The organism is Streptomyces sp. NPDC087420 (assembly GCF_044744165.1).
In the GTDB taxonomy this organism is placed as follows: Bacteria; Actinomycetota; Actinomycetes; order Streptomycetales; family Streptomycetaceae; genus Streptomyces.
In genome coordinates this window covers 286,404-342,845 of the sequence record NZ_JBIUXU010000005.1, presented here as the reverse complement: position 1 = coordinate 342,845, position 56,442 = coordinate 286,404, and the positions used below count along the sequence as shown (strand labels likewise).

The 56,442-nt window shown below is 72.3% G+C and carries 48 protein-coding genes and 1 pseudogene (2 of these 49 running past the window's edge); 21 read left to right on the top strand and 28 right to left on the bottom strand.

The features are described 5' to 3' along the window. A protein-coding gene (locus tag ACIO1C_RS12435) for a serine hydrolase (RefSeq protein WP_401861720.1) crosses the window boundary here: on the top strand, window positions 1-1,279 show its 3' portion. The gene continues 452 nt to the left of window position 1, outside the view; 1,279 of the gene's 1,731 nt are visible here — the last part of the coding sequence; its start codon lies beyond the left edge, outside the window; the stop codon is at window positions 1,277-1,279. A 125-nt stretch (window positions 1,280-1,404) separates the two neighbouring features. Here the strand turns inward: ACIO1C_RS12435 and ACIO1C_RS12430 are convergent, their stop codons facing one another. Beyond that, complete coding sequence (locus ACIO1C_RS12430) at window positions 1,405-2,937, bottom strand: phytoene desaturase family protein (protein WP_401861718.1); 1,533 nt, start codon at window positions 2,935-2,937, stop codon at window positions 1,405-1,407. A gap of 490 nt (window positions 2,938-3,427) precedes the next feature. Between ACIO1C_RS12430 and ACIO1C_RS12425 the strand changes: the two genes are divergently transcribed. Genes ACIO1C_RS12425 through ACIO1C_RS12385 form a run of 9 tightly spaced genes read left to right on the top strand, consistent with a single transcriptional unit; the run spans window position 3,428 to window position 18,136 of the window. Beyond that, window positions 3,428-4,936, top strand: coding sequence for an acyltransferase domain-containing protein (locus ACIO1C_RS12425; protein WP_401861715.1), 1,509 nt, complete (start codon window positions 3,428-3,430; stop codon window positions 4,934-4,936). Beyond that, window positions 4,933-11,019 carry an SDR family oxidoreductase gene (locus ACIO1C_RS12420; RefSeq protein WP_401861712.1) on the top strand — a complete coding sequence of 2,029 codons (6,087 nt, stop codon included), beginning with the start codon at window positions 4,933-4,935 and terminating at the stop codon, window positions 11,017-11,019. Before ACIO1C_RS12425 ends, ACIO1C_RS12420 begins: the two co-directional genes overlap by 4 nt. 17 nt (window positions 11,020-11,036) lie before the next feature. Continuing rightward, the gene (locus tag ACIO1C_RS12415; RefSeq protein WP_401861709.1) at window positions 11,037-12,068 is read left to right on the top strand and encodes a 3-oxoacyl-[acyl-carrier-protein] synthase III C-terminal domain-containing protein; all 1,032 of its coding nucleotides are present in this window, start codon (window positions 11,037-11,039) and stop codon (window positions 12,066-12,068) included. After that, window positions 12,061-13,527: a cytochrome P450 gene (locus tag ACIO1C_RS12410; protein WP_401861707.1), complete on the top strand. Its 1,467-nt coding sequence runs from the start codon at window positions 12,061-12,063 to the stop codon at window positions 13,525-13,527. Before ACIO1C_RS12415 ends, ACIO1C_RS12410 begins: the two co-directional genes overlap by 8 nt. 4 nt (window positions 13,528-13,531) lie before the next feature. Then, complete coding sequence (locus tag ACIO1C_RS12405) at window positions 13,532-14,641, top strand: Rieske 2Fe-2S domain-containing protein (RefSeq protein WP_401861705.1); 1,110 nt, start codon at window positions 13,532-13,534, stop codon at window positions 14,639-14,641. 35 nt (window positions 14,642-14,676) lie between these two features. Then, the gene (locus tag ACIO1C_RS12400; protein WP_401861703.1) at window positions 14,677-15,570 is read left to right on the top strand and encodes a 3-hydroxyacyl-CoA dehydrogenase family protein; all 894 of its coding nucleotides are present in this window, start codon (window positions 14,677-14,679) and stop codon (window positions 15,568-15,570) included. Beyond that, a complete protein-coding gene (locus ACIO1C_RS12395) occupies window positions 15,567-15,869 on the top strand; it encodes an acyl carrier protein (protein WP_401861700.1) in 303 nt (100 codons plus the stop codon). Before ACIO1C_RS12400 ends, ACIO1C_RS12395 begins: the two co-directional genes overlap by 4 nt. Next, entirely contained in the window at window positions 15,862-16,968 is a 1,107-nt protein-coding gene (locus ACIO1C_RS12390; RefSeq protein WP_401861697.1) for an acyl-CoA dehydrogenase family protein, read from the top strand. The genes ACIO1C_RS12395 and ACIO1C_RS12390 overlap by 8 nt, the downstream gene beginning before the upstream one ends. A gap of 46 nt (window positions 16,969-17,014) precedes the next feature. Next, window positions 17,015-18,136, top strand: a complete 1,122-nt coding sequence (locus ACIO1C_RS12385) for an HAD-IIIC family phosphatase (RefSeq protein ID WP_401861695.1) — start codon at window positions 17,015-17,017, stop codon at window positions 18,134-18,136. On the opposite strand, the gene ACIO1C_RS12380 is transcribed toward ACIO1C_RS12385, so the two are convergent. Next, the gene (locus ACIO1C_RS12380; protein ID WP_401861692.1) at window positions 18,114-18,776 is read right to left on the bottom strand and encodes an O-methyltransferase; all 663 of its coding nucleotides are present in this window, start codon (window positions 18,774-18,776) and stop codon (window positions 18,114-18,116) included. The two genes, ACIO1C_RS12385 and ACIO1C_RS12380, sit on opposite strands and share 23 nt — an antisense overlap. Before the next feature lie 86 nt (window positions 18,777-18,862). Next, window positions 18,863-21,160, bottom strand: a complete 2,298-nt coding sequence (locus ACIO1C_RS12375; protein ID WP_401861689.1) for a tetratricopeptide repeat protein — start codon at window positions 21,158-21,160, stop codon at window positions 18,863-18,865. 208 nt (window positions 21,161-21,368) lie between these two features. Here ACIO1C_RS12375 and ACIO1C_RS12370 point away from each other — a divergent pair, with 208 nt between their 5' ends. Further along, on the top strand, window positions 21,369-22,928 hold the full coding sequence (locus ACIO1C_RS12370; protein WP_401861686.1) for an ATP-dependent DNA ligase: 1,560 nt from the start codon (window positions 21,369-21,371) through the stop codon (window positions 22,926-22,928). 115 nt (window positions 22,929-23,043) lie between these two features. On the opposite strand, the gene ACIO1C_RS12365 is transcribed toward ACIO1C_RS12370, so the two are convergent. From ACIO1C_RS12365 to ACIO1C_RS12340, 6 genes are all read right to left on the bottom strand, one after another. After that, complete coding sequence (locus tag ACIO1C_RS12365) at window positions 23,044-24,081, bottom strand: phosphatidylinositol-specific phospholipase C domain-containing protein (RefSeq protein ID WP_401861684.1); 1,038 nt, start codon at window positions 24,079-24,081, stop codon at window positions 23,044-23,046. A 324-nt stretch (window positions 24,082-24,405) separates the two neighbouring features. Further along, window positions 24,406-25,566, bottom strand: a complete 1,161-nt coding sequence (locus ACIO1C_RS12360) for an NAD-dependent formate dehydrogenase (protein ID WP_327238201.1) — start codon at window positions 25,564-25,566, stop codon at window positions 24,406-24,408. A gap of 101 nt (window positions 25,567-25,667) precedes the next feature. After that, window positions 25,668-26,636, bottom strand: a complete 969-nt coding sequence (locus ACIO1C_RS12355; RefSeq protein ID WP_401861682.1) for a LysR family transcriptional regulator — start codon at window positions 26,634-26,636, stop codon at window positions 25,668-25,670. A gap of 115 nt (window positions 26,637-26,751) precedes the next feature. Next, on the bottom strand, window positions 26,752-28,731 hold the full coding sequence (locus ACIO1C_RS12350) for an ABC transporter permease (RefSeq protein ID WP_401861680.1): 1,980 nt from the start codon (window positions 28,729-28,731) through the stop codon (window positions 26,752-26,754). A gap of 40 nt (window positions 28,732-28,771) precedes the next feature. Next, window positions 28,772-29,590 (bottom strand): molybdate ABC transporter substrate-binding protein, encoded by an 819-nt coding sequence (modA, locus tag ACIO1C_RS12345; RefSeq protein ID WP_401861678.1) that lies wholly within the window; start codon window positions 29,588-29,590, stop codon window positions 28,772-28,774. 173 nt (window positions 29,591-29,763) lie between these two features. Next, window positions 29,764-30,159, bottom strand: coding sequence for a molybdopterin-binding protein (locus ACIO1C_RS12340; protein ID WP_401861677.1), 396 nt, complete (start codon window positions 30,157-30,159; stop codon window positions 29,764-29,766). Window positions 30,160-30,380: 221 nt separating this feature from the next. Between ACIO1C_RS12340 and ACIO1C_RS12335 the strand changes: the two genes are divergently transcribed. The 3 genes from ACIO1C_RS12335 (at window position 30,381) to ACIO1C_RS12325 (ending at window position 32,699) form a co-directional block, all read left to right on the top strand. Then, on the top strand, window positions 30,381-30,800 hold the full coding sequence (locus ACIO1C_RS12335; protein WP_401861674.1) for a molybdopterin-binding protein: 420 nt from the start codon (window positions 30,381-30,383) through the stop codon (window positions 30,798-30,800). 92 nt (window positions 30,801-30,892) lie between these two features. After that, window positions 30,893-31,468 (top strand): TetR/AcrR family transcriptional regulator, encoded by a 576-nt coding sequence (locus ACIO1C_RS12330; RefSeq protein ID WP_401861672.1) that lies wholly within the window; start codon window positions 30,893-30,895, stop codon window positions 31,466-31,468. 16 nt (window positions 31,469-31,484) lie between these two features. Continuing rightward, window positions 31,485-32,699: a GDSL-type esterase/lipase family protein gene (locus ACIO1C_RS12325; RefSeq protein ID WP_401861669.1), complete on the top strand. Its 1,215-nt coding sequence runs from the start codon at window positions 31,485-31,487 to the stop codon at window positions 32,697-32,699. Between the two features lie 28 nt (window positions 32,700-32,727). Here ACIO1C_RS12325 and ACIO1C_RS12320 read toward each other — a convergent pair whose 3' ends face one another. The 3 genes from ACIO1C_RS12320 to ACIO1C_RS12310 all read right to left on the bottom strand — a co-directional run bounded on the left by ACIO1C_RS12320 (window position 32,728) and on the right by ACIO1C_RS12310 (window position 34,944). Beyond that, window positions 32,728-33,948, bottom strand: a complete 1,221-nt coding sequence (locus ACIO1C_RS12320; RefSeq protein ID WP_401861666.1) for a methyltransferase — start codon at window positions 33,946-33,948, stop codon at window positions 32,728-32,730. Window positions 33,949-34,037: 89 nt separating this feature from the next. Beyond that, window positions 34,038-34,280 carry a hypothetical protein gene (locus tag ACIO1C_RS12315; protein ID WP_401861663.1) on the bottom strand — a complete coding sequence of 81 codons (243 nt, stop codon included), beginning with the start codon at window positions 34,278-34,280 and terminating at the stop codon, window positions 34,038-34,040. Window positions 34,281-34,284: 4 nt separating this feature from the next. After that, window positions 34,285-34,944: a TetR/AcrR family transcriptional regulator gene (locus tag ACIO1C_RS12310; protein WP_401861660.1), complete on the bottom strand. Its 660-nt coding sequence runs from the start codon at window positions 34,942-34,944 to the stop codon at window positions 34,285-34,287. 335 nt (window positions 34,945-35,279) lie between these two features. Here ACIO1C_RS12310 and ACIO1C_RS12305 point away from each other — a divergent pair, with 335 nt between their 5' ends. Continuing rightward, window positions 35,280-36,707, top strand: coding sequence for a DUF2252 domain-containing protein (locus ACIO1C_RS12305; RefSeq protein WP_401861657.1), 1,428 nt, complete (start codon window positions 35,280-35,282; stop codon window positions 36,705-36,707). Between the two features lie 15 nt (window positions 36,708-36,722). Here ACIO1C_RS12305 and manD read toward each other — a convergent pair whose 3' ends face one another. Both manD and ACIO1C_RS12295 read right to left on the bottom strand, forming a co-directional pair. Then, window positions 36,723-37,937: a D-mannonate dehydratase ManD gene (manD, locus tag ACIO1C_RS12300; RefSeq protein ID WP_401861654.1), complete on the bottom strand. Its 1,215-nt coding sequence runs from the start codon at window positions 37,935-37,937 to the stop codon at window positions 36,723-36,725. A gap of 49 nt (window positions 37,938-37,986) precedes the next feature. Then, window positions 37,987-38,547, bottom strand: a complete 561-nt coding sequence (locus tag ACIO1C_RS12295) for a TetR/AcrR family transcriptional regulator (RefSeq protein ID WP_401861651.1) — start codon at window positions 38,545-38,547, stop codon at window positions 37,987-37,989. Between the two features lie 168 nt (window positions 38,548-38,715). Between ACIO1C_RS12295 and ACIO1C_RS12290 the strand changes: the two genes are divergently transcribed. The 4 genes from ACIO1C_RS12290 to ACIO1C_RS12275 all read left to right on the top strand — a co-directional run bounded on the left by ACIO1C_RS12290 (window position 38,716) and on the right by ACIO1C_RS12275 (window position 41,835). After that, on the top strand, window positions 38,716-39,174 hold the full coding sequence (locus ACIO1C_RS12290) for a DUF1348 family protein (protein WP_401861648.1): 459 nt from the start codon (window positions 38,716-38,718) through the stop codon (window positions 39,172-39,174). Between the two features lie 132 nt (window positions 39,175-39,306). After that, window positions 39,307-39,870, top strand: a complete 564-nt coding sequence (locus ACIO1C_RS12285) for a universal stress protein (RefSeq protein WP_401861645.1) — start codon at window positions 39,307-39,309, stop codon at window positions 39,868-39,870. 355 nt (window positions 39,871-40,225) lie between these two features. Continuing rightward, entirely contained in the window at window positions 40,226-41,482 is a 1,257-nt protein-coding gene (locus ACIO1C_RS12280; RefSeq protein ID WP_401861642.1) for a caspase domain-containing protein, read from the top strand. Beyond that, complete coding sequence (locus tag ACIO1C_RS12275) at window positions 41,479-41,835, top strand: hypothetical protein (RefSeq protein WP_401861640.1); 357 nt, start codon at window positions 41,479-41,481, stop codon at window positions 41,833-41,835. The genes ACIO1C_RS12280 and ACIO1C_RS12275 overlap by 4 nt, the downstream gene beginning before the upstream one ends. A gap of 581 nt (window positions 41,836-42,416) precedes the next feature. Here the strand turns inward: ACIO1C_RS12275 and ACIO1C_RS12270 are convergent. The 3 genes from ACIO1C_RS12270 to ACIO1C_RS12260 all read right to left on the bottom strand — a co-directional run bounded on the left by ACIO1C_RS12270 (window position 42,417) and on the right by ACIO1C_RS12260 (window position 46,703). After that, window positions 42,417-42,827 carry a DUF1877 domain-containing protein gene (locus ACIO1C_RS12270; protein ID WP_401861638.1) on the bottom strand — a complete coding sequence of 137 codons (411 nt, stop codon included), beginning with the start codon at window positions 42,825-42,827 and terminating at the stop codon, window positions 42,417-42,419. A gap of 526 nt (window positions 42,828-43,353) precedes the next feature. Then, the gene (locus tag ACIO1C_RS12265; RefSeq protein ID WP_401861635.1) at window positions 43,354-46,068 is read right to left on the bottom strand and encodes an ATP-binding protein; all 2,715 of its coding nucleotides are present in this window, start codon (window positions 46,066-46,068) and stop codon (window positions 43,354-43,356) included. A gap of 131 nt (window positions 46,069-46,199) precedes the next feature. After that, complete coding sequence (locus ACIO1C_RS12260; protein WP_401861632.1) at window positions 46,200-46,703, bottom strand: hypothetical protein; 504 nt, start codon at window positions 46,701-46,703, stop codon at window positions 46,200-46,202. Window positions 46,704-46,893: 190 nt separating this feature from the next. On the opposite strand from ACIO1C_RS12260, the gene ACIO1C_RS12255 reads away from it, so the two are divergent. Continuing rightward, a complete protein-coding gene (locus ACIO1C_RS12255; RefSeq protein ID WP_401861630.1) occupies window positions 46,894-47,394 on the top strand; it encodes a GNAT family N-acetyltransferase in 501 nt (166 codons plus the stop codon). Window positions 47,395-47,540: 146 nt separating this feature from the next. On the opposite strand, the gene ppk2 is transcribed toward ACIO1C_RS12255, so the two are convergent. The 8 genes and pseudogenes from ppk2 to ACIO1C_RS12215 form a co-directional block, all read right to left on the bottom strand. Beyond that, window positions 47,541-48,506: a polyphosphate kinase 2 gene (gene ppk2, locus ACIO1C_RS12250; RefSeq protein ID WP_401861628.1), complete on the bottom strand. Its 966-nt coding sequence runs from the start codon at window positions 48,504-48,506 to the stop codon at window positions 47,541-47,543. Between the two features lie 43 nt (window positions 48,507-48,549). Beyond that, on the bottom strand, window positions 48,550-48,768 hold the full coding sequence (locus tag ACIO1C_RS12245; protein WP_327238173.1) for a hypothetical protein: 219 nt from the start codon (window positions 48,766-48,768) through the stop codon (window positions 48,550-48,552). 423 nt (window positions 48,769-49,191) lie between these two features. After that, entirely contained in the window at window positions 49,192-50,955 is a 1,764-nt protein-coding gene (locus ACIO1C_RS12240) for a complex I subunit 5 family protein (RefSeq protein ID WP_401861626.1), read from the bottom strand. Beyond that, window positions 50,952-51,299: a sodium:proton antiporter gene (locus ACIO1C_RS12235; RefSeq protein ID WP_327238171.1), complete on the bottom strand. Its 348-nt coding sequence runs from the start codon at window positions 51,297-51,299 to the stop codon at window positions 50,952-50,954. The genes ACIO1C_RS12240 and ACIO1C_RS12235 overlap by 4 nt, the downstream gene beginning before the upstream one ends. A gap of 10 nt (window positions 51,300-51,309) precedes the next feature. Continuing rightward, window positions 51,310-52,041: an MnhB domain-containing protein gene (locus tag ACIO1C_RS12230; RefSeq protein ID WP_401861623.1), complete on the bottom strand. Its 732-nt coding sequence runs from the start codon at window positions 52,039-52,041 to the stop codon at window positions 51,310-51,312. 128 nt (window positions 52,042-52,169) lie between these two features. Next, window positions 52,170-52,406, bottom strand: a pseudogene (locus ACIO1C_RS12225) (Na(+)/H(+) antiporter subunit B); the annotation flags it as partial. Then, on the bottom strand, window positions 52,399-52,875 hold the full coding sequence (locus ACIO1C_RS12220) for a monovalent cation/H+ antiporter complex subunit F (protein WP_401861620.1): 477 nt from the start codon (window positions 52,873-52,875) through the stop codon (window positions 52,399-52,401). The gene ACIO1C_RS12220 and the pseudogene ACIO1C_RS12225, both read right to left, overlap by 8 nt. Beyond that, a complete protein-coding gene (locus tag ACIO1C_RS12215) occupies window positions 52,872-53,081 on the bottom strand; it encodes a hypothetical protein (RefSeq protein ID WP_401861617.1) in 210 nt (69 codons plus the stop codon). Before ACIO1C_RS12215 ends, ACIO1C_RS12220 begins: the two co-directional genes overlap by 4 nt. A gap of 140 nt (window positions 53,082-53,221) precedes the next feature. Here ACIO1C_RS12215 and ACIO1C_RS12210 point away from each other — a divergent pair, with 140 nt between their 5' ends. Beyond that, window positions 53,222-53,614 carry a DUF6479 family protein gene (locus tag ACIO1C_RS12210; protein ID WP_401861614.1) on the top strand — a complete coding sequence of 131 codons (393 nt, stop codon included), beginning with the start codon at window positions 53,222-53,224 and terminating at the stop codon, window positions 53,612-53,614. 16 nt (window positions 53,615-53,630) lie between these two features. On the opposite strand, the gene nrfD is transcribed toward ACIO1C_RS12210, so the two are convergent. From nrfD to fdh, 3 genes are all read right to left on the bottom strand, one after another. Then, a complete protein-coding gene (gene nrfD / locus ACIO1C_RS12205) occupies window positions 53,631-54,575 on the bottom strand; it encodes an NrfD/PsrC family molybdoenzyme membrane anchor subunit (RefSeq protein WP_401862180.1) in 945 nt (314 codons plus the stop codon). A 65-nt stretch (window positions 54,576-54,640) separates the two neighbouring features. After that, complete coding sequence (locus ACIO1C_RS12200) at window positions 54,641-55,666, bottom strand: 4Fe-4S dicluster domain-containing protein (protein WP_401861611.1); 1,026 nt, start codon at window positions 55,664-55,666, stop codon at window positions 54,641-54,643. Beyond that, window positions 55,663-56,442: the 3' portion of a formate dehydrogenase gene (fdh, locus tag ACIO1C_RS12195; protein ID WP_401861609.1), read on the bottom strand. Its footprint extends 2,523 nt past the window's final position; 780 of the gene's 3,303 nt are visible here — the last part of the coding sequence; the start codon falls outside the window, past its right edge; it ends in the stop codon at window positions 55,663-55,665. Before fdh ends, ACIO1C_RS12200 begins: the two co-directional genes overlap by 4 nt.

Sequence of the window (56,442 nt, the reverse complement as noted above, 5' to 3'; positions counted from 1 at the left end):
GGGCAAGGCGGACATCACGGTGTGCCAGCTGCTGACGCACACCTCCGGCCTGCGCGCGTGGGTCCCGCTGTACGGGGCGCCCACGCGGGAGGGCAGGCTCCGGATCCTGTGGAACGAGTCCCCGGCGCGTCCGCCGGGCAGGGGCTACCTGTACTCCGACCTCAACCTGATCACGCTCCAGCTGATCCTGGAGAAGATCACCGCTCGCACGCTGGATGTCCTGCTCCACGACGAGATCACCGCTCCGCTCGGGATGCACCGCACGCGCTACAACCCGCCCGCCTCGTGGAGGCCGGAGATCGCCGCCACCGAGGACTCCAGGCCGCCGTGGTCCGGGCTCGACCGGGGGCTGGTCCGGGGCCAGGTGCACGACGAGAACGCCTACAGCCTCGGTGGGGTCGCGGGGCACGCCGGAGTCTTCTCCCGCGCCTGGGACCTGGCGATCCTCGCCCGTACGCTCCTCAACGGCGGCGCGTACGGCCGGGCGCGGATCCTGCGTCCCGAGTCGGTGCGGCTGATGTTCACGGACTTCAACACCGCTTTCCCCGGGCACGCCCACGGCCTTGGTTTTGAGCTCTGCCAGCACTGGTACATGGGCGCCATGGCCACCCCGGGCTCGGCGGGGCACACCGGCTTCACCGGTACGAGCCTGGTCCTCGACCCGACGACGGACTCGTTCCTCATCCTTCTCAGCAACGCCGTGCATCCCGTGCGCGTTTGGCGCTCCGGGAGCGCCCCCAGGGTCGCGGCGGCGAACCTGCTGGCGCGGGCGGTGCCGGTCAGGTCCGGGCGGGGCCGTACGGCGTGGTTCCGCGGCCCGGCGGGTGTGGGGTCCCCGGCCACGCTCACCCTGCCGCCGCTGCGGCTCGCCGGCGGACCGGCCGTGCTGGAGGCCGCCCTGTGGTGGGACGCCGAGCCCGGCGCGGACGTGGCCTTCCTGGAGGCGTCCGCCGACGGTGGGGCGGGCTGGCGGCCGGTGCCCTTCACGACCGTACGTGCCGGTGTCCGGGACCGTCAGGAGCCGCAGGGGCACCCGGCGGGCTCGGTCGCGGGCTGGTCGGGCCGCGTGTGGCACCGGGTGACGGCTGATCTGACGGCCTGGCGCGGCGGCGAGGTCCGGCTGCGCTGGCGGTACGACACCGGCCGGCCGCACTCCGGCCGGGGCGTGTATCTGGACGGGCTGCGGGTCGAGGACGGCGGGCGCGTGGTCTTCGACGAGGCGCGGGAGGGGGACGCGGCGGGGATCGAGGCGGTGGGGTGGGTGGCGTCGGAGGACTGACGACCGCGACCGTCCGACTCGTACGACCACCCCACTCGTACGACCGTCCGACCCGTACGACCACTTCACTCGTACGACCGTCCCGCCCGTACGACCGCCCCGCACCCACCGCCGGGCGCCGGCCCTCACCTGCCCAGCGCCGCCATCGCGGCGTTGTGGCCGGGGACCCCGCTGACCCCGCCGCCCCGGACGGCGCCCGCGCCGCACAGCAGCACGTTCGCGTGCGCCGTCTCCACGCCCCAACGGCCGCCCCCGGCCTCCGCGTAGGGGAAGGAGAGGTCCCGGTGGAAGATGTGGCCGCCGGGGAGCCGCAGTTCGCGTTCGAGGTCGAGCGGGGTCTTCGCCTCGACGCAGGGACGGCCGTCCTCGTCCACGGCGAGGCAGTCGGCGATCGGCTCCGCGAGGTGCGCGTCGAGCTGGGCGAGGGTGGCGGCGAGCAGCTCCGCGCGTACGGCGTCGTTGTCGGCCGCGAACAGCCGTGCGGGGGTGTGCAGTCCGAACAGGGTCAGGGTCTGGAACCCGGCCGCCGCGAGGCCCGCGCCCAGGATGGACGGGTCGGTCAGGGAGTGGCAGTAGATCTCGGACGGCGGCGCGGCGGGCAGCCCGCCCGCGGCGGCCTCCTGGTACGCCGTCGCCAACTGCCCGTATCCCTCGGCGATGTGGAAGGTCCCGGCGAAGGCCTCGCGCGGGTCCACGGACGCGTCGCGGAGGCGTGGCAGCCTGCGCAGCAGCATGTTGACCTTGAGCTGGGCTCCTTCGGCGGGCGGGGGCGGTTCCTCGCCGAGGAGCGCGGCGAGGGCCTGGGGCGAGGCGTTCACCAGGACCTGGGCGGCCGCGACCGTACCGTCGCCGTCGTCCGTACGGTACGCGACCTCGGCGCGCGTCCCGTCGGTGTCGACCCGGGTCGCCTCGTGGCCGGTGAGGATCTCCGCGCCGGCGGACCGCGCGGCGGCGGCCAGCGCGTCGGTGAGCGCGCCCATCCCGCCGACGGGCACGTCCCAGTCGCCGGTGCCGCCGCCGATCACGTGGTAGAGGAAGCAGCGGTTCTGCACGAGTGAGGGGTCGTGGGCGTCGGCGAAGGTCCCGATCAGGGCGTCGGTCAGCACCACGCCCCGGACGAGGTCGTCGGAGAACCGCTCCTCGATCGCGACGCCGACGGGCTCCTCGAACAGCGCGCGCCAGGCCGTCTTGTCGTCGATCCGCGCGCGCAGGTCCTCGCGGGTGGGCAGCGGCTCGGTGAGCGTGGGGAAGACCCGCCGGGCGAGCCGCGCCGTCATGCCGTAGAACTCCTGCCAGGCGGCGTACTCGGCGTCGCCGCCGGTGAGCGCGGCGAAGGACTCACGGGTGCGCCCCTCGCCCACCAAGAGCCCGCTGTCGCCCTTCGGGGTGTACGAGGAAACGGTGCGTTTGCGTACGGCGAAGCGCAGCCCCAGCTCCCGGACGATCTTGTCCGGCAGCAGGGAGACCAGGTACGAGTAGCGGGAGAGGCGGGCGTCGACCCCGGCGAAGGGGCGCGTGGAGACGGCGGCGCCGCCGGTGTTCCCCAGGCGCTCCAGCACGAGGACGGAGCGTCCGGCGCGGGCGAGGTAGGCGGCGGCGACCAGTCCGTTGTGGCCACCGCCCACGATGACGGCGTCGTACGAGGCGAGTGCGGGCATGGCTCTTGGTAACACGCGGACGACCGCGGGGCCAGGGCACCGGCCGGCACTCGGCCGAGGCCGTATCGCCACTTCCCCCGTTACACACAATACGCTCATTACTTTAATGAATTCTTACATATTGCGGCTCACGGCCTGACCGGTCCCGGCCAAGGCGATCCGTCGGGATGTGAGGGAAATCCGGACCGAACACCCCAATCACACACGGATCAAAAGGGATGTTGTCGGACCAATCTCACAATTTATCGGCCGCGGCGAGCACGTACCGAAAAGCAATGACCACGATTGGCGAATGCCGGCCACCATTAATTTAGGCCGGATCTGAGGCGCGCCTCCGGGGTTATGCATTTGAGGGAATGGCAATCAATGAAGAGAGATCAGGGTTGCATTTACCCGGACCCACGAATTCGTCGCGCCGTCGAGGCGTGTCAGGGCCCCGGCCGCCGAGGTGACCTCACCGGCGGCCGGGACAGGGATGAGAGTGGTGCACGTGGTGGATTCAGTCTTTGTCATGCCCGGCACGGTTGCTGCCCCACGCGGGGGCATCCTGGGCGATCTGCACGACCGTTACGCGACGGTGCGTGAAACGCTGTCCCGCATCGACAAGGCGGCCCGGGAAGCGGGGCTGCCCGACATCAGTCCCCGGTTGATCAAGGACAACGGGACGAGCGACCGGCGCGGACCCGAGGTGCAGTATCTGGAGATCTTCGCGGTCAGTGTCGCGACGCACCACATGCTGATCGCCGAGGGCCTGCGGCCCGTCGCGATCGTCGGGCAGAGCATCGGTGAACTGTGGGCCATGGCCGCCGCGGGGCACCTGTCCGTGGAGGACGCCGTCCGCCTGGCCGTGGCCCGGTCGCAGGTGCTGACCCGGCAGGGCTGGGAGGGAAAGATGCTCGCGGTCGGGGTGGACGGCCGCCGGGCGGAGTCGCTCGCCGGCCTGGCCGACCATCCCCACCTCGTACTGGCCTGCGAGAACGCCCCTCGTCAGAGCGTCATCAGCGGCCCCGAGGCGCTGATCGAACACGTGGAGCGGGTCGCCGACGCGCTCGGCTGGCCGAGCTTCCGCCTGGACGTCCCGCACCCCACCCATACGCCGGCGATGGCACAGGCCGCGCGGGACCTGCGGGCGACCGCGCCGCGGGTTCCGTACGGTGCCGGGCGCTGGCGGGTGTGTTCCCCCTGGCTGGGGCGGGACGTCGGCGACGACGACCCGGTCGACCTGGTGGCGGGCGCGCTCACCGCCCGGGTCCGGATGCTGCACACGATCCGTGACCTGCACGCGGCGGGCGCCGACATCTTCGTGGAGTGCGGGGAGTGGCCCGTCGTCACCAAGTTCGTCGAGGCGTCGATCCCGGGCGTGCGGTGTGTCGTACCGCTGAGCGAGAGTGACCCGGCCGAAGCCGTCCGGGCTCTGGTCGCCGAGTCCGACGGCGGCGGCCTGTTCCGCTCGCGCCCGCCGGCGCCGTGGGGCAACGCGCCTGCCGCCGAGCGGGTGGGCGCGCTCACGGCCGCCGGCCCGGCTCCGTCGTCCCGGCCCGCCGTACCGACGCCCAGAGCCGCCGTGTTCTCCCCGGCCGCCGTGTTCTCCCCGGCCGCCGTGTTCTCCCCGGCCGCCGTGTTCTCCGCGGCCTCCGTCTCCTACCCGGCCCCCGCGGCGCCGGACACCTCGCCGGCCGCGGTCGCGGTCGCCACGGCCACCGACGCCCCGGTCTCCCCGCACGGGTCCGCCGGGCCGGACTACACGACGGTGCTGGCCGAGTTGCGGACGCTCTACGGCGACTTCCTCGGCTACCCGCCGGACCTGCTCGGTGAGGACGACGGCCTGGAGTCCGAGCTGGGGGTGGAGTCGCTCAAGCAGGTCGCCCTGCTCGGGCGGGTGTCCGACCGGTACGACCTGCCCGGCCTGCGGGCGAATTCCTCCCTGCTGACCCTCGGCACGCTGCGCCGGATCGCGGAGACCGTCGTGCGGGCGCGGAGAGAGGCGGCCGCGCTATGACCTCCGCCCTGACCTCCACGGACAGCCTGCGGGGCCGGCTCGCCCTCGTCACCGGGGCCGCGAAGAGCCTCGGCGCGGACATCGTCCGCCGCCTGGCGGGGGGCGGCGCCCACGTGATCGTCAACTACTTCCACTCCGTCGAGCAGGCGAAGTTGCTGCGTACGGAACTGGAAGAGGCCGGCCACAGCTGCGAGTTCATCCGCGCCTCGGTGGCCAAGACCAGCGAGATCGACCGGATGTTCGACCTGGTCCAGGAGCGGCACGGCGGCCTGGACATTCTGATCAACAACGCCGCGGGCGGGGCCTTCCTGCCCCTGTTCGACATCGACGACACCTACTGGCAACGGGCATGGTCCACCAATGTGATGGGGGCCTACCACTGTTCGCGCCGGGCGGCCGAGCTGATGGCGGGCAGGGAGGGCGCGAGCATCCTCTGCCTGTCCAGCGTCGGGGCGCGCCAGCCGGTTCAGGGGTACGGCCCCGGCGGTGTCACCAAGGCGGCCCTGGAGTCACTGGTCCGCTATCTGGCGCTCGAACTGGTCGGCCAGGGCATCCGGGTCAACACCGTGCTCCTGGGCTCCGTCGTGAGCGAGATCCTCGTCAATCTCGACGGCCCGGCTGCGGTGCCCGGCGGCCCGGCCGAGGCCAGCGAGCTGATGAGCCGTACGCTCTCGACGCAGGAGGCGGCCCGGCTGATCGTCCACCTCCTGCACGAGGACACCGCGTTCATCACCGGGCAGACCGTCGTCGCCGACGGAGGCATCAGCATCGGCGGGATGCAGGGCCTGCGGCTGCACAGCAGGCTGGCGGACCAGGTGACCAGCCCCGCCCGGCGCCCACCGGTCCCGGCCGCCGTGGTGGCAACACCGCCCGCGGTGGACCCGCCCGCGCCTGAACGACCGGCGGCCGCCCAGCCGGCGCCCACACCCACGCCGGAACCGGCAGCGGCACCCGCGGCGGTGGCTGCGCCCGCGGCGGTGGTGACCCCGGCGCCGGTCCGAGCGCCGGAGACGGACCCCGGAGCCGTCGCGGTGGTCGGGCTCGGCCTGGCCCTGCCCGGCGCGAACAACACGGCGGAGTTCTGGGACCGGCTGCGGGAGGGCGTCCTGCTCTCCAGCGAGCCGTCCGCCTTCGACCTGAAGCACTTCTGGGCACCCACCCGCGAGGACACCGACTCCTTCTACGTCCGCGAGGCCGGGTACCTCCACGACTTCGTCCCCGACCCCGCCTCGATCACCGAACCGGACGGCAACGCCGGCCACCCCGGTTGGCCGCGTACCACGCGCTGGCTGCGGCACTGCGCCGTCCAGGCCCTGGCCGGCGTACGGCGGCGCCCGGCGGACCGGTGGCTCGCCGCGACCACCGGTATCCACGACCAGACAGGGCTCGGCCCCCAGGGTGTGGTGCTGGGCGACGAGTACCGGCGGATGGTGCGCGAGGCGCTCCCCAACGACGGGGACGGTGAGTGGCTGGCCGAGCTGGCCGACCACGCCATCGGCGCGCACTACGGGGGCGACGGCGGGAACCCGCAGGACTACCTGCCCGCGTCCGTCTCCCGCAACGCGCTGCGCGGGCTGATCCCCGCCGACGCGCAGCACCTGACCCTCGACGCGGCCTGCGCCAGCGGGCTGTTCGCCCTGGACGCGGCGGTCAAGGCCCTGCGCGAGGGCTCCTGCGACGTGGCGCTGGTCGGCGGTACGTCGGTGATCGAGCCGATCGGGTTCACACTCTTCTGCCGGGCCCAGGGCATCTCGATGAGCGGCCGGATCCGCCCCTTCGACCGGGCGGCCGACGGGACCATCATCGGGGAGGGCGCCATCACGCTCGCCCTGAAGTCGTACGCGCGTGCCGTGGCGGACGGCGACCCGGTCCTCGGTGTCGTCCGGGGCACCGGTCTCGCCGCCGACGGCCGGGGAAAGGGCATTCACGCCCCGGCCACCCGAGGACAGGAGCTGGCGATCTCCCGGGCCTGGGAGGACGCGGGCGTCGAGGCCGGCGACGTGGACTGGGTCGTGGCACACGGCACGGGTACGCCGGTGGGCGACGAGATCGAACTGCGCTCGCTGCTCTCCCGGCTCGGGCCACGGGAGCGGGCGTGCCTGCTGACGTCGAACAAGCAGGTCTTCGGGCACACCGGTGTGCTCGCGGGCCTGGTCTCGGTCGCGCACGCGCTGGTCGCTCTCGATCGCGGGGCGGTCCCCGGCCAGCCCGTGGTCACCGATCCGCATCCCCTGCTGGAGGACGGCGCGCGGCTGACCGTACCGGTCGAGGACGCGCCCTGGCCGGCGAACGAGGCACGGCCACGCGTGGTCGGGGTGTCGTCGTTCGGCCTCGGAGGAGCGGACGCGCACGTCGTCCTGTCCGACCGCGTGCCGTCGGCCGCCCCCGCGCGACGGCGGGGCGGTGACGTGGCCGCCGATACGGAGGACCTGGTCGTCGTGGGCTGGAACACCCACCTGCCCGGCCTGGACCGCGCCCAGGTGCCCGCCTGGCTGGGTGGGGACGGTCCGCTCCCGGAAACCGGCTTCGGTACGCCGTACCCGCTGCCGTCCCCGCGTGAGGTGCGCATCCCGCCGCTGACGATGCGCCACATGGACGCCGCCCACCTGATGGTGCTCCAGGCCCTCGGCCCGCTGCTGGACGATCTGGGCGAGCCGGGCACGGGCCTGCGGCCCACCACGGCGGTGATGGTGGGATCGACACTGCCGACCACGCACAACACCCGGGCCGCGCTGCGGGTGCACGCCGCCGAGTGCGCCACCACGTTCGACATCCTGCCCGACCCGGTGCGGGCGAAGACGCTCAAGGAGTACCTCGCGAAGGGGATGGCGGAGTCCGAGGGGGTGATCCCCGGCGGCCTGAACGAGGACGACTTCACCGGGGCGGTCTCCTGCATCCTGTCGGGCCGGGCCGCCAACTACTACGACTTCCGGGGCATGGGCACCAGCCTGTACGCCCAGCGGGACTCCGCGCACACCGCTGTCGACCTGGCCCTGCGCCAGCTCCGGCACCGGGCCTGCGACCTCGCGCTCATCGGCGCGGTGTGCCTGCGGCCGATCAGCGGCTGGGACCGCCACCTCGCCGGGCTGGTGCCGGAGGGCCGGTCCATCGCGGAAGGCGCCGCCGTCCTGGCGGTCACCCGGCTCTCCACCGCGCTGGAGCACCACCTGCCCGTCCTCGGGTCGCTCTCCACGGCGATCGACGGCACCGGTCCCGGGGATCCCGGCACGCCCGCGCACTCCCTTCCCGCGCTCGCGGGCGCCGGACACACCTACCTGTCGCTGGACGCCCTGCTGACGGTCGTTCAGGCCGTCGTCACCGGAACGGACACCGTCGTGACGCCCGCCGCCGCCGGATCACCTCCGATCCGGTTCACCCGGCCGGCCGGCCCGCCACACCGCGGGCAGGACCGGAAGGAGGCCGAGCGGCCTTCGCGTACCGGACCGGGGAGCATCACGCCCGGCCGGACCGGGCCGGAGCACCTCACGCCCGACCGCACCGCGCCCGAACCCGGCCCACCCGACCGGGCCTCGCAGGAACACGGAGAGGCCTTCACCGGCCGCCGCCAGACCTTCCGTCTCGTCCCGGCACCGACACCCCCGCCCCGGGGAGGCCGGGCCACGCCGTCGATCCCGCCGGGCACGGTCGTCCTCACGGACATCCCGGAGCTCGCCGCGGCGGTCACCGGCCCGGACGTCGCCGTCTGGTCACCCCGTCCGGGCCTCCCTGCCGCCACCCACGTCCCACCCGAGGAGGCCCCCAACGCCCTGGCCTGCCTCCCGTTCGTCCCGCGCCACATCCGGGTCCTGTCCCGGCTGCCCGCCCCCGGCGACGGGAGCGACGACGACGACGCCACCCGGATGGAAGAGCTCCAGGACCTCACGTTCACCACACTCCAGGCCGCGCTGCCCGCCCTGCGCTCCGGCGGCTCGCTCGGCGCGGTCCTGCTCGGGGAACTGCCGGACGACCTGCCACCCCCGCTGAGCGGGCTGTTCTCCGGCCTCGTCCGCTCCGTCCGGTCCGAGGTGCCGCAGTGCGGCGGGGTGCTCCTGCTCAGCGACGCACCGGACGCGGCGACCGCCCTGGACCAGCTGGCGCGGGCCGGCACCGCCGAGGTGCCGACACACACGCTGGCCTGTCGCGGCAGTGCCTGGTTCACCCTGGCCGTCGCCGACGACGACGCGGCACCCTCCCCGGCCAGGGACGCCCCGCTGCCGCCCGGCGCGGTCGTGGTCGCCTTCGGCGGCGCCCGGGGGATCACCCCCGAACTCCTCCACGCGGTCGCCCGCACCACCGACCGCCCCCACCTGTACCTCATCGGCCGCACCCCGCTGCCGGAAACCGGCGAGGCGCTGCCGCCCCAGGCCGAGTTCATCGCCGCCGAACGCCGCAGACGCCCCGGCGCGTCGGTGGGTGAGCTGCGGGCCACGTACGAGAAGGCCCAGGCGCGCCTGGAAGTGCGCCGTACGGTGGACCGGCTGGCGGAGCTGTGCGGCCAGGACCGGGTCCACCACCGGGTGTGCGACGTCCTCGACGCCGGGCGCACCGCCGCCGTCCTCGATGAGGTCCTCGACCGGCACGGACGGATCGACCTGCTCATCAACACCGTCCTCGACCTGCGGTCGCGTGCGCTGCACGCCAAGACCCTGGCCGACTTCCGGGCCGTCCGCGCCACCAAGGCGACCGGTTACCGCAACCTCAAACGGGCCCTGGCCGGGCGATTACCCCGGATCTGGTGCAACTTCAGCACCCTGGCGACCCTCGCTCCCGCGCCCGGTGACATCGACTACTGCGCCGTCAACGAGTACCTGGCGTACGCGAGCGCCTGGGCCCAGCGGCACGGCCCCGACGGCCATCGGGAGTTCGCGATCCTCTGGAGCGGCTGGCGGGAGGTCGGCGTCGCCAGCAGCGTCACCATGCGGGAGACCCTCAAACGCAACCGGATGGACGCCTACATCAGCACCGCGCAGGGATGCGCGCAGTTCCTCTCCGCCGTGACCCGGCCACCGGCCGGCGGGGTGACGTTCTTCATCCGGGAGGAGGAACGGGTGCTGCTGGCCCGGCGCGGGATCAGCACGTACGGTTCCGCCGCCGAGCCGCCGGTCCCCGCCCCGGACGCGCCGCCGCCCGCCCCGCCGGACCCGGCGCTGACCACGCCGCTGCTCGACGGTGTCCTGCACCGGGGCGAGAACTGGGCCGTCTACACCAAGACCTGGGATCCGCGGACCCTGGCCGAGCGGGACGGCCGGTGGATGCGCCACCACCGGGTCAACGGTGAGTACACGCTGCCGGGCACGTTTGTCCTCGAAGCCGCGGCCGGCGCGGCCGCGCCCCTCTGCCCCGGTCTCGTGGTCACCGGGTTCCGCGGTCTCGTCTGCCGGACGTCGGTCACGGTCAGGCTCGCCGGGCCGCCGCGCACCGTCGCGGTGGAGGCCCGGGTCACGAGCCGGAAGCGCGACCGCGCCGAGGTGGCCGTCCGGGTGACGGCGCACCGCATGGGCAGGAACGGCAAGGTGCTGCGCTTCAACGACCTGCTGTGCGAGACGACGGTCGTGCTGGCGGACCGCTTCCTCACGCTCCCCCGGCCCCCCGACTCCTCGTCCTACGAGCCCCGACCCGATTTCGCGATGCCGGTCTACTCCCCCGACCCGCCGATCTCGCTCACCGGCCCGTTCGCCGGCACCGGCGACTACGCCGTCGGTATGGACGGGAGCAGCGCCAGGTTCGGTCTCGACCACGCCGCCTGGGCCCCGGCCCTGGCGGGGATGACCGTACCGGCGCTCCTGCTGGACGCGATGGCGCAGCTGTTGCTGCTGCCCCCGCGCGGTGAGCGTCCGCCCCCGGTCGGCCCGATGGCGGGCCTCGACGAGGTCGATCTCGGGGGGCCGGGCAACGACTGCCAGCTCAGCGCGGAGAACCCGGTGATCCGGCTGCACTGCGACTTCGTCACGGGGGCCCTGACCGCCGTGACCGGGTACGGCCGGGTGCTGGCCCGGATCACCGGTGTCGGCGCACACGCGCCGGACCACAGCGGAGAGGTGCTCAGGCCCGGTGCCCGCGTCACCCAGTCGCCCCTTTCGTGACAGCCGAGGAGACAGCAGTGTTGTGGCAGGACATCACGATCGCCGGGACGGGTGCCTGGGTACCCCCCGTCAAGCCCGAGCACGACCCGTGGGACGGACCGGTCACCGGGCCGCCCTCCCTGCTGGCGCTCAACGGATTCACCTCGGCCGCCGTCTCGACGGACAGCACGGCCACGCAGATGGCGGCCCGGGCCGGCCTCAAGGCGCTGCGCCACGCGGACGTCGCCGGCGCCGACCTGAGCCTGCTCGTGCACGCCGGGTTCCAGGACGGGGACCACTACACGCCCGCGGCGTACCTGATGCGGGTGCTCGGGGGAAGGGACACCGCCTGGATCGAGGTCGGCGCCGCCAGTGACGGCGGGGCCGCCGCGCTCGTCACCGCGGCGGAACACCTCACCGCCCGGCCGGACGCGAAGGCCACGCTGGTCACGACCGGTGTCCGGTTCCCGGACGAACGGTGGGGCTATGCGCGGGAGCTGGGTTACGTGGCGGGTGACGCCGGCGCCGCCGCCGTCCTCACCCGGGGGACGGGCTTCGCCCGCCTGGTGGCGACCGCCCATGTCACGGAGCCACAACTGGAGGCGCAGACGAGGGCCAGGCAGGGGTACACCGGTGCCGCCCGGCGGTTCCCCGTCGAGGAGACCGGGTTCCTGCCCCACATCGACGTGCTGCAACGGGCCACCCACCGCTGCGTCGAGACCGTCCTCGACGAGGCCGGTGTGAAACCCGCGGACGTCGCGCACGTGGTGCCCATCGCGATCGGGTCGGTCGTGCTCGACATGCTGCTCAGCGGCTCACCGCTCGGTCTCCGTGCCGACGACACCAGCTGGACCTACGGCCGGCACCTCGGGCACGCCGGTCCGTCCGACATCCTGCTCGCCCTCGACCGGTCGTTCCGCGCCGGCGTGCTACGGGCCGGGGACCGTGTCCTCGTCGTCAGTTTCGGGGTCGGTTTCCGCTGGACCACCGCGCTGTTGGAAATCACGCGCGATCCGTCGGCACGGCACCGGCCGGTCACTCACCGACAGAAAGAAGTTGTCCATGGCTGACACGAGTACGGCGACCGCCGCGTCGCTTCCGCTAGCTCCGCGGGCCCTGCCGCTGCTGGGCCACGCGCTGCCCCTGCTCCGCGATCCGCTGGCGTTCATCATGTCGCTGTCCGGGTACCGCCAGATGGTACGCGTCCGGCTGGGCCCGAGCACCGCCGTGATGATCTGCGATCCGGCTCTGACCCGTCAGGTGTTCCTGAACGACCGCGTCTTCGACAAGGGCGGCCCGATCTACGACCGGATCCGCGAGGTCATCGGCGACGGCCTGTCCACCTGCTCGTACCCCTTGCACCGGCGGCAACGGCGGCTGTGCCAGCCGTCGTTCCACCCCTCCCGGCTCCCCGGGTACGGGGCGGTGTTCGCCAGAGCGGCCGAGCTGAAGACGGGAACGTGGCGCGACGGCGACGTCCTCGACATCACGCAGGAGATGATGACGCTGACGACGCGCGGCACCATGGAGACGATGTTCAGCGGGGCGCTGCCGGCGGAGACCATGCGGCAGGCCCTGGCCGACACCGCCACCATCGTGAGCGCGTTCTTCCGCCGGATGATGACGCCGGCCCTGCTGCGCGGGCTGCCGACTCCCCGGAAGCGGCGGTACGACCAGGCCCGTGACCGGCTGTCGGCCACCATCTCGCACATCATCGCCGAACGGCGTGCCGATCCGACCGACCACGCCGACCTGCTCTCCACGCTGGTCGCGGCGGTCGACGACGAGAGCCAGGACGGGCAGAAACAGCTGAGCGACGCCGAACTGGCGGACGAGGCCCTCACGTTCTTCCTCGGCGGGATGGAGACCACGGCCATCACCCTGGCCTGGGCGCTGCACCTGCTCGCCACGAACCCGGACGTCCAGCAGCGCCTCCAGGCCGAGACCGACACCGTACTGAACGGGGAGAAGCTCGATCCCGCGCACCTGCCCTCGCTCGGCCTGGCGACCCGGGTGGTGACCGAGGCGCTGCGGCTGTATCCGCCCGCCTGGATGATGACCCGCGTCCTGAGGGAGGACGCCGAACTCGGCGGGGTACGGCTCAAGGGCGGCAGCACCATCGTGCTGAGCCCGTACCTCCTGCACCGCAGGCCCGACCTCTACACCGAGCCCGACCGGTTCGACCCGGACCGCTGGCTCGGCGCGCAGCCCGACCGGGCCGCCTACATCCCGTTCGGCGCCGGAGCCCGCAAGTGCATCGGGGACCAGTTCGCCCTCAGCGAGGCCATCCTGGCCCTCACCGCCATCGTCGCCCGCTGGGAGCTGTCCCCCGTCGGGGACGAGCCGTTCCGGCCCAAGGTGGAGACCAGCCTGAGTTCGCGCGGACTGAGTCTGCGGCTCAGTGAGCGGCGGACGGGCGGCGGCGCCGGGGTCAGCGCGGCCGTGCCGCGGCCCGCCTCCGCCCAGCCGTCCGTCCCGTCGTCCACGCAGCCGGGCGTCGCCGCCTGCCCGGTGACCCACCAGGAGTGACGCCATGAAGCCTCATCTGAAGCCGCTGGTGAAGCAGCTCCTCACCTCCCGGAGGGTCGGCCGGCCCGGTGCGGCCCCGGCCGACACCCTGCGCGCCCCCTCCCTCCCGTACCCGGACGGGTGGTTCTGTCTGGCCTTCACCGACGAGGTGCGGCCCGGGTCCGTCGTCACCCGTCCGCTCGCGGGCGCGGAGGTCGTCCTGTACCGGACGGCCGGAGGGGTGCTGCGGGCCGTCCGGCCCCAGTGCCCCCATCTGGGAGCGCATCTGGGCGTCGGCGGATCGGTCGAGGGCGAGGATCTCGTCTGCCCCTTCCACCGGTTCGCGTTCGACCCGGCCGGTGCCTGTGTGCGTACGGGGTACGACAAGCCGCCGCCGAAGGCATCGCTGGCGCAGTACCCGGTGTGCGAGGCCAACGGCGCGGTCTACGTGTGGTGGCACGCCCTCGGCCTGCCCCCGCACTGGGAGGTCCCGGTCCTCCCGCTGGACGACCGGCAGCCGTTCAGCCACGACACCTTCGACCTCGCGGGTCACCCGCAGGACGTCATCGAGAACGCGTTCGACTGGGGTCACCTGCCGGCGCTGCACGGTCTCAAGGGTCTTGACATCGAGGGCGCACCGGTGGCCGGGGAACAGGTCAGCACCGTCACCGCGACGGCCCGCGGCACCATGATGCGCGGGTTCCGCCAGTCCTACTCGCTCACGGTGATCGGGCTGGCGACCATCGCGGCGTCGACGGCCCTGCCCCGGGGCGCGGGCCACCTCTACGTCATGCTCCACGCGACGGCGACCGGCCCGGGGCGCATCCAGCTCCGGTTCGGTACGAAGCTGGAGCTGAAGGGCGTTCCCGGCGTGCCGGAGAGGATCGGGCGCGCGACGGCGATGCCCGCCGCCCGGCTGCTCAGCACGGTCCTCCAGCGGGTGGCACGGGTCGACACCGGGGCGGACCTGCTGATGTGGCACTACCAGGAGCACGTCGAGCGGCCGAAGCTCGCCAAGGGCGACGGTCCGATCGGCCGGTACCGGCAGTGGGCGCAGCAGTTCTACACGGAACCCACCGGCGGCACGGTGTCTCCGCGACCCGCCCTGACCGAGATGAGCCGCGCGGAGGAGTGAGTGCCGACGACGGGCGGGACCGAAGGAGAGGTGACATGGCAGCGGAGAGCGGTACGCCCGGCGCCGGGCTGCGACTGGCGGTGCTCGGAGCGGGGGTGATGGGGTCGGGCATCGCCGCGCTGGCGGTCGGGCACGGGGTGGCGGTGTCGCTGATCGACCTGGACCGGCGCCGCCTGGACGAGGCGCCGGCGCGGATCGGTCACCAGGTACGGACGGCGCGGCTGATGGGCGCGTTGCCGGACGGGGCCGTTCCCGGCGCTCTGGTCACGGGCCTGTCGCTCGACGGCCTGGTGACGTCCGGCGACGCGGCCCCCACCGCGGTGATCGAGGCGGTCACCGAGGACGCGGACGCCAAGGCGAAGGTCCTCGCGGACGTGTCCGCGCTGGTCGCGCCGGGCACTCCGATCATCTCGAACACGTCGGCGATTCCCATCGACGAACTGGCCCGGGCGACCGTACGGCCCATGGATCTGATCGGCACCCACTTCATGAACCCGCCCTATCTGATCCGGACGGTCGAGGTCATCCGGGGTACGCACACCGGCGAGGCCACCCTCGACGCGCTGCGGGCCCTGCTCGCCGCGCTGGGCCGGCAGCCGATCGTGGTCAACGACGCGCCGGGTTTTGTCACGAGCCGGATCCTGCACCCGATGATCAACGACGCGGTCCGGGTGGTGGCGGCGGGCACCGCGAGTGCGGAATCGGTCGACCGGCTCATGCAGGGCTGCCTCGGCCACCCGACGGGCCCGCTGCGCACCGCCGACCTCATCGGGCTGGACAACCTGGCCGACTCGCTGTGGGTGCTGCACAGCAGGACGGGCGACGAAGGGTGCCGCCCCTGCGACCTGCTGCTGGAGATGGTGCGGGCGGGCCACCTCGGCCGCAAGAGCGGGCGCGGCTTCTACGAGTACGAGGGAGAACAAGCATGACCACGTCATCCGACCGGCAGGTGCCGGAACCCGTCGGCGATTCCGGCATCGTCCAGGCGGACCTGCTGCTGTTCCTGGCGAACCGTACGGGAAGGACCTGGACGGCCGACACGGACGTCTTCGGCTCCGGAGGGCTGTCCTCGCTCTTCGCCATGGAGATGGTGGTGCACCTGGAGAGGACGTACGGCGTCTCCATCCGCGGCGGCGACCTGCGGATGGAGAACTTCCGCACCGTGCTCCGGATGGCCGCACTGGTCGAACGGCTCCGGCAGCCCGCCCCCGGCGGCTCCGGTGCGTGAAGCCGTCGCCGCGGCGGCCTCGGCGGTCACCGAGCTGGTCGGCGACCGGGCGTCCGACTGGGACAGGGCGGGCCGGCTGCCCGAGGAGGTGGTGCGGAAACTGGGCGCGGCCGGGCACCTGACCGCCCAGGTCCCGGTGCGGTACGGCGGACCGGGGTGGAGCAGCGCGGACAGCGGCGAGTTCACCGCCCACGTCGGCAGTCTGTGCGGCTCGCTGCGGAGCGTCATGACGTCGCAGGGTATGGCCGCGTGGGCCGTCGAACGGCTGGGCGACCCGGCGCAGGCGGCGGATCTGCTGCCGCGGCTGGCCTCGGGCGACACGGCGGCCGTGGCCTTCAGCGAACCGGAGGCGGGCAGTGATCTGTCGGCCGTCGCGACCACCGTCACCGTCGACGGGGACAGCCTGTCGCTCACCGGCCGCAAGACGTGGGTGACCGCCGCCGAGTACGCCGATCTCTTCCTGGTCGTCGCGCGGATGGACGAGGGAGGTGCGGTGGTGGTGGTGCCCAGGACCGCCCCGGGGGTCACGGTGCGGCGGGTGGCCGATCCCCTGGGCTGCCGGGCGGCCGGGCACGCGGACGTACGGCTCGACGCGGTGCGGTTGCCGCTCGGCAGCCTGCTCGGTGGCGGGCGGCAGCCGCTGTCCCTGCTCGTGACGACGGCTCTGGCCTACGGCCGGATCTCCGTCGCCTGGGGTTGTGTGGGGATCCTGCGGGCCTGCGTGGCGGCGGCCGCCGGCCACGCCCGGTCCCGGCACCAGTTCGGCCGGCCGCTGGGGCGGCACCAGCTCGTCGCCCGGCACCTGGCCGACCTGTGGGCCGCCGAGCAGGTCGCCACCCGGGTCTGCGAGTACGCCAGCCGCTGCTGGGACGAGAACGCCGCCGACCTGGTCAGCTCCGTCGTGCTGGCGAAGTACGTCAGCGCCGGGCACGCCGCCAGGGGTGCGGCCGCGGCGGTCCAGGTGCTCGCGTCGGCCGGGGCCCGGGACGGTCACGTGGTCGCGCGGGCGTACCGCGACGCCAAGCTCATGGAGATCATCGAGGGCAGCGACGAGATGTGCCAGCTGATCCTGGCGGACCACGCGCTCGGCCGGCCGTGACCCCGCCTCCCGCGCGAACCCGTGACCTCCCGAAAAGGAGCCGAAGTTGAGCGACACCGCCCCGGCGGTCCCGCCCGTGGCCGTGAAGTGCCTGGTCTGGGACCTCGATAACACACTCTGGCGCGGCACGTTGCTGGAGGACGAGAACGTCGTCCTGTCCGAAGCGGTCCGCGAGGTGGTCGCGGGCCTGGACGCGCGGGGCGTACTCCAGTCGGTGTGCAGCCGGAACGACCACGACCTCGCCTGGGCACGGCTGGAGGCGCTCGGCGTCGCCGACTACTTCGTCGTGCCGGAGATCGGCTGGGGGCGCAAGTCCGACGCCGTACGCCGGATCACCGAACAGCTGGACTTCGCCCCCGGCACCGTGGCCTTCATCGACGACCAGCCGGCCGAGCGGGCCGAGGTCGCCCACCACCTCCCGGAGGTGCGCTGCTACCCGGCGGAGGACGCCGCGTCGCTGCTCGGCCTGCCCGAGTTCAGCCCCGGGCCGGTGACCGCCGACTCGCAGCAGCGCAGGAAGAGGTACCAGGCCGGCTTCCGGCGCACGGACGAGCGGACGCGGTTCACCGGCTCGCACGAGGACTTCCTCCGCTCGCTGGACATGGTGATACGCATCGGGCGGGCCACGGAGGACGACCTGTCGCGGGTCGAGGAGCTGACGCTGCGCACCAGCCAGATGAACGCGACCGGGGTGCACTACCCGGACGCGGTGCTGCGCTCCCTCCTCGCCCGGCCCGGCTACGAGGTCCTGGTCACCACGCTCTCCGACCGCTTCGGGCCGCACGGCGCGGTGGGGGTGCTGCTGCTCAGGAAACACGCGCGGGCGTGGCACCTCAAGCTGCTCGCCACCTCGTGCCGGGTGGTGGCGTTCGGCGCCGGCACGATCATCCTGAACTGGCTGGCGGACCACGCCGCCCGGGCCGGTGTCCATCTGCTGGCGGACTTCCGCGCCACCGACCGCAACCGGATGATGGAGATCGCCTACCGGTTCGCGGGTTTCGACGAGCGGCCCTGTGACTGCCGGGGTCCGGTCACGGGCGGTTCCGGCGACGACGTCCAGCTGCTGCACCTCGCCCCGGGGCTGCGGGACGCCCCCACGACGGCCCGGCTGATCGCTCCGGACCTCACCGTCCCGGCCGCCGCGGTCACCTCCGGCGGACCAGAGTGATGCCGTCCGCCATCGGGAGCATGCAGAGGTCGACCCGCTGGTCGTCCCGGATCCTGGCGTTGACCTCGCGGACACCGGCGGTGTCCGCGTCGTCGGCGAGGGGATCGATGACCCGGCCGAAGAAGAGCGTGTTGTCGACCACGACCAGGCCGCCCGGCCGCACGAGCCGCAGGGCCAGTTCGTAGTACCGCGGATAATTCGCCTTGTCCGCATCGATGAAAACCAGACCGAAACGGCCGGAGAAACCGTCGGCGAGCATTTCCTCCAGCGTTTCCGCCGCCTCGCCGATACGCACATCAATTCGTTCGGAAACTCCCGCCCGCCGCCAGTACGCGGCACCGATCTCAGGCCACCGCTCACTGATGTCACAGGTGACCAAACGCCCGTGCGGCGGCAGAGCGCGTGCCATGCACAGGGTGCTGTAGCCGGTGAAGGTGCCGATCTCCAGCACTTCCGTGACACCGGTGGCCGCGACCAGGAACGCGAGGAACTGCCCCTCCTCCGCCATGACCTGCATCGCCTCGCCGGCGGGCAGCTCCGCGGTCGTCCGGCGCAGATCGCGGAGAATCTCGTCTTCCCGGAGCGAGAACTCCCTCACGTATTCGAGAAGATCAGGGCCGGCCGCGATCTGATTCGCCATGTCAAAACCGTAGAGGGTTGTCCATGGCAATTCAATGGCGCATTGCCGCGCCACCGCGGTGTGGTACGCGCCCCGCGCCTCCCGGCTTATGCGCGGGGGTCCTGGCGTTCGCCGCGCAGGGCCGCCACGCGGCGGTACAGTTCCGTCGCCTCGGCGCTTCTGCCCAGTTGTTCCAGGCAGTGCGCCTCGTCGCTGCGGCTGGTCAGGGTGTCCGGGTGGGACGCGCCCAGGACCCGTTCGCGGGTGCCGGCGACCTGGCGGTAGCCGGCCAGGGCGTCCTCCCAGCGGCCCAGCCAGCCCAGGCCCACGGCGACCTCGCGGCGGCTCACCAGGGTGTCGGGGTGGTCGGGGCCGAGGACCCGTTCGCGGATCGCCCAGACCTCCCGCGCCTCCCGCAGCGCCTCCTCCCAGCGCGCGAGCCGCCCCAGGTTCACCCCGACGCCGTGCCGCGCGCGCAACGTCTCCGGGTCGGCCCCGCCGCTCACCCGCTTGAGGTCGTCCGCCAGCGCGCGGTAGAGCTCCAGCGCCTCCGTGTCACGGCCGAGGCGGCCCAGGCAGATGCCCACCTCGTACCGCGCGGCGAGGGTGTCGGCGTGGTCGGGGCCGAGCGCCCGCGCCCGCGCCGCCCCGACCTCGCGGTAGCTGCCGAGCGCCTCCGCCCAGCGCTCCAACAGCCCCAGGGTGCGGGCCACTTCGCAGCGCGTGGCGAGCGTGTCGGGGTGCGTGGTGCCGAGGACGCGGGCACGGACCCGTACCACCTCCCTGGCCAGCTGGTACGCGTCCTCCAGCCGGCCCAGCCTGCTCAGGTTGCCCGCCAGGTTGTGACGGCAGCGCAGGGTGTCCGGGTGCTCGTCGCCCTTCGTGCGTTCGTGGGAGGCGAGCACCGCGGCGTACACGCCGTGGGCCTCGAAGTGCCGGCCGAGCCGCCCCAGCGCGTACGCCGTCTCCTGGCGCGCCGCCAGGGTGTCGGGATGGTCGGGACCGAGCGCGCGCTCGCGGCCCTCCGTCACGCTCCCGAACTCGCGCAGCGCCTCCGCCGTGCGTCCCGTACCGCTCAGGGCGACACCGATCTCGTACCGGCTGGCGAGGGTGTCGGGGTGGTCGGGGCCGAGTGTCTGGGCGCGTTCGGCGGCGACGTCGCGGTGGGTCTCCTCCGCCTCGGCCCAGCGGCCCGCGCGGCCCAGGCCCACCCCCGCGTCGTGGCGGCCGGCCAGGACGGCGAGGCGCTCGGGCGACGGGCCCTGGTCGTGAGGCTCGTACGTGCGATCGGTGAGAAGGACGGGGTGCGGGCCGGCCGGACCGGTCCATCCGCCGGTCAGTCCGGTCGCGGGGTCGGGCAGCGGCGACGGCAGGACCGTCGTGCCGGTCGCCTTGTGCCCGGTGGTCATGCCCCGGGTCCAGGACGGCAGCGGAGCGCCGCCGGGGAGCTGGGGCACGGAGTCGTACACCTGACCGGCCCCGTGCCCGAGCCCGTGCCGGCCACGGCCGTGGCCGGGCCCCGGGCCGGGCACGTACGCCACCGCGAGCCCCCGCCCTCCGGCGCCCGCGCCGAGCCGCCGCCGCAGGTCGCCCGCGTCCGCCGGCCGTTCGTCGGGGGTCTTCGCCAGCAGGTCGAGGACGATCCGCTCGAAGAACGCGGGAAGCTCCGGCCGGTGCGTGCGCGGCGGTTCGGGCACGGTGTCCCGGTGCCCGACGAGCACCGACCACGCGTCCTCCAGGTCGAACGGCGGCGCCCCCGTGGCGAGTTCGTACAGCACACAGCCCAGCGAGTACAGGTCGGAGCGGTGGTCTATGTCGCCCGCGCCGATCTGCTCGGGCGACATGTAGTGGGGGGTCCCCATCGCCACGCCCATGCCGGTGAGTTGGGAGCTCTGTTCCAGGTCGCGGCCCAGCCTGGCGATGCCGAAGTCGCAGATCTTCACCGTGCCGTCGGTGAGCCGCATGATGTTCGCGGGCTTCAAGTCGCGGTGGATGATGCCCTGTTCATGGGTGTACGCGAGGGCGTCCGCGACCTGCTCCGCGATGTCCACGACCTCGGCCACCGGCAGCGGCCCGCGTTTGTTGTCCTCCAGGAGCTGGCCCAGGTCCCGGCCTTCCAGCAGCTCCATCACCAGGTAGAGCACGCCGTCGTGTTCACCGAAGTCGTGGACGACCGTGACCCCGCGGTGCTGGAGCGCCGCCGCGACCCTGGCCTCGCGCCGGAACCGCTCGCGCATGACCCGCCCGGCGGCGTCTCCCTGCGGGAGACCCACCGGCTTGAGGCACTTGACCGCGACGCGCCGGCCGAGCGACTCGTCGCGCGCGCGCCACACCTCGCCCATCCCCCCGCGCCCGATCAGTTCGAGCAGCCGGTACCGGCCCTGGATCAGCCTGGTGTCCGCCATCGCGTGCTGTCGCCCCCGTCGCCTCGCCGCGCCCTCCCCGGCCCGTACCCAGTATGGCCGCCCGGCCGTGTGGTGTGTACGGGGACGGGCCGTGTGACGGAACCGTGTCACGAGGTCCCGCCCGCCGATCATGGGGAATCGGGTGGCCAGGAGGAAGTGGCTTCCGTTTCGCCGGGCGGACGCGCGCTCGGCGTTGCACGATGGCAGCATGCTGCTGGCACCGCTCGCCCGCGTCTCCCGGGAGGTCGCCGAGACATCGGCGCGATCCCGGAAGATCTCCATGCTGGCCGGACTCTTCCGCACGGCCGGTCCCCAGGACGTGCCCGTCGTCATCCCCTACCTGGCCGGACGGCTGCCCCAGGGCCGGATCGGGATCGGCTGGAACGCCCTCAAGGACCCGCCGCCGCCGGCCGGCCGGGCCACCCTCACCGTCCACCACGTCGACGACACCTTCACCGCGCTCGCGGCCGTGTCGGGGCCCGGCTCGCAGGCCGAGCGGCGGCGGCTGGTGCAGGAGCTGCTGGGGGCGGCCACCGGGGAGGAGCAGCGCTTCCTGGTGGGGCTGATCTCCGGCGAGGTGCGGCAGGGCGCGCTGGACGCCGTCGCCGTGGAGGCGCTGGCCGAGACGTCGGGCGCGGCGGCGGGCGCCGTGCGGCGGGCCGTGATGCTGGCCGGTTCGCTCCAGCACGTGGCGGAGCGGCTGCTGGCGGAGGGCCCGCACGTGCTGGAGGAGTTCCTGCTGACCGTGGGGCGGCCCGTGCTGCCGATGCTCGCGCAGAGCGCGGCGGACGTGGCCGAGGCGATCGGCCGGCTCGGGGCGTGCGCCGTGGAGGAGAAGCTGGACGGGATCCGGGTGCAGGTGCACCGCGACGGCGGGACGGTACGGATCTTCACCCGCACGCTCGACGACATCACGGACCGGCTGCCCGAGGTGGTGGACATCGCGGCCACGCTGGACGGCGACGGTTTTGTGCTGGACGGGGAGGTCATCGCGCTGGACGAGCGGGGCAGGCCCCGGCCGTTCCAGGAGATCGCGAGCCGGGTCGGGTCACGGACGGACGTGGCGACCGCCGCGACGGCGGTGCCGGTCTCCCCCGTCTTCTTCGACATCCTGTCGCTCGACGGCGAGGATCTCCTCGACCTGACGTTCGCGGAGCGCCACGAGGCGCTGGCGCGGCTGGTCCCCGAGCCGATGCGGGTACGGAGGATCGTGGTGCCGGGTACGGACGGGCGCGGCGGGGAGACCGCCGGCACGCGTACCCGGGACGCCGAGGCGTTCCTGGCGGACACCATGGCCAGGGGCCACGAGGGGGTCGTGGTGAAGGCGCTGGACACCCCGTACAGCGCGGGCAGGCGCGGGGCGGGGTGGCTGAAGGTCAAACCGGTGCACACGCTGGACCTCGTCGTGCTGGCCGCCGAGTGGGGCCACGGCCGGCGCACGGGAAAGCTGTCGAACCTGCATCTGGGCGCGCGCCGGGAGGACGGGTCGTTCGTCATGCTCGGCAAGACCTTCAAGGGCCTGACGGACGTGATGCTGGAGTGGCAGACCGGCCGGCTGCGCGAGCTGGCGGTCCGCGACGACGGCTTCACCGTGACCGTACGGCCCGAGCTGGTCGTCGAGATCGCGTACGACGGGCTCCAGCGGTCGTCCCGCTACCCGGCGGGGGTGACCCTGCGGTTCGCGCGCGTCGTCCGCTACCGCGAGGACAAGCGGGCGGCGGACGCCGACACGGTGGAGACCGTGCTGGCCGCCCACAACCAGGGATGAACGGTCCGCCGGGGGTCAGCGGTCCGCCGGGGATGAGCGGTCCGCCGGGGATGAGCGGTCCGCCGGGGAAGGTCGAGGGCCCGGGACCGGTGACGGCCGGTCCCGGGCCGCGCGGCTACTGAGCGGTGCCGCGCGGGACGACCGACGAGAGAACCGCCGGAAGCGAGCGCCAGTCCGCGGAGATCAGGCTGGCGTTCTTACCCGCCAGCAGGGACAGCCGATCCCGGGCCTGCTGCTCGGTGGGGTTGGTGCCGTCGATGGCGGGCGCCACGTTGTGGGCGTCCGTCATCAGGACGAAGTAGTGCCGCTGGTCGTACCAGGCGGTGTCGATCCCGCCCGCGACCCACGCGGAGGCGTCACCGTCGAAGAAGACGAACCACGGGCGGATCGAGGCGTCCGCGTAGCGGGTGCGCGGGTCGCCGGCCGCGACGTTGTGCACGGCGGGGAAGGCCGTGGCCTCGCCCAGCCGGCCGGCCGCCTTGAGGTCGCGGAGGTAGGTGGCGTACTCCCGGTCGGTCCACAGCGTGTCGAAGGGGTTCTGCTCCTCGACCGTGCCGGGGATCAGCTCGATGATGAACTTGCCCGCCAGCTGCGCGCGGGTGGGCCAGGCGCCGGCCTGGGAGGCCTCGTCGAGGGTGGCGCGGTTGCCGACCAGGTCGCCGGGGCGGTAGACGGCGTCGCCGAGCTTGCTGCTGACGAGGGCGTCGAAGGCGGCGGGGCCGCGGCCCGCCGAACCCAGGAAGCCGTCCTTCATCTCGACCTTGAGGACGATGGGGCGGTGGCCGGGGTTGGCGTTGTGCCACGTTCTCAGGTCGGTGAGGCAGCCGCCCAGGTCGCGGTTCTGCGTGTTGGTCCGCAGCTGCGCGACGGTGGTGGCGTTCGCGCAGTTGTTGTTGTTGCTGACCGGGCTGTCGTGCGACACGCGCCAGGAGGCGCCGAACACGTTGGTCCACACGTCGAGTTCGAGCATCCCGGCGCCGGAGTCCAGGGCGTCGGCGAAGTACGGGAACGTCGTCTTGACGTAGGCGTTGTGCACGCCGACCCCGGTGGTGGAGGAGTACGGCAGCTGACCGGTGTCGGCCGCCTGGGCCGAGGTGGTGGCGAGAGCGAGAAGCGCGACGGCGGCCACCGTCGTACGAAGGAGCTTTGCCATAGTCCCTGATCCTCCTGGAGCGCATGTGTGGGGCATGTCAACCGAGGAGGAGCGTAAGGGAGTTCAGTGACGTACGGGGGGACACGAGCTTACGTGTGCGATCACGCGGGCGACGGGCGGGAGGCCAACACACCGCACCGGGGCCTCAACGCCGCTACCCCGGCCGAGGGCGCGGCCGGGGTAGCGGGGTGAAGCTCAGCTGTGTGCGGTTGTTCAGCCGTGCGAAGAGTCAGTCACGCGCGTCCGTCACTCGTGCGAAGGGACGGGTGCGGTGCTGACGCTTCGTCACATCCGTACTTCTCGGAGGACTTGCTTCTTGGAGGACTACTTCTTGACGGAGTAGGAGTGCGCTCCCACACCGGCGAGGGCGCCGCCGTCGACGATCAGGTACTCGTCGCGCTGGGGCGTGCCCGCGAAGAAGTTCTCCAGGATCTCGCGCGTACCCGCCGCGTAGCGGGCCTGGGCGGAGAGCGAGGAGCCCGAGATGTGCGGCGTCATGCCGTGGTTCGGCATGGTCCGCCACGGGTGGTCGGCCGGGGCGGGCTGCGGGTACCACACGTCGCCCGCGTAGCCGGCGAGCTGACCGCTCTCCAGCGCGCGTACGATCGCGTCGCGGTCGGTGATCTTCGCCCGCGCGGTGTTGATGAGGTACGTGCCGCGCTTCATCTTGGAGAGCAGCTCGTCGCCGAACAGGCCCTCGGTCTCCGGGTGGAGGGGCGCGTTGATGGTGACGACGTCGCAGTGCGGGACCATGGCCTCGGCGCTCTCGTGCCAGGTCAGGTTCAGCTCCTGCTCGATGGCCTCCGGGAGACGGTGGCGGTCGGTGTAGTGCAGGCCGACGTCGAAGGGGGCGAGGCGGCGCAGCACCGCGAGGCCGATGCGGCCGGCGGCGACGGTGCCGACCTGCATGCCCTCCAGGTCGTACGAGCGGGCGACGGCGTCGGCGATGTTCCAACCGCCGTCCAGGACGATCTTGTTGGACGGCAGGTAGTTGCGTACCAGGCCCAGCGTCATCATCACGACGTGCTCGGCGACGCTGATGCTGTTGCAGTACGTGACCTCGGCGACGGTCACACCCTTGGCGATGGCCGCGTCGAGGTCGACGTGGTCGGAACCGATGCCGGCCGTGATGGCGAGCTTCAGGTTCTTGGCCTTCGCGATGCGCTCGGCCGTCAGGTACGCCGGCCAGAAGGGCTGCGAGATGACGATGTCGGCGTCGACCAGCTCCTGGTCGAAGACCGAACCGTCACGGTCCTTGTCGGACGTGACGACCAGGGTGTGGCCCTGGGACTCCAGGTAGCCGCGCAGACCCAGTTCGCCGGAGACACTGCCGAGGAGGTGACCGGGGGTGAAGTCGATGCCCTGAGGAGTGGGCGCCGTCTGACCGCCGGGGTAGCTCTCGATCTTCGGGATGTCGTCACGCGCGTACGTCTTCGGGTACCCGTCGATCGGGTCGTCGTACAGCACACACAGCACCTTTGCCATGATGGCGGCTCCTCATCGTTCAGTGCGGGAAGATGCTTAAAGGTTCCTCCTGACCAGCGGGGACGGCAAAGCGAAAGTGTCTATGCCGGGATAGGCAACGGCTATCCGCGGGCGGGGCGCGGGCCGTCGGCCGGTGGTCCCGCCGGGCGCAGGTAGATGTCCAGGAGACCGTCGAGCGCTTCCCGTACGCCCGCTTCCCTGGCGATCTGCAACAAGGCCCTGGCCAGGACGGGTTCGGGGGTGCGGTCGGCGATGACCAGGCCGACGCGCGGGCCGTGCGCGGGCTTCTCCAGGGGCACCACGCGCATGCCGTCGGGTACGCCGAACATGTGCAGCCAGGCGTGGGAGATGACGCTGGACCAGTGACCCGCCGTCAGGTGCGCGTAGAGCGCGGCCACGGAATCGGTCTCGATGGCGGGGGTCACCTCGGGCGCGCCGTCGGCGGCGAAGTACTCGTCCATGATGCGGCGGTTGCGCATCTGCGGGGCGAGGAGGCACAGCGGCAGCGCGGCGATCTGGGCCCAGCGCGCCACCTCCTGTCCTGCCATGGGGCCGTCCTGGGGGGTGAGGAGGAGGTAGCGCTCCTCGTAGAGCGGGGTCCTGCGGACGTGGGAGAGGCTGTCGTCGTCCAAGTAGGTGACGGCGATGTCGAGTTCGAACTCGGCGAGCCGCTGGTTGATGTCCCGGGAGGAGAGCGAGTCGAGCGAGACGCGGGCCTGCGGGTGCCGTTCCACGAACGGGGTGGTGAGCAGGGAGGCGGCCGTGAGCGCGGTGGGGATGGCGCCCATGCGCAGGGTGCCGGCGAGGCCGCCGCGCATCGCGGACAGCTCGTGGCGCAGCGCGTCGCGCTCGGCGAGGATCCGGTGGGCCCAGAGCAGGACCCGCTCGCCTTCCGGCGTCAGTCCTTCGAAGCGGCGGCCGCGCCGGACGATGGGGACGTCCAGCTCGCGTTCGAGTTTGCGGATCGCCGCGGAGAGCGACGGCTGTGACACGTAGCAGGACGCCGCCGCCCGGGCGAAGTGCCGTTCCCGTGCGAGCGCGACCAGATACTCCAGTTGTCGCAGCAACATCGTGTGCTCCCCTGCTCTCTTCCGCCCCTCCACCCTGCCAGGCCCGGGGCCCCTCGCCACCCCCTGGACCGGCCGGATTCCCGCCGGGACCGGCCTGATACCGACGGGTCGGCCCTCACCGCGCCACCAGGGTGACTTCGGTGGCCTTGACGCTGGTCCAGACGGCGGCGCCGTCGGCCAGGCGGAGTTCCGCGGCGGCCTCGGGGGTGATCTCGGCGACCAGGTCGGGCGCCTCGGGCGAGGTGATCAGAATCCGCAGCCGGCTGCCGAGGGCGGTGATCTCCCGGACGGTGCCCGGCCAGACGTTGCGCGGGCTGCCCGCCGGGCGGTCCCGGTGTACGGAGACGGCTTCGGGGGCGATGATCGCGAGGGCGGCGGAGCCGGGGGCCAGAGGGTCGGCGACGACGAGCCGTCCGCCGCCGCCGAGGACCAGCCCGTCGGGTCCGAACGTGCCCGGCCAGGCGTTGCGGCCCAGCATCCTGGCGACCCAGGGCGAGCGTGGGTTCCGGGTCACTTCGGTGGGCGGGGCGTCCTGGAGGGCGCGTCCGGCGTCGAGTACGAGGACCCGGTCGGCCAGGGAGACGGCTTCGACGGGGTCGTGGGTCACGATCAGGCAGACACCGCCGAAGCCGTCGAGGTGGCGGCGGAGGGTGTGCCGTACCTGCCCCCGGGTGGTCTGGTCGAGGGCGGCCAGCGGTTCGTCGAGGAGCAGGAGCCGGGGCCGGGCGGCGAGCGCGCGGGCCAGGGCGACGCGCTGGGCCTGGCCGCCGGAGAGCTGGTGGGGGCGGCGGGCCGCGAGATGGCCGACGCCGAGCCGGTCGAGCCACTCTTGGGCGGCCCGGCGCGCGTCGGCGCGGCGCACGCCGTGGGCGCGCAGGCCGTAGGCGGTGTTGGCGAGGGCGTTGAGGTGGGGGAAGAGCGCGCCGTTCTGCGGCACCCAGGCGACGTCGCGCCGGTGCGGGGGCAGGGCGGTGACGTCCAGGTCGCCGAGGCGCAGCGCGGCGTGGGAGCGGGGGGTGAGCCCGAGGAGGGCGCGCAGGAGGGTGGTCTTGCCCGCGCCGTTGGGGCCGACGACGGCGATGGTGGTGCCGGGCTCGGCGTCGAGGGTGAGGTGGGTGAACCCGGTGACCTCGGCGTGCAGCCGCCACGCGCCTGCGGCGGGCGTCGCGGGATCCGGTACGGCGTCCGGGCCGGGCGCCTCGTGCGCCTCGGAGGTCCCGCCCGCGTCGTCCGCCCCGTACGTTCCCTCCGCCGGAACGTCCCCACCGGTCGCACGGTCGCGGGTGCCGCCGCCCGTCCAGCGGCCGCGCAGTGCGATCAGTACGGCCATGGCGATGGCGAGCAGCAGCAGGGAGACGGAGGTCGCCGCCTCCGGGTCGTCCTGGAGCAGCAGGTAGACCCGGAGCGGGAGGGTCTGGGTGGTGCCGGGCAGGTTGCCGGCGAAGGTGATCGTCGCGCCGAACTCGCCGAGCGCCCGCGCCCAGGTCAGCGCGGCGCCGGCGGCCAGTCCCGGGGCGACCATGGGGAGGGTGACGGTGAGGAACACCCGTACCGGCGAGGCGCCCAGCGACGCGGCGGTCTCCTCGTAGGCGGGCCGCAGACCGGCGAGGGCGCCTTCGAGGCTGATGATGAGGAAGGGCATCGCCACGAAGGTCGCGGCGAGGACCGCGCCGGAGGTGTGGAACGGCAGGGTGATGCCGAAGCTGTCCTCCAGCCAGGGCCCGAGCAGCCCCCGGCGGCCGAAGCCGAGAAGCAGCGCGACCCCGCCCACGGTGGGCGGCAGGACCATGGGCAGCAGGACCAGGGAGCGCACCAGGGTCTTGCCGGGGAACCTCACCCGGGCCAGCAGCCAGGCCAGCGGGACCCCGAACAGCAGGGACAGGCCGAGGGACCAGAACGACACGATCAGCGAGAGCTTCAGCGCCTCGACCGTGTCGGGTTCGGTCAGGTGGGTGCCGAGCCTGCTCCACTCCGTACGGGCGAGGATCCCGACCAGGGGCAGCAGCAGGAACGCGATCGCGAGCAGCGCGGGCAGGAGCAGGGTGAGGGGAGCGCCGCGGGGGTGGAGGCGTCCGCCCGGGAACGCCCGGTTCATCGGGCGTCCCCGGAGACGGTCCGCCCCCCGTCGGGAGGGGTCACGGCTTCTGGAACCCGGCGTCCTGGAGGATCTTCTGGGCCTCGGGGCCGCTGAGCCACGCCACGAACGCGGCGGCGGCCTCGGCGTGCTTGGACGTCTTGAGCGTGGCGGCCGGGTACTGCGCGATGGCGTTCTGCGCGTCGGGGATCTCGATGGCGTCGACCTTGTCGGGCGCGGTCTCGGCGTCGGTCTTGTAGACGATGCCCGCGTCGGCCTCGCCCAGTTCGACCTTGCTCAGCACGGCGCGGACGTTCGGCTCCTGGGAGACCGGCTTGACGTCGATCTTCTGGGCGTCGAGCACCTGCTCGCTGTAGCGGCCGACCGGCACCTCGGGCGCGGCCAGCACGACCTTGAGCTTGGGGTCGGCGAGGTCCTTGAGGCTCTCGACCTTGTCGGGGTTGCCCTCACCGGTGGCGATCACCAGCCGGTTCTTGGCGATGATCGTGGGGGTGCCGGTGTCGGACGTGAGCCCGTCGATGGTCTTGGTGTCGGCGGTGACCAGCGCGTCCGCGGGGGCGCCCTGCTTGACCTGGGCGGCGAGTTCCTGCGAACCGGCGAAGGAGAACGTCACCTTCGTGCCGGGGTGGGACGACTCGTAGGCGGCGCCGGCCGTCTTGAACACGTCGGTGAGCGAGGAGGCGGCCAGGACGGTCAGGTCCGCCGAGGCGGCCGCGTCGGAGGTGGCCCCGGACGTCGTCGCGGCGGCGTCGGGCTTCTTGTCGCCGTCGTCGTCACCACCGCAGGCGGCCAGCGGTACGAGGAAGGCGACGGTCGCGAGCGCGGTGGCGGCCCGGCGGCGGGTCAAGGTGAAGGTCATGAGGGCGGGGGCTCCTTGGCAGTGCGTCCCTGCGGTCCGCAGGGACGGAACGGACCTGATGCGCGACGGACGTGGCGCGGAACGGACCTGGTGCGGGAGGAATCTGGAACAGGAAGAGACTGGAACAGGAAGAGATACGGATCGCGAGGCGGAACGATCGCGGGCGGAACGGGTCAGGTGCGGTCGATGTGCACGCTGGTGGACTTCACGCGGGCGGTGGCCCGCATGCCGACCTCCAGTCCCAGCTCCTCGACGCCCTCCCGGGTCAGCAGGGAGACCAGCCGGTGCGGGCCGGCCTGGATCTCCACCTGGGCCGCGACATCGCCGAGTTTGATGGCGGTGACGATCCCCGGGAACGCGTTGCGGGCCGAGGTGTACGACACGTCGTCCTCGCCGGCACCGCTCTGCGCGACCTCGACGGAGAACGCCGCGAGATCTTTGCCGTCGATGAGCCGGCGGCCGCCTTCGTCACGATGGGTGGCGACCCGGCCGGCGTCGGCCCAGCGGCGCGCGGTGTCGGGACTCACCCCGAGAAGGCGCGCCGCCTGACCGATTGTGTAGGACTGCATGTGCGACAAGATAGGCCGGTTTCCCTGGCATTCACAATTCTTTGGTGCGATCTCTCTGGCAGATGCGAGTTTTGCCGGAGGAGGGCCCAGGGCCCGTGTCCGCCCAACACGGGGAGCGGGCGGCCCCACCGCGTGTCGCCGCACCGACGCCGCGTGTGATTAGAGTGCGGAGACATTTGATGACCAACACCCGCATTTCATCCTTCTGTGAGGCGCATCCCATGAGCTTGAGCATCCGGAACCAGCTTTCCGGGACCGTCACGGCCGTCTCCCCCGGAGAGGTCATGGCCGCGGTCAAGGTGCGGCTGGCGGGCGGGCAGGAGATCACCGCCGCCGTCACCCAGGAGGCGGTGACGGAACTGGGCCTCGCGGCGGGCACACCCGTACGCGCCCTGGCCAAGTCGACCGAGGTCGCGCTGGCGACCGGCCCGGTCGAGGGCCTGAGCATCCGGAACCACCTCCCGGGCACCATCACCGAGATCACGTCGGGCGGTGCCATGTCGGGCGTCAAGATCGCCGTCGAGGGCGGCGTCCTCACGTCCGCCGTCACGACGGACGCCGTCACGGATCTCGGACTGGTGGTCGGCGCCTACGTCGTGGCGCTCATCAAGTCGACCGAGGTCTCTCTCGCCACGCTCTGACGGGACCGGCCCCTTCCGGCAGAACGACACGCCGATTTGCCTAAAGGTGTTAGGCAAATGCATGATGGTTGTCGGCAAAGGGGAGGACGGTTATGGTTCGAGCGGGGCTGACCCCGGAACGCCTGACGCGGGCGGGGGCGGAGCTGGCCGACGAGGTCGGCTTCGACGAGGTGACCCTCTCGGCGCTCGCCCGGCGCTTCGACGTCAAGGTCGCGAGTCTGTACTCGCACCTGAAGAACTCCCAGGACCTCAGGACGAGGATCGCCCTGTTCGCGTTGGAGGAACTGGCCGACCGGGTCTCCGCCGCGGTCGCCGGGCGGGCGGGCAGGGACGCCCTGGCCGCCTTCGCGGACGCGTACCGCGACTACGCCCGGGAGCACCCCGGCCGGTACGACGCCGCCCGCCTCCGGCTCGACCCCGAGACGGCGGCCGCCAGCGCCGGGGTGCGGCACGCGCGGATGACGCGGGCGATCCTGCGCGGCTACGACCTGACGGAGCCGGACCAGACCCACGCGGTCCGGATGCTGGGCAGCGTCTTCCACGGCTACGTCAGCCTGGAGATGGCGGGAGGCTTCAGCCACACCGCCGTCGACCCGCAGGAGTCCTGGGCCTGGACCCTGGATTCCCTCGACGCGCTGCTCCGTACCCGGACATCCGAGAAATCTTGATCAACAGGCTGGAACGATGAGCACCGACGACAGAACGACCACCGAACACGACTGGGTCACCACACCCGTCACCGCGGACCTCCTGCGCGGTTTCCTCGACCTGGAGCGGACCGCGCACGGACTGCTCCCGCACCGGCTGCCCGCCAGGGCCCGCCGGCAGATCCCCGACGACCAACTGGCCACGGCCGAGGCCCAGCCCTCCGGCGTGCGCCTGGTCTTCCGTACCCGGGCCACCACCGTCGAACTGGACACGCTGCCCACCAAGCGGGTCTACCAGGGGTTCCCGCCCCCCGCGGACGGCGTGTACGACCTGCTGGTCGACGGCCGTCTCGCCGCCCAGGCCACCGTGCCCGGCGGGAACGTCCGCACGATTGTCGACATGCTCACCCAGTCCGCCGAACTGAGCGAGGGACCTCCCGGCACCGCCCGGTTCACCGGTCTGCCGGCGCGCGACAAGGACGTCGAGATCTGGCTCCCGCACACGGAGATCACGGAACTGATCGCCCTGCGCACCGATGCCCCGGTCGAGCCGGCGCCGGACAGCGGGCGCAGCGTGTGGCTGCACCACGGCAGTTCCATCAGCCACGGCTCGAACGCCGCCCACCCGACCGGCGTCTGGCCCGCTCTGGCCGCGGCCCTGGGCGGGGTGGAGCTGGTCAACCTGGGATTCGGCGGCAGCGCGCTGCTCGACCCGTTCACCGCCCGGGCGATACGGGACACCCCCGCCGACCTGATCAGCCTCAAGATCGGCATCAACATCGTCAACGCCGACGTGATGCGCCTGCGCGCCTTCACCCCGGCGGTCCACGGCTTCCTCGACACCGTCCGCGAGGGGCATCCGACCACACCGCTGCTGGTCGTGTCCGCCCTCCTCTGCCCGGTCCAGGAGGACACCCCCGGCCCCCTCGCCCCCGACTTCGACGGCGGCATCCTGCGGTTCAAGGCCACGGGCGACCCGGCCGAACGCGCCGCCGGACGCCTGACGCTCAACGTCATCCGCGACGAACTCGCCCGGATCGTCGCCCAGCGGGCGGCCGGCGACCCCGACCTGCACTACCTCGACGGCCGTGAGCTCTACGGCGAGAAGGACTTCGCCGCGTTCCCGCTGCCCGACGGGGTCCACCCCGATCCGGCGGGGCACCGCCGCATCGGCGAGAACTTCGCGCGGCTGGCGTTCGCCGACGGCGGCCCGCTCGCCAGTGGCGGCCCGCTCGCCGGCGGGACCGGCTGACCGCACTACGGCCACCCGGCGCCCGGAGTCAGTTCTTGACGGCCCGCAGGATCACGAACTTCGGGTCGCTCGTCACGACCTCGCAGTTGCCGAAGAGCCGCTTGAGCTTGGTGTGGTATCCGAGGTGACGGTTGCCGATGACCCAGAGTTCGCCGCCGGGGCGCAGCGCGGCGCGCGATCCGCTGAACATGCGCCAGGCCGTCGCGTCGGTCGTGGACTGGTGGGTGTGGAACGGCGGATTGTTCAGCACCAGGTCGACCGACTCGGCGGGAATGTCCGACAGGACGTCACCGAGGACAAAAGCGGCCTCGGTGTCGGCGTCGACGTTCTTGCGGAAGGTCGCCTCCGCCGACGCCACGGCGGAGAACGACTCGTCGATGAACGTCACCCGCGCCTCGGGATTGGCCAGGGCCATCGCCGTACCGACCACACCGTTGCCGCAGCCGAGGTCGACCACGTGCTCAGCGCCCTCGCGGCGCGGCAGGTGGTGCAGCAGGAAGCGGGTGCCGACGTCGAGCCGCTCCGCGCAGAAGATGCCCGCGTGGTTGACGACCGTACGGCCGGACACCGTCCCGAGCCCGTCGGGCAGGGCGTAGCTGTGCGGCCAGGGGGACGGCGCCCGTACCCGGCCCGGCGAGGGCGAGGTGTGGATCAGCCGCGCCTTCCTGACCGCCAGCGAGGTGGTGGTCGGGCCGAGGATCTGGTCGAACAGCTTGAGCGTCGAGGTGTGGATCTCGGTGACCCGTCCCGTACCGACCACCACGGTGTCCTGGTGGACGGCCGGGGCGAGCCGGTGCAGCTGGTCCTCCAGCTGCGCGAGGCTCCTGGGCACCCGGATCAGCAGGACGTCGATCCGCTCCGGCGGGGTGTCCCGGGCGGAGAGGAGCCGTACCTCATCCGGTTCCGCGCCGTCGCGGCGCAGATTGGCCAGCGTCGCCTGCTGGGTCAGGTACGAGTCGGTGATCTGTACGAGGGGGCCCGTGGTGGCGCTCCCCCGCCGGCGGGCGGCGAGGGCGGTGGTCAGGGCGCCCCAGCGGTCCCCCACGACCACCACGGCACCCGAGAGGTCCGGTGCGGTGTCCGGGCCCCGGTCCGGCGCGGTGTCCGGCTCGGCCTGTGGACCTTCCGTTCCCGCGAGGTGCCGCAGCAGGTACTCGTCGGCGCTGTCCCACGCGCGCAGCGTCTCGCGGGGATGCTCGGGAAATCGGGTGAGGCCGAACTCGCCCCAGAGTGTCGTCAAACGGTTCATGGTCAGCCCAGGCTAGCCCCCGTGGCCGCACGCGTGCGCCGCGCGGCCACCTCAGCACGAAGCGGGACGGCCGGTGCCGGCCCTCCTGGTCAGGGCGCGGTGTCGCTCTCGGGGGGCCGCCGCGCGCTGTCGAGGGCCGCCCGCGCCTGGCGGTACGTGAGGACCGCCGCGAATTCGGTACGGGCGATCTCCAGGACCACCTCGGCGTCGGCGGGCGGATGGGGGTGGTCGCGCAGGGCGATGTCCGCCGCCGCCCGCGCGAGCAGGTCGTCGTCCGGGGACGCCCCGGGCTGGGACATCGTGCGCAGCACCTCGTGCCAGAGGCCGGCCATCGTGTCACTTCCCTTCGTACGCGGGGGTGCCGAGCGTGGCGAGAACGTGATGGATCATCTCGTCGGTGAGCAGGTCGCGGGAGAGCGAGGCGCTGTTGCGCGCCCAGTGCGCGACAAGTTCGTTGATCGCGCCGATGAGCGCGACCAGCGCGAGGGTGTAGTCACGGGGCACGGCCTCGCCGCGCCCGACGGCGCGGTCCGCCTCGCCCAGGAAGAAGTCGGTCCACAGGCTGCGCCAGAGCAGCCGGTGTTCCTCCACCGCGGGCCCGGCCCCGATCACCTCGACAAACGCGACCCGGGTGGCGGCGGGGTCCGCGGTGACGGTCGCGATGTAGGCGCGGCACAGGGCCGTGACCCTGGCGCGGGTGGAGGCGGAGTCGACGGCGGGGTCCCCGAGGACCACCAGGGCGGCTTCCATGCCAGCCCTGGCGATGTCGTTGTGCAGGGCGATCAGCAGGGCCTCGCGGCTCTCGAACTCCTCGTAGAACGCCCGGATGGAGACATGGGCGGCGGCGCAGATCCGTTCGATGGACGTGGTCGCGAAGCCGCGTGTGGTGAACAGTTCGAGGGCGGTGGACAGCAGGCGCTCACGGCGCTGGGCGCGCCGCGCCTGTCCCGTGAGACCCGCCGGGGGCGTACCCCCGGATTCCCCGTACTGATCCATTCGACCTCCCCCATGGGCCTTACCGACGCGCGGTGGCGGCTTCGGTAAGAGCGCTTATCGAGCATGCCACGCGCGGGGGAGCGGTAGGGCCCGTTCCGCGAACAATCCGGGTTCCCGGCCGGCCGAACGGACACCCGGGCGGTCACCCGAACGGCCGTCACGCCGGGCTGGCGGGCCGCCGTCGCGTGATGCTCGTACGGAGTACCGAACAGGGTCGTGTCAGGACCGGGCAGAAGCCTGTCAGGACCGAGCAGAAGCCTGTCGGGTCCGAGCCGGAGTCCGTCCGGACCGAGCAGGAACGTGTCAGGACCGATCCGCGAGCGAGAGGGGCCGCCATGACCACTCCCGCCGACCGGGCGCTGATCGGCCGTGCCGCACGCCACCACGCGTCCCGCTCCTCGCACGGCCTGTGGATCCCGCCCGCCCACCGGACCGACCCGCTCGCGGTGCTGGCGAGCCGGAACAGCGGGCGGATCGCCGAGCTGCTTCCCCTGCACTACGCGCGTATGGCCGCCTCCCCGTCCGCCTTTCTGCGCGGGGCCGCCGCCGTGATGGCCGCCGATCTGGCGCACAGTCCCCGCACGGGCCTGACCGTTCAGTTGTGCGGGGACGCCCACCTGTTGAATTTCGGCTTTTCCGCCTCTCCCGAGCGCGCGCTCCTCTTCGACCTCAACAACTTCGACGAGACGCTGCCCGGTCCGTTCGAATGGGACGTGAAACGCCTCGCCGCGAGCATCGCGGTCGCGGCCCGCGACAACGGACAGCCGGACGGCGAGGCGCGGGGCGCCGCCGGGGCCGCCGTGGAGGCGTACCGGAACTGGATGCGGCGGCTGGCGGACCTCGGCGAACTCGATGTCTGGTACCGGCATCTGGACACCACGGACCTGCTGGCGCTCGTACGGGCCGGGCAGCGCGGCCCCGGGGAGGCGGACGCCGGAAACTCAGACCCCGCCGACCCCACCGACTCCTTGGACCCCTCAGCATCCGCGGACCCCTCAGCATCCACGGATCCGTCCGCCGTCGCGGATCCGTCAGCCGCCCGGCACCGGACGAGCCTGCGCGCCCTGGAGAAGCTGACCGACACGCCGGGCGGCCGGCGCCGCATCACACCCGACCCACCCGTGCTGGAGCCGGTGGGCCGCATCGACGCGGCGGCGCTGCGCCGGATCTTCATCGGCTACCGCAGCACCCTCCCCGAGGACCGCAGGGTGCTCCTGGACCGGTTCCGCTTCGTGGACGCGGCCCGGCAGGTCGTGGGGGTCGGCGGGGTCGGCGTCCGCTGCCACCTCGTGCTGCTGGAGGGCCGCGACTCCGCCGATCCGCTGTTCCTCCAGATCAAGGAGGCCGGCCGATCCGCTCTCGACCCGCCGCTGCCGCGCAGCGCGTACGAACACCAGGGCCACCGGGTGGTCGCGGGGCAGCGGCTGCTCCAGGCGGCGGCCGACCCCTTCCTCGGCTGGGTGACGGGACCGGAGGGCCGGCACTTCTACTGGCGTCAGCTCCGCGACGTGAAGGGCGCGAGCAGCGTCGGCGACCTGACACCGGCGCTGCTGCTGGACCACGCGCGGCTGTGCGGTACGGCCCTGGCCCGTGCGCACGCCAGGTCGGGCGACCGGATCGCCATCGCGGCGTACCTCGGCGGCGCCGACACCTTCGACCGGGCCGTCGCCGACTTCGCGCTGCGGTACGCCGACCGCACCGCCCTCGACCACGCGGGCCTGCGGGCGGTGCTGGCATCGGGGCGGATACCGGCGACGAGCTGAGGGCCCGACCGCTCGCTACCAGTCGTGGACCGTGCCGTCGCCCAGCCGGTTGACGGGCAGGTACGCCGGTTCGTACGGGAAGCGGGCGGCGGTCTCCTCGTCGAACTCCACGCCGAGGCCGGGCTCGTCGGACGGGTGCAGCAGCCCGTCGGCGAACCGGTAGGACGGCCGGAACACCTCCAGGGTCCGCGCGGAGTGCGGCGCGTACTCCTGGATGCCGAAGTTGTGCACGGCCAGGTCCAGATGGATCGCCGCCGCCATCCCGACGGGGGAGATGTCGGCGGGACCGTGGATGCCGGACTTGACGCCGTACACCGCGGCGAGGTCGAGCAGCTTGCGCATCGCGGTGACACCCCCGACGTGCGTGACCGCCGACCGTACGTAGTCGATCAGCCGCTCATTGAGCAACGGGCCGTAGTCGTGCAGGGAGTTGAAGACCTCGCCGAGGGCCAGCGGGGTGGTGGTGTGCTGCCTGACGAGCCGCAGGGCGGTGGGGTCCTCGGCCGGTGTCACGTCCTCCAGCCAGAACAGGTCGTACGGCTCCAGGTCCTTGCCCAGCCGGGCGGCCTGGATCGGTGTCATCCGGTGGTGACCGTCGTGGAGGAGGGGCAGCGCGGGGCCGAACTCCGCCCGGACCGCCTCGAAGACCCCGGGCATGTGCCGCAGATAGGCGGGGGTGTCCCAGACCTCCTCGAAGGGCCTCGGGTGGCCGCCGACCGCGGCCGGCGCCTCGGCCGCCGCCCCGTCCACGCCGTACACCGAGTCGAGTCCCGGGATCCCGGACTGGATCCGGACGGCGCGGTAGCCCCGCTCCAGGTGGGCGCGTACGGAGTCGAGGATCTCCGGCACGTCCCGGCCCGACGCGTGCCCGTAGGCGAGGGCGCCCGACCGGGAGGCGCCGCCGAGGAGTTGGTAGAGCGGCATGCCCGCCGTCTTCGCCTTGATGTCCCACAGCGCGGTGTCCACGGCCGCGACGGCGGCCATCGTGACGGGGCCCCTGCGCCAGTAGGCACCCCGGTACAGGTACTGCCAGGTGTCCTCGACACGCCCGGCGTCCCGGCCGATCAGCAGCGGTGCGACGTGGGCGCGCAGATAGCTCTCGACCGCCAACTCCCGCCCGTTCAGGGTGCCGTCACCCAGTCCCGTGACGCCGTCCTCGGTGGTGAGGCGCAGGGTGACGAAGTTGCGGCCGGGGCTGGTGACGAGGACGTCGGCGGCGATGATCTTCATGGAGGGCTCGGCTCCTGTCGGTGGTGGTAGCGGGGCAGCCCCACCGTACTCAGCGGTCCGCCGCACCCATCAGCAGAGCCGCCGCCTCGCGCGCCCGGAGGGCGGGCTCCGGCGTCCCGAAGATGCCGGCGGTCACCATGGCGCCCTCGGCGAGGAGCAGCAGTTGCCCGGCCGTGCTCAGGGGCAGTCCCGCGTCGGACACCAGCCCCTCCAGGTAGCGCAGGAAGGCCGTTTTGTGCGTACGGGCCTGGGCGGCCACGCGCGCGGAGGTGGCGCCGAGTTCGCCGTACGAATTGATCCAGGCGCAGCCCCGGAAGCCGGGTTCGCCGAACCACGCGTGGAGATGGTCGAAGACCGCCAGGACACGCTCGCGGGGACCGCTCTCCCGGTCCACGCGGTCGGCCAGCCGCCGCCGCCACACGATGTCCCGCCGCTCCAAGTAGGCCTCCACCAACTGCTCCTTGGCGGGGAAGAGTTGGTAGAGCCGCTTGAGCGACACGCCGGAAGCGCCACGGATGTCGTCCATGCCGACGGTCTGTATGCCCCGGCCGTAGAAGAGCTGTTCCGCGGCGTCCAGCACCTGCGACCTGACCGCGGCCCCGTCCTTCACTTGATCACTCCTTCACCTGATCACTCCTTGACCCGAGAACCAACGTTCTCTACGGTACCAGCAGGAGGGAGAACGTTGGTTCTCCCCAGGCTTTTCCCACCCTCCTCCGGCCGCCCGTCACACTCCGGCCCTCTCCGGCCCTCTCCGGCCCTCCCCCAAGGACGCCACATGACCACCCGACCGCCGCTTCCTCCCTTCACCCCCGACACGGCCAGGCAGAAGGTCCAGGCCGCCGAGGACGCGTGGAACACCCGCGATCCCGAGCGGGTGTCGCTGGCCTACACGGAGGACTCGCGGTGGCGCAATCGCGACACGTTTGTCACCGGACGGCCCGCCATCGTGGAGTTGCTGACGGCGAAGTGGGCGCGGGAGCTGGACTACGCGCTGCGCAAGGAGCTGTGGTCGTTCGACGGCGACCACATCGCCGTGCGTTTCCAGTACGAGAGCCATGACGCGGCGGGTCAGTGGTGGCGCAGTTACGGGAACGAGCTGTGGGAGTTCGACGAGAACGGCCTCATGTCACGCCGGGAGGCCAGCATCAACGACGTGGCCATCGGGGAGGGCGAGCGCCGGATCTTCGGTCCCCGCCCCGACGCCGAGCGGGGTGTGCCGTTCCCCCTGCGGTGACGGGGGTCCGGCGGCCGGGGACGCGCCAGTGACGCGTCAGGAAAGGGCCGCCACCTCGCGGACCCACCCCGGACGGCTGTTCAATGGAGGGGTACCCCGGCGCACGCGGCGCCGGCGAGGAGTGTGAGTGCCATGCACCCATCGGGCAGGCCCCCGTCGAACGACCGGCGTGTGGTGGTGGGGGTGAACGGGTCGCTGGGCAGTCTCGCGGCCCTGCACCGGGCGGCGGCCGAGGCCCGCCGGACGGGCGGACAGCTGTGGGCCGTACTCGCCTGGGACCCACCGCCCGCCGAATTCACCCAGCACGGCTATCTGCCGTCCGTCCCGCTGCTGGAGGCATGCCGCCGCGCGGCGGGCCTGGAGCTGGCCACGGCCCTGCGAAACGCCTTCGGGAACGCCGGCCCCGGCGTGCCGGTGGACGGGCTCGTCAGCCGCGGCACTCCCGGCCGGGCACTGGTCCACATCGCCTCGCGCGAGGACGACCTGCTGGTGGTCGGCACGGGACACCGGGGCCTGCTGCACCGCGCCCTGTTCCCCTCGGTGGCACGGTACTGCGTCGCCCACGCGGCCTGTCCGGTACTGACGGTGCCGCCCCCACCGATGCAGCACGACCTGGAAACGGCAAGCAGACGCAACGCCCTGAGGCTGCCGCTCGACGCGCGCGAACTGGACGGCGGCCGAATCTCCGAGGTGTGACGGCGTCCGGGACGCGACGACGCCCCCGCCACGGGCCAGTCACTCAAAGAGACCCTCGCCCCGAGCACCTCAACAACCTCACTACGTGGTCACGGCGGGTCCAATCCCCGCCAGACCCAACCCCGCGGACCCGCGCATCCCCGGTCGACGCTCCGTCCCTGCCGAGCGTCAGCCGACAAAGTCCAGCCCCCGACTCCTGCCGCAAATCAGCTATTGAGCGGCTTATTTGCCTATACGTTGACGAAGTCGGCAAACACGTTCAGTGAGGCCCTGCGGCATGCTGTAATCGACGGACCGGGCGGCGGGCCGGGCCCCGCCGCACCGGCCGCTGGGGCTGCGCAGAGGGGACGGACGGGTGGACGAAGCTGGCTGGATCGAACGATGGGGGAAACCACCGGAGGACGACCACATCTCGTGGGCCCGGCCGCCCGACTGGCTGCCCGACTCCGGCATCCCTGACCCCCAACAAGTGGCACGCGACGGGGCGTACCTCGCTCAAGCGCTGTATAGCAGGGCGACGTCAGCGAGTTATCGAATTTTCCGGACCGCTGCCAACTACCCCAGGTTGCGATCACGCCTTCCGCATACCGAACTCAGCCCGGATGAATATCTGAGGACCGAGCCGGAAGAGTTCAGGTCAGAATACAGCCGATCTCGGAGTCGGGCGCAAATCACTTACGGGGAGGAGATAATAAAGGCCGCCACCCTGACCGGTAGCGAAGCTGGATTGCTCCGCAGCGAGCTATACCTAATGACCAGACAAATCAAACCTGGAAAGAGGGTGGCGCACACAATCGTGCCGCCAACGGCAATTACCTCCTTCACCCCCATCGAAATCCAACGCATAGAGGATCTTCCCGACCCAGAGATATCCAATCCGCCCACCCATCTACCCAGATGGAAGGAGGGTGCGGCCGTCCTGGTGGGAACGTCTCAGTATGCATATCTCAACGATGTCCCGAGCATCGCGAACAATTTGGCTGCCCTCAATGAAGTATTGGCCAGAGGGCTTGGAATTCTGGAAAAGAACATCTATCGGGTAGAGAACCCGGAATCTGCGGCAGCCGTTCATGATGCGATCGAGGAGGCCCGTCTGGCCATCGATCCGGTTTCTGGGGGGCTTATTGTCTATTACGCGGGGCATGGCTGGATGGACCCCTTCGGGCGGCTCCTGCTGGGCCTGGTGGGATCCGACCAGCGCAAGTCATGGTCGGCGCTTCCGTTCGCCACGATCCGCGAGCAGCTGGCGGACAGCCAGGTAGCAGCCCGAATCGTGGTCCTCGATGCCTGCTACAGCGGGGCTGCCCTGGACCTCCTGTCAGGGGGCGTGCAGGGGTCGCTGGCCGTTGAGGGCTCGTACGTGATGACGTCCTCGGACAATGCCAATACCTCGCTCGCCCCTGCGGACGGGGAATACACGTCATTCACCGGCGAGATCATCAAAGCGCTTTCCGAAGGAATCCCCAACGCGGGTGAAACAATCGAGATTGACGATCTCTTCCGCCACGTGCGAGGCGTCTTCGAGCAACGCGGCTGGCCCCTCCCGGACCGGCAGATCCGCACCAATGGCGGCAAACTCCCACTCATGACGAATCCTTGGGGGAGAACATGACAGGTATCGTTCTGACCGTTACGGCCACCAACGGGAACAGAGTGCCGGACGGTTTGCGGATATTCATCAACCGGGACCCCTCGATGCGCGGAATAGGCCGGGCAGAGTGGGAACCGGGAGAAATCCGTGCGGGTGAGCTCGGCACGACTCTCGACGTTCTTGCAATCGTCGTTTCCGGCGCTCTGGGGATTCCCGGAGCGATTGATGTCGTGAATCGGTGGTGCCGCTCGCGGGGAACAACCAGTACCGTGAAGATCGTGGTGGGGGATAAAAGCGTGACCGTCGAGGGAACCAGCGACCCGGCCGAGATCAAACAACTGGCCGAAACGCTCAAAGCCGCCGTAACTCCGTAAGATCGAGATCGTTCATCCCACAATAGAAAGTCGATCCACGAACAAGCGCGACACGGACGCAACTTTGGAGACGCGACATGGCGGAACTTCTCTCGCCGTCGAGGCGGTACCCGGCATGCCCGGCTCATCGCGGCCGCGGTCGATCTGGTCGGGGGAGTGCGCGCCGTCGGCCGTGCAGGTCTACCCGCCGGCCGCCGAGGCCCCGGCATCGGGTGCGATAACGGTGAACCGGCGGCCTGGCAGTGAGCAGGAAGCGCCGACTCGACACGGCCCGAGCCGAGGACGATGGCCTCTGGCTGCACGACGTTGACACGGAGGCAGTGGAGCAGCAAACCGCCTGGCGGGGGCCGGCAGTTACTGGCCGCGGCGGCTCCCCATACCTACGGGGATGGTCCCAACACCCCCCGCCCTCCTCTGAACGGCGGTGACATCTGCTCCCCGCGCCTGCGGGGATGGTCTCCTGAGTTAATCCCTCGGATGACGCCGGCGTCCGGTCACACCTCAACCGCGACGGCCTCTGCGGCGGAGCACCCGGAGGGCGAGGCGGAGTGGGGAGAGAGTCGCATCGGCTTGGTCCAGGGTCAGTCCCACCAGAGCACGATGAGCAGGTGGCGCTTCGCTGCGTCGAGGTAGAAGTCCCGCAGGGCGTTGAAGTGCTTCAGCAGGTACTCGCGCAGGCCTCCGATGATGTGGTCCGCCCCGTGGCCGATCAGGTATCCCGTTGCGTGGTTGTCGGTGGGCAGGGCGGTCAGGAGGGAATGCATGTCGATCTGGTCGAGCAGTTCGGAGACACGCGTCACTTGAGCGCTGGACAGGGCCGTAGGGGTAGGTCCGAACGGGCCGATGGCGTGCGGGTGCGTGTTGAGGAAACCCAGCTCGAGAGCGGTGTCGCCTTCGGTGGCCTCGTGGAGAGCGTCCAGGCGAACCTCATCGAGCCCGGACACCTCGCCCAGGCGTGCAAGCAAGGCCGGGGCCCAGTCCAGGTCCAGCACGTCGGATTCCGGCGGATTCCGGCGGATCCCAGCGAGGATCAGCGTCCGATGACGCGCCGGCCGACAGGCGACACGCGGCGAGATACACCGCCGGAATGCGGGCGAGCTGCTGGGTCACGGCCATGAGGGCAGTATCTCGGCGACGTCCACCCGATTCCGATTCTCTTGCGCTCGCTTGGGGCGATCGATGGGACGTCCCCACGGTCACCGCCCCCGTGGGGACGTCGCCCAGGCCCATCGAATCGCTCCCCTCGCGCCTGGCCACCGCACGGTGTGGGGCGTGGGATGTTGCGTGCGGCTGCCGTTCTTGCGGGCCGCCTTTTGCGCGGCCCCGAGGTCGGCCCGGGCCAGACCGATGCGGTGGAGCTGCGGTTCTTTGGGACATCAGGCCACCTGGGCCCGGTGGCGGGCGCACACCGTCCGGCTCGGCAGGGATGTGCGGCCGCGCGGGACCTTCCTGTCCCGGTCGGAGCAGACCCGGTGGACTCCCACGACGGACGCTACGGGGGCCCGGTCGGCGGCTTCCTCACGGCACGGCATGCACCGGCCGTCCTTCCAGGGCCCGGCTGGCCAGCAGGACCCGGCACCCGCGCTCCGGGCAGATGTCGGAGTGTCCGGGCCTGCTGCCGTGCTCGGGGCACAGGTCCTGCTCGAGGCGCTGGGCACGCTGACGGGCAGGGACATCCTCAGGACACGGCGGTTGCCGGGAGGTCGGGAGTGTGGGGCGGTGGTTTGCCGCCGGGCGCAGTGTGAGGATCATCGTCATGCCGCCGCCGGGGGTGTCCTCGGCGGCGAGGGTGCCGCTCATCGCCTCGGCGAAGCCGCGGGCGACCGCGAGGCCGAGGCCGACCCCGGCGCCGCGCGGTGCGTCGCCATGGCGCTGGAAGGGTTCGAAGATCCGGTCCTTGGCGTCGTCAGGGACACCCGGCCCCCGGTCCACCACCCGCAGCTCCACCCGGCCGGCGATGGTCCCCGCCGTGACCAGCACCCGTACGCCGCCGGGGCTGTACTTCACGGCGTTCTCCACGATGTTGGCGACCGCGCGCTCCAGGAGGCCCGGGTCGACGGCCACCATCGGCAGGTCCTCCGGGACGTCCAGGATCACACTCCCGTCCGGTACGCCGCCCAGCGCCATCGGGACCACCTCGTCCAGATCTATCTCGCGGATCAGGGGGGTGACGGTTCCGGTCTGGAGGCGGGACATGTCCAGGAGGTTCCCCACCAGGTGATCCAGGCGGTCGGCGCCGTTCTCGATGCCCTCCAGCAGCTCCGCCCGGTCCTCCTCCGACCACTCCACGTCGTCCGAGCGCAGTGAGGTGACCGACGCCTTGATGCCCGCCAGCGGGGTACGGAGGTCGTGGCTGACCGCCGCGAGCAGCGCCGTACGGATCCGGTTGCCCTCCGCCAGCGCCCGCGCGTGCTCGGCCTCCCCCACCAGCCGCTGCCGGTCCAGCACCACCGCCGCCTGCGCCGCGAAAGCCGCCAGCACCCGCCGGTCCTCCGCCGGCAGCACCCGACCCGACAGCGCCAGCGCCATGTGGTCCCCCACCGGCATGTCCACGTCCGCGTCCTCGGGGCGGTCGACGCGGCGGGTGGTGCCCACCCGGCCCGCGCAGGTCCACGGAGTGATCTCGCTCTCCCGCTCCAGGAGGGCCACCGACTCCATCGCGAACGTCTCGCGCACCCGCTCCAGCAGGGCGTCGAGTGTGGTCTCCCCGCGCAGCACACTGCCTGCCAGGAACGACAGGATCTCCGACTCCGCCCGCAATCGCGCCGCCTGGTGGGTACGACGCGCCGCCAGGTCCACCACCGACGCCACCGACACCGCGACCGCCACGAAGATCACGATGGCGACGATGTTCTTCGGGTTGGCGACGGTCAGCTGGTGCAGCGGTGGGGTGAAGTAGTAGTTCAGCAGCAGCGATCCGAAGGCGGCCGAGGCCAGGGCCGGGACCAGCCCGCCGAGCAGGGCCGCGGCCACCGTCAAGGCGAGGAACAGCAGCATGTCGTTGGCGAGGCCCACCTCGGGAGCCACCTGGTTGAGCAGCAGCGTGAGCAGCGCCGGTCCCGCCACCCCCGCCAGCCACCCCCAGATGATCCGGGAGCGTCCGAGGCGTGCCCCACGGGCGGCCGGCAGCCCGCGCCCCTTCGCCACCTCGCCGTGCGTGACGATGTGGACGTCGAGGTCGGGGCCCGACTCCCGGGCGACCGTCGTGCCGACGCCGGGACCGAACAGGTACTGCCAGGTCTTGCGGCGGCTGGAGCCCAGCACGATCTGCGTGGCGTTGACCCCGCGCGCGAAGTCGAGCAGCGCGTGCGGCACGTCGTCGCCGACAACGTGGTGGAACGTGCCGCCGAGGTCCTCGGCCAGCGTGCGCTGGACGGTCAGTTCCTTCGGGGACGCGGACGTCAGCCCGTCGCTGCGCGCGATGTACACCGCGAGCACCTCGCCGCCCGCGCCCTTCTCGGCGAGGCGGGCCGCGCGGCGGATGAGCGTACGGCCCTCGGGCCCGCCCGTGATCCCCACGACGATGCGCTCGCGGGCCTGCCAGGTGGAACGGATGTTGTGCTCGCCCCGGTACACCTGGAGGTATTCGTCCACCCGGTCCGCCACCCACAGCAGCGCCAGCTCACGCAGCGCCGTCAGATTCCCGGGCCGGAAGTAGTTCGACAGGGCCGCGTCGAGTTTGTCCGGCTGGTAGATGTTGCCGTGGGCCATGCGGCGCCGCAGCGCCTGCGGGGACATGTCGACCAGCTCGATCTGGTCCGCCCGCCGCACCACCTCGTCCGGCACCGTCTCCCGCTGCCGTACCCCCGTTATCGACTCGACCACGTCCCCCAGCGACTCCAGATGCTGGATGTTGACGGTGGACACCACGTCGATCCCCGCGTCGAGCAGCTGCTCGATGTCCTGCCAGCGCTTGTCGTTGCGGGAGCCGGGGACGTTGGTGTGGGCCATCTCGTCCACGAGCGCGACAGCCGGATCGCGCTCCAGGACGGCGTCCACGTCCATCTCGGTGAAGACCGTGCCCCGGTACTCCAGCTCCCGGCGCGGGATCTCCTCCAGGCCGTGCAGCATGACTTCCGTACGCGGCCGGCCGTGGTGCTCGACCAGGGCCACCACACAGTCCGTACCGCGCTCGACCCGGCGGTGGGCCTCGGAGAGCATCGCGTACGTCTTGCCGACACCGGGCGCCGCACCCAGATAGATCCTCAGCCTGCCGCGTCTGCCACGTCCCATGGATCCACAGCCAACCCCGCTTCCGGAGGGCGTGCCGGGCCGTTGACGGGTCCCTTACGGTCGCCGCGACAGCTTTGACAGATTCCTTACGCCCCGGCGTGGAGAAGGCGCCCCGGGACCACGCTCCCCGGTCAGCGATCAGCCACCGGCCTCGCCGTGTCCAGCGCGGCCCCCGCGTGGTCCGCGAGCGTCACGGCGACCAGTCGTACCTGCCGGGACGGTACGGCCCCGGACGCGGGCAGGATCATGAAACGGCCGCAGTAGTGGCCGTTGGCCGCCGCGCGCAGCTCGATCTCGCCCTCCGGCCAGCCGCGCCGCTCCAGGTCCCACGGCTGCCGGTCCACGATCACCTCGCCGTCCTGCGCCAGCCGCGCGGGATGGCCCATGAGGTTGCCGTACTCGAACCGCCAGCCCCGCAGCGCCAATGTGTCGGCCAGCTGGCGGCCGACCTGGTCGACCACGGCGTCGGGAGCGCCCGCGGCCTGCGACAGCTCGGCGGTGTCGTGGAGGCGTCGCAGATACCCTGCGTCGGCCGCCGCGATGACGCGCAACCTCCTTACGTAGAGGGCCAGTTGGGACACGATCAGCCCGGCGCCCAGCCCCAGTGCGACACGGTTGCGCAGGGGGAAAGTCATGATGCACCTCTTCGGTTCTCGCGGGGCCGGGAACCGGCCTCCCTTCCAGGGTGCTCCTCCGCGGCCCGTACGGCTCGCGCGGCCGCAGGCCTGACAGGACCCTGGCGGTCTCCCGCCGTACGTTGACGCCCTGTTGACGCCCGGAGGCGCCGGTGACACACCGCGCCGTCCCGTGATAGTCCTCCCTGTCATGGACGATCTTGTGACAGAGCGGCTGGTACTGCATCCGTTGAGTGTCATGGAGGCCGAGCGGGTGGCCGCGGGAGAGCCGGACGGCGAGGAGCGGTGGGCGCCGGGCTATCCCGCCGACGGGGACATGGTCGGGGCCAGGCGCTTCCTGACGACCTGCGCGATCACCGGGGATCCCCAGCCGTTCGGGGCGTACGAGATCCGTCGGCGCGAGGACGGCCGGGCGGTGGGCGGCCTGGGCTTCCACGGAGCCCCCGACGAGGACCGTACGGTCACGATCGGCTACGGCCTGATCCCCTCGGCGCAGGGCCGGGGGTACGCCTCCGAGGCGCTGCGCGAGCTGCTCCGTTTCGCGAGGTCGCGGGGCATCACGCGGGTGGACGGCGACGCGGACCAGGACAACGTCGCGTCCCATCACGTCATGAGCGCGGCCGGGATGCGTCTGGTGTCGGAGGACGAGGAGCTGAAGTACTACCGGATCACGTGGCCGGAGGTCTCCTGACCGGACGGCCGGGGGCCTCACACACGGCCACGGCCCGGGGCCTCACACAGAGACTCGGCCCGGGGGCCTCACACAAGGACTCGGCCCGGGGCCCGGGACGTCCTGCCCCGGGCCCCGGGCCCCGCGCCCCGGATCACGCCGCCGGATCATTCGGACGGATGGTCGCCCGGTCCTTCTATGCGGTCGGCGAGCGGGGTGGGCGAGAGGTCCGTGCTCTCCTCCCCCGGCTCCAGCAGGGTGTCCGCCGGGCCCACGATCAGCGGATCCGGCTCCCCGACCACCTTGTCGTCCTTGTTCGCGTAGTCGAAGCGCCGGAGCAGGCTGCGCATCGCCTCCAGCCGGCCGCGCTTCTTGTCGTTGCTCTTCACGACCGTCCAGGGCGCCGCAGCCGTGTCGGTCGCCCGGAACATGTCGATCTTGGCGGCCGTGTACTCGTCCCAGAGGTCCAGCGAGGCGAGGTCGGTCGGCGACAGCTTCCACTGCCGTACGGGATCGATCTGGCGGATCGCGAACCGGGTGCGCTGTTCCGTACGGGAGACCGAGAACCAGAACTTCACCAGCAGGATGCCGTCCTCGGTGAGCATCCGCTCGAACAGCGGGGCCTGCCGGAGGAATTGCCGGTACTCGTCGGGGGTGCAGAAGCCCATCACGCGCTCCACGCCCGCCCGGTTGTACCAGGAGCGGTCGAAGAAGACGATCTCCCCGGCGGACGGGAGGTGGCCGACGTACCGCTGGAAGTACCACTGGCCGGCTTCGCGTTCGGTCGGCTTCTCCAGGGCGACCACGCGGGCCCCGCGGGGGTTGAGCCGCTCGGTGAACCGCTGGATCGTGCCGCCCTTGCCTGCCGCGTCCCGCCCCTCGCACACCACGACAACCCGCTGGCCGGTGTCCTTCACCCACCGCTGGAGCTTGAGCAGCTCGATCTGGAGGACACGCTTGGACCTGTCGTACTCCGCCCGCCCCACCTTGCGGTCGTACGGGTAGTTCTCGCGCCACGTCCGGACGGCCCGCCCCTGGCCGTCGAGCAGCACCGGCTGCTCCGGGCGCCGGTCGTCCACGGTCAAGCCATCGAGCAGAGGACGGTCGCCGTCCCCCGAAGGGTCCAATTCCATACCCGATCGCTTACCCGATTCCGTGCCGGTCATGGGGCGGCTCCTACGAGCGGCGCGGGGCGGAGGTGCGGCGGCGTACCGGAACAGGGGGTCTCACGAAGAAGCTCTCGCTCTCGCCGTCCATCTCGTCCTCAGGGAGCGGCGGCAGTTCAACGGTGTAGCGGGGCTCAAGAAAGATGTCGTGGTGCTGCGGGCGCGCGTTCAGCGCGCCCTCGGCGGCCGGTTCCTGCGACGGATCCTGGCGCGACGGTGAAGAAGGCATGCACAACCGTTCGGATAGTCGAGCGGACGCGCGGCCTGAATGCCGGTCGACCCGCTGGCAAGCTGTCTCCCTCATCATTCCCCGTCAGGCACGGCCACACGTCGCCTGTGCTCGGCGTGGCCGGTCAATGATCACTCACTGATCGCCCACCGGTCGGTGGGCGTCCCCGTACGGAGCTGGGTGAGGGTGCGCGAGAGCAGCCTTAAGCGGCATGCGTCTGCGAGACCACCAGTGTCTCACCGATCTCCGACTGGGTCATCTCCCGGTCGACCGCAATTCGGCGCGTCCTCGGTCCCGGCCCTGATCGCGGCCCTGAACCCGCCTCCGAACCCGCCTCCGAACCCGGCCGTGAGCCCGGCCCTGAGCCCGGCCTCGGACACGGGTCCGGACCGGCCCCGATGCCCGCTCCGGACCCCGCCCCGCTCAACTCGCGAGGTAGCCGGGAAAGGTGAGCGCGCCGAGCAGAGCCATGCCCACCAGCAGCCAGGCGACATAGTCCCCGATGTGCCCGGAGTGGAGGCGGCGCAGCGGCGCGGTCCAGTCGCGTGCGGTGGCGCCGGGGGGGCGGAGGACCGCGTACGTGCCGATGACCACGGCGAGGACGGCGGAGAGGAGCCCCAGCAGCACGCCCGTGGTCGTCCATTCCGGCGCGACCGACGCCGTACCGGGCAGTGCCTCGTCCACGGCGCGCCCGACCTGGGTGGCGATGGCCGGGACGACTCCCACGACGAGACCCCCGGCGAGCAGGGCGGCCGGGACCGCCAGCATGGTGTCGGGCACGCGTCCGAAGGTCCCGCTGGTCTCCGGTTTCTCTCGCTCACCATGGGTCTCGTACGTCTCGTCGCCCACGGGCCGGGGTCCCCAGCCGCCGAAGACCCCGGCCGCGACGCGCAGCACCGCTCCCCCGGTGAGCGCCGACACGCCGACGAAGAGGACGGTCAGCGGGGTGCCCGCGGCCTCCTCGGTGAGCGCTTTGCCCAGGGCCGTACCGAACGGGGGCAGTCCGGCGAGGGCCAGCCCGCCCGCCGTGAACAGCCCCGCCACCAGCGGCAGCCGCCGGGCCCTGCCGTGGAGTTCGTGCGCGTCGACGCTGCCGTACCGGTCCAGCAGGATGCCGACGCAGGCGAACAGGGCCGCCTTCACCCCCGCGTGGGCGAGTACGTAGAGGGCGATGCCGGTCGTGGAGTCGGGGCCGAGCAGGCCGAGGCCGACGAGGAAGAGGCCGGTGTGGGCGACGGTCGAGTAGGCCAGCAGCCTTTTGAGGTGGCGCTGTTGCCAGCACATGACGGCTCCGACCAGGGCGGACGCGGTGCCCAGCGTGACCAGGGCGCGTTCCGCGTCGGAGGACGCCACACCGCCGGGCCCGGCGAAGATGGTCCAGTACACGCGCCCCACGCCGTACACGCCCAGCTCGACCATCACGCCGGACAGCAGCATGCAGACCGGGGTGGGGGCCACGGCGTGGGCGTCGGGGAGCCAGAAGTGGAAGGGGACGGCGGCGGCTTTGACGAGCAGCCCGGTCAGGACGAGGGCGAAGGCCACGAGGACCAGCGCGTCGGGCCCGCCCCGGGCGTCGAGCTGTGCGCCGATCTGCCGCATGCCCAGCTCGCCGGTGCGCGCGTACAGCAGCACGAGGCCGGTCAGAGTGACGTACGCGCCCAGCGAGTTGACGATGCCGAAGGTGAGCGCGCCCTGGACCGCCTTGGCCTCCTCGACGCGGTAGCCGGTCAGGGCGTAGGCGACGACGCTCATCAGCTCGAAGAAGACAAACGCGTTGAACAGGTCGCCGGTGAGAACGAATCCGCACATGCCGGCCTGGAAGAGGAGCACCAGCGCGGGGAAGGTCCCGGTCTGCTGCTGCGGCGGTTCTTCGAAGTACCGCCAGGAGTAGGCCAGTACGGCGACGACCAGCAGGGAGATCAGGGTGGCGAGCCCGAGGGCGATCCTGTCCCCGACGAGCACGATCCCCACGCTGTGCCCGTGCCGCGGTGTCCACCCGCCGGCCCATTCGATCAGCGGACGCGAGGAGGACGCCACGAGGAGGTACACGGCGAGGCCCGCCGTGCCCGCGGCGACGGCGCACCCCACGGTCTCGGCCACGATCCGTCGGAGCCCGCGGCCGGTCGCGACGAGGAGGGCCGCCCCCAGCAGCGGCGACGCCACGATCAGCGGCAGGAGCTGGTTCACCCGCGCAGCTCGGACAGCTCGTCGGGATCCACCGTGCCGTGCCGCTTGGAGACCTGGATGACCAGGGCGAGCAGCAGCGCGGTGAGGGTGGCGCCGACCACGACGTCCGTGAGCGCGAGGGCCTGGACGACGGGGTCGACGACCGGGCGGGAGCCCGGTGCCAGGTCGGAGAAGACGGGGGCGGTGCCGCCGTCGCGGTAGCCGACGGCGAGCAGCAGCACGTACGTGGACGACTGGCACACGGCCAGGCAGCCGACCGCGTGGAGGAGATTGCGGCTGGTGGCGAGCCCGTAGCAGCCCACGAGGAAGATCCACGCGGCTACCAGGTACGGCAGTACGGACATCGGTCCCCCCTCACCCGGCCTTCTCGATCTCGACCGCCTGGTCCAGGAACCGGGCGAGCAGGACGACCACCGCGCAGGCGACCTCCACGCCGATGGCCGCGTTCAGGAGCGGGACGGTCCCTCCGGAGGACAGGGTGTTGAAGGTGCCGAGCGGCACGAAGTTGGCGAGGAACGCGGTTCCCCAGACGAGTCCGGCGATGCCCAGCACGGCGTACGCGCTCTCGCCGATCGCGTCGCCGAGGGCGAACAGCCAGATGGGTCTGACCCGTTCCAGGGCGCGGTAGTCGACGGCGATGTAGAGCAGGTGCAGCGCGGTCGCGACGACCACTCCGCCCTGGAAGCCGCCGCCGGGGCTGAGCTGGCCGTGGGCGACGATGTACAGGCCGACCAGGAGCGTGACGGGCAGCGCGTAGAGCGCGTACCGGCGTACGAAGGCGGCCACCTGGGCGGGGGCGGGCTCGACCTGGCGTTCGTCGCGGGTCTGGCGCAGCAGCACGACGGTGCCGAGGACGGCGGCGAAGAGGATGCTCTCCTCGCCCAGCGTGTCGAAGCCGCGCTGGTCGAAGTTGACGGAGGAGATGACGTTCGCGGTGCGGTGGGCCAGTGAGGCGCTCACCGCGCGGTCGCCGTAGGGGTGGGAGTCGCCGCCGAAGCCGGGGAGTTCCAGGTACGCGGTGACGAGCAGGACGGCGACCCCGGCGGTGCCGAGCGCCAGCACCCACATCCGCAGCCTGCGGCTCACGCCGTCCCCCTCCGGCCCCGGTCCCCGGTCGGCGCCGGCGACCCGGACGGTGACGGCTGTCCGGACGGTGACGGCTGTCCGGACGACGACGGCGACCCGGACGGTGACGGGTCCGCGGGGCGCGGGAGGCCGCGCCGCCGGATCTTCCGTACGGACAGGAGCAGCAGGAGCGGCGTCAGCGCCGAGCCGACGGCGAGTTGGGACAGCGCCACGTCGGGAGCCTGGAGGACGGTGAACAGCAGGGCCAGGGTGAGGCCGAGCAGGGACAGGACGAGCGCCTGGCGGGCGGGATCGCGGACCACGACGGCCGCCGTGGCGGCCGCGGCGACGAGCAGGAGGGTGACGACGATCAGTACGTCATCCATGGGCGGCGGCCCCTTCGGTGTCCGGGGGCAGGGGCGGGGGGCTGTGCCGCAGGGCCCGGGAGGAGATCAGGTTGCCCGCCACCAGCAGCACCCCGATCACGAGGAGTTTCACCGTGGCCCTGCCGGGGTCGGTGACCACGCACAGCGGTACGACGACCGCGGCCGACGCGGCGACGGAGAGGACGTCGGAGGCGCGGCCGCGCGGCGGGTCGGCGACCAGTTCCTCCACGAAGAGCCGTGCGTAGATCAGCGTGCCGGCGGGGCCGAGCACGGCGAGCACGAGCGCGGAGTCCAGGTAGGCGGAGCGCCCGTACCCCTGCGCCAGCAGGAGCAGGACGAGGCAGCCGGTGAGGGTGGCGAGGTTCTGGGCGAGGACCCGGCGCCTGACGGGTCCGGTGGCCACGCCCAGGATCGCGGGGGCCGTTCCGCCCAGGAGCAGGACGATCGCGGCGAGGAGCCAGCCGTTCACCGGTCGGTCACCGCCCGGCGGGCGCCGAGGGCCGCGGCGGCGCCGAGCAGCGCGGCGGAGCCGCCGACCGCCCACTCCAGGGGTTCGACGGGACCGATCAGCATCAGCCAGAGCACGAGCAGGCCGCCCCACCAGAGGGCCAACTCCGCGACGAGCGTGATCCTGTGCGCCATGGAGCTCACCTCCGCACCCTGCTGCTCCGGCATCCGGCCATGAAAGCACCGGAGGGGGTCAGGGCCGGGAAGGCGCTGGGCCGGTGCCCGGAATTCGTTCCTCCGGGTGAAGAATGCGCGGCCTCCGGCCGAGCGCCCGTCTGATGTCACCGACATGGGGTACGCGGATGACCATGAACCCACCGAACACGCACCACGCGAGCCCTGTCCACGCCGGTGACTTTGTCGACCTGGCGGCCAGCGGGATCGGGACGAAGGTCATCGCGTTTGTGGTGGGCCTGATCGTCGTGATCATTCTTCTGGGCGGTTTCTGGTACGGGGCGCGGCTGCGCTCCCGGATGGGGCCGCCGCCGAAGCCCTCGGAGCAGCCGGTGAAACCGGACCACCAGGCCCACATCGAGGAGAACACGGACCCCTCCGACCGGTTCCCCGGCCACGGCGAGCGGCTCTACCCACACCAGCTGGGCGGTCACGGCGAGGAGGCCTACCGGCCGCCGGGCGAGGACGAGCCGGAGTCCGGCGACGGCAGCCGGCGGAGCGGCGGCGAGGAGCCGCCGCGCCGCTGAGGCGTGACGAGGGCGCTCACCCGGGGGCCGGGGCCTGCCCTTCCCGTACGGCCCCCGCCCTCTCCGCCCGCTCCCGCGCCTTCGCCGCCCGCTGGGGACCCACCGTGTACGCCGGGTCCTCGGCCGAGGCGACCCCGGCGGCGAAGACGCCGAAGCGCGTGCAGACGGAGCCGGCCAGGAGCAGCGCGCCGCTGAGGGCGGCGGGCGCCCGGCCCCGGCCGCCGTACACGGCCGCGCCCGCCGCGCCGGTGACGGTCAGGATCCGGGCCGTACGGAGCAACGCGCCGCCACGGCCTTGCCGGTAGGTCTCGGCGACCGGCCCGAGCCGCCGTTCCGCGGCCGCCATGGCGGAGACCTCGCCGGCCGCGCCGAGCACGGCGGCCACCCGCGCCGGGGCGCTCTCGTGCGGCGGGGCCACCACCAGCGCCATCCCGGCGGCAGCGGCCGTCGCCGACGCGGTGAAGACGTAGGGCAGTTCACGGTGGGCCCCGTGCCACGCGGGGACGGCGGTGTCGGCGGCCAGGACGGCGGTGTACGACGCGATCGCCGGACCGAACAGCGCGGCGGTGCCCGTGGCGAGCGCGCCGGTCCTGGGCAGCCGGCCCGTGACCGCGCAGAGGGCGGCGACACCGGCGGCGGGACCGTACGCGGAGAGCAGCCAGGAGCCGACGCTCATCGGTGACGTCGGTTTGAAGACCCGCAGCATGTTCACGAACCGCTCGGGCCTGCCGAGGTCGTGGACGAGCGCGGCGGCCGAGAGGGTGACCGCGCCGAGCGAGGAGACCTTCATGGCCCTGGCCAGCGTGGGGCGCCCGGTCAGCTGCGCGCCGGCGGCGAGTACAGAGCCCGCTCCGGCCAGGCCGCCGAGGAAGAAGTACCCGGCGATGTCACGGGCCGACCAGGACGGCGGCTTGATGATGGGCCTGCCGTAGTACGAGTCGAACTCGGCGCGCGGCACCATCAGTTCCTCGCCGCGCCGCTTGCGCCGCCGCCCGCGATCGGGGTTCCGGGTGTCGCGGGAGCCGGTCATCGCCGTCCCTTCCTTCCGGTGAGCGTTCCGGTGAGCGTGCCGAGTGTGCCGGCGAATGTGCCGGTGAGTGTGCCGAGGGCGGGGATCGCGTACGAGACGGCGAAGCCGCCCGCCAGGCAGAGCGCGGCGGTGGCCGCGTGTTTCCACATCCGGGGCAGGTCCCGGGTGGTGACGACCGGGTGCGGCGGCAGGCCGTAGACCTCCGGTTCGTCGAGGAGGAGGAAAAACGCGCCGTCGCCGCCGACGCCGTCGTCCGGCTCGTGCCCGTACAGCCGCGCCTCGGTGACCCCGGCCTCGTGCAGCTGGTCGACCCGCAGGGCGGCGCGTTCGCGCAGTTCGTCCAGCGGGCCGAACTGGATGGACTCCGTGGGGCACGCCTTGGCGCAGGCCGGTTCCTGTCCGGCGCCGAGGCGGTCGTAACACATGGTGCATTTGAAGACCCGGCCGTCCGACGGCCGTTGCTCGATCACGCCGTACGGACAGGCGGGCACGCAGTAGCCGCAGCCGTTGCAGACGTCCTCCTGGACGACGACCGTGCCGAATTCCGTACGGAAGAGGGCGCCGGTGGGGCACACGTCCAGGCACGCGGCGTGGGTGCAGTGCTTGCAGACGTCCGAGGACATCAGCCAGCGCATGTCACCGCTGCCCGGGTCGGCGGCGGGCGCGGGGCCGGCCGCGCCGCCCGCCAGAGGGAGTTCGGTCCTGCCGTCGGGCGCCGGTACGGACGGTGCCGTCGGCGCGGGAGACGCGGCGGACGCGGGCTGTTCGATGAACGCCACGTGCCGCCAGCTGGAGGCACCGAGGCTCCGCGTGTTGTCGTACGACATGCCGGACAGCGACAGGCCGTCCTCCGGGATGGCGTTCCATTCCTTGCACGCCACCTCGCAGGCCTTGCAGCCGATGCACACGGAGGTGTCGGTGAAGAAGCCGACACGCGGCGGCGGGTCCTCGTGGCCCGCGTCCCGGGCGGGGTCCGGTTCAGGCCCCCCGAGCAGGTTCTTGCCGAACAGGTCCTCGATCACGTGCCGACCTCCGTACCGGTCTCTTCGCTGATGCCCGCGCGCCTGCGGTACTCCGCGACCAGCTCGGGAAGGGCAGGACCGCGCGGGCGGCGGCCCGCGACGATGTCCGCCGTCAGCGCCTTGTCCTCCTGGATGTGGGCGTTGGGGTCGAGCGCCATGGCGACCAGCTCGTTGGCCGCGTCGCCGGTGGACAGCCCGTTGGGCCCCCAGTGGAACGGCAGCCCGATCTGGTGGACGGTACGGCCGTGCACCGTCAGCGGGGTGAGCCGGGACGTGACCATCACCCGTGCCTCGACGGCGCCCCGCGCGGTCACGATCGTCGCCCACCCGCCGTGCTCCAGACCGCGTTCGGCGGCGAGCTGTGGGGAGAGTTCGCAGAAGAACTCCGGTTGCAGCTCGGAGAGATACGGCGACCAGCGGCTCATCCCCCCGGCGGTGAAGTGCTCGGTGAGCCGGTGGGTGGTGACGATGTACGGGTAGACGCCCGCGCCCGGCTCGTCCCCGCTGGGGTGGTAGCGGTTGCCCTCGCGCGCCACCAACTCCCGTACGGGCGAGCGGGACCGGTGCGGGTACAGGGTGCTGGTGAAGGGCGAGTCCTGCGGTTCGTAGTGGGTGGGCAGCGGCCCGTCCTCCAGCCCGGCGGGCGCGAAGAGCCAGCCCTTGCCGTCCGCCTGCATGATGAACGGGTCGTCGCCGCGCAGCGCGTCGGGTCCCGTCGCGCCGTCCGGCGGTACGTGGCCGGGCGCCCGGTCGGGGATGAAGTCCGGGACGTCGTG

What these genes read in the sequence shown, in the direction of transcription:
- ACIO1C_RS12430 (WP_401861718.1), bottom strand. Translation starts at nt 2,937, where the DNA reads ATGCCCGCACTCGCCTCGTACGACGCCGTCATCGTGGGCGGTGGCCAC.
- ACIO1C_RS12420 (WP_401861712.1), top strand. Translation starts at nt 4,933, where the DNA reads ATGACCTCCGCCCTGACCTCCACGGACAGCCTGCGGGGCCGGCTCGCC.
- ACIO1C_RS12410 (WP_401861707.1), top strand. Translation starts at nt 12,061, where the DNA reads ATGGCTGACACGAGTACGGCGACCGCCGCGTCGCTTCCGCTAGCTCCG.
- ACIO1C_RS12405 (WP_401861705.1), top strand. Translation starts at nt 13,532, where the DNA reads ATGAAGCCTCATCTGAAGCCGCTGGTGAAGCAGCTCCTCACCTCCCGG.
- ACIO1C_RS12400 (WP_401861703.1), top strand. Translation starts at nt 14,677, where the DNA reads ATGGCAGCGGAGAGCGGTACGCCCGGCGCCGGGCTGCGACTGGCGGTG.
- ACIO1C_RS12395 (WP_401861700.1), top strand. Translation starts at nt 15,567, where the DNA reads ATGACCACGTCATCCGACCGGCAGGTGCCGGAACCCGTCGGCGATTCC.
- ACIO1C_RS12380 (WP_401861692.1), bottom strand. Translation starts at nt 18,776, where the DNA reads ATGGCGAATCAGATCGCGGCCGGCCCTGATCTTCTCGAATACGTGAGG.
- ACIO1C_RS12375 (WP_401861689.1), bottom strand. Translation starts at nt 21,160, where the DNA reads ATGGCGGACACCAGGCTGATCCAGGGCCGGTACCGGCTGCTCGAACTG.
- ACIO1C_RS12370 (WP_401861686.1), top strand. Translation starts at nt 21,369, where the DNA reads ATGCTGCTGGCACCGCTCGCCCGCGTCTCCCGGGAGGTCGCCGAGACA.
- ACIO1C_RS12365 (WP_401861684.1), bottom strand. Translation starts at nt 24,081, where the DNA reads ATGGCAAAGCTCCTTCGTACGACGGTGGCCGCCGTCGCGCTTCTCGCT.
- ACIO1C_RS12360 (WP_327238201.1), bottom strand. Translation starts at nt 25,566, where the DNA reads ATGGCAAAGGTGCTGTGTGTGCTGTACGACGACCCGATCGACGGGTAC.
- ACIO1C_RS12355 (WP_401861682.1), bottom strand. Translation starts at nt 26,636, where the DNA reads ATGTTGCTGCGACAACTGGAGTATCTGGTCGCGCTCGCACGGGAACGG.
- ACIO1C_RS12350 (WP_401861680.1), bottom strand. Translation starts at nt 28,731, where the DNA reads ATGAACCGGGCGTTCCCGGGCGGACGCCTCCACCCCCGCGGCGCTCCC.
- modA (WP_401861678.1), bottom strand. Translation starts at nt 29,590, where the DNA reads ATGACCTTCACCTTGACCCGCCGCCGGGCCGCCACCGCGCTCGCGACC.
- ACIO1C_RS12340 (WP_401861677.1), bottom strand. Translation starts at nt 30,159, where the DNA reads ATGCAGTCCTACACAATCGGTCAGGCGGCGCGCCTTCTCGGGGTGAGT.
- ACIO1C_RS12335 (WP_401861674.1), top strand. Translation starts at nt 30,381, where the DNA reads ATGAGCTTGAGCATCCGGAACCAGCTTTCCGGGACCGTCACGGCCGTC.
- ACIO1C_RS12330 (WP_401861672.1), top strand. Translation starts at nt 30,893, where the DNA reads ATGGTTCGAGCGGGGCTGACCCCGGAACGCCTGACGCGGGCGGGGGCG.
- ACIO1C_RS12325 (WP_401861669.1), top strand. Translation starts at nt 31,485, where the DNA reads ATGAGCACCGACGACAGAACGACCACCGAACACGACTGGGTCACCACA.
- ACIO1C_RS12320 (WP_401861666.1), bottom strand. Translation starts at nt 33,948, where the DNA reads ATGAACCGTTTGACGACACTCTGGGGCGAGTTCGGCCTCACCCGATTT.
- ACIO1C_RS12315 (WP_401861663.1), bottom strand. Translation starts at nt 34,280, where the DNA reads ATGGCCGGCCTCTGGCACGAGGTGCTGCGCACGATGTCCCAGCCCGGG.
- ACIO1C_RS12310 (WP_401861660.1), bottom strand. Translation starts at nt 34,944, where the DNA reads ATGGATCAGTACGGGGAATCCGGGGGTACGCCCCCGGCGGGTCTCACG.
- ACIO1C_RS12305 (WP_401861657.1), top strand. Translation starts at nt 35,280, where the DNA reads ATGACCACTCCCGCCGACCGGGCGCTGATCGGCCGTGCCGCACGCCAC.
- manD (WP_401861654.1), bottom strand. Translation starts at nt 37,937, where the DNA reads ATGAAGATCATCGCCGCCGACGTCCTCGTCACCAGCCCCGGCCGCAAC.
- ACIO1C_RS12290 (WP_401861648.1), top strand. Translation starts at nt 38,716, where the DNA reads ATGACCACCCGACCGCCGCTTCCTCCCTTCACCCCCGACACGGCCAGG.
- ACIO1C_RS12285 (WP_401861645.1), top strand. Translation starts at nt 39,307, where the DNA reads ATGCACCCATCGGGCAGGCCCCCGTCGAACGACCGGCGTGTGGTGGTG.
- ACIO1C_RS12275 (WP_401861640.1), top strand. Translation starts at nt 41,479, where the DNA reads ATGACAGGTATCGTTCTGACCGTTACGGCCACCAACGGGAACAGAGTG.
- ACIO1C_RS12265 (WP_401861635.1), bottom strand. Translation starts at nt 46,068, where the DNA reads ATGGGACGTGGCAGACGCGGCAGGCTGAGGATCTATCTGGGTGCGGCG.
- ACIO1C_RS12260 (WP_401861632.1), bottom strand. Translation starts at nt 46,703, where the DNA reads ATGACTTTCCCCCTGCGCAACCGTGTCGCACTGGGGCTGGGCGCCGGG.
- ACIO1C_RS12255 (WP_401861630.1), top strand. Translation starts at nt 46,894, where the DNA reads ATGGACGATCTTGTGACAGAGCGGCTGGTACTGCATCCGTTGAGTGTC.
- ppk2 (WP_401861628.1), bottom strand. Translation starts at nt 48,506, where the DNA reads ATGGAATTGGACCCTTCGGGGGACGGCGACCGTCCTCTGCTCGATGGC.
- ACIO1C_RS12245 (WP_327238173.1), bottom strand. Translation starts at nt 48,768, where the DNA reads ATGCCTTCTTCACCGTCGCGCCAGGATCCGTCGCAGGAACCGGCCGCC.
- ACIO1C_RS12235 (WP_327238171.1), bottom strand. Translation starts at nt 51,299, where the DNA reads ATGTCCGTACTGCCGTACCTGGTAGCCGCGTGGATCTTCCTCGTGGGC.
- ACIO1C_RS12215 (WP_401861617.1), bottom strand. Translation starts at nt 53,081, where the DNA reads ATGCCGGAGCAGCAGGGTGCGGAGGTGAGCTCCATGGCGCACAGGATC.
- ACIO1C_RS12210 (WP_401861614.1), top strand. Translation starts at nt 53,222, where the DNA reads ATGAACCCACCGAACACGCACCACGCGAGCCCTGTCCACGCCGGTGAC.
- nrfD (WP_401862180.1), bottom strand. Translation starts at nt 54,575, where the DNA reads ATGGTGCCGCGCGCCGAGTTCGACTCGTACTACGGCAGGCCCATCATC.